Source organism: Rhizobium sp. 05L429, assembly GCF_056397645.1.
Map to the genome: position 1 here is coordinate 1 of NZ_JBFTNV010000016.1, position 57,216 is coordinate 57,216.

Below are 57,216 nucleotides of genomic sequence, written 5' to 3' on the forward strand. Positions count from 1 at the left end.
GAGAATGCAGGCCGCATCGAGCTTTCTAATCTCGTCATCGACGGATCGAACCGCTGGCTAGCCGATTATGCCGGCGCCCTCATCCAGTTCACCGGCGTCGGCGAGGTGCTGATCGACAATTGCGAGATCGTCGGCAGCCGCAAGCACGCGCTGCAGCTCGAGCGCTGCGGCGGGCGGATCGAGCGCAGCAAGATCTCGGGCGCCGGGCAGTCCGGCATCTACGCGGTGGAATCGKCGGGGCTTTCGATCACGGGCAATAMAGTCTCCGACTGCGGCAATGGCGGCATTCTGGTGCATCRCTGGAAGAAGGCCGAGGATGGCACGATCRTTTCCGGCAATCGTGTCTCCAATATCCGCGCCAATGACGGCGGCACCGGCGAAAATGGCAACGGCATCAATATTTTCCGCGCCGACGGGGTGACGGTGACTGACAACCAGATCTCCGACTGCGCCTTTACCGCAGTCCGTGCCAATTCCGGCTCCAACATCCTGATCAGCAACAACCAGTGCCGCCGCTCGGGCGAGACGGCCATTTATGTCGAGTTCGAATTCGTCGGCGCCGTCGTGTCAGGCAACATGATCGACGGCGCTGCTAACGGTATCTCGATTGCCAATTTCGACCAGGGCGGCCGGCTGGCAAGTGTGACGGGCAACGTCATCCGCAATCTGACGCTCAAAGGTCCCTACAAACACGAAGTCGGCTTCGGTATCGGCATCGCGGCGGAGGCCGATACGCTGGTATCAGGCAATGTCATCGAGGATGCGCCGCGCTGGGGGCTGCAGATCGGCTGGGGATCCTATCTGCGCAACGTCGTCGTCAACGGCAATGTGGTGCGCAAGTCGCCGGTCGGCTGCGCGGTCTCGGTTGCCGAGGGCGCAGGTTCAGCCGTCATCACCGACAACATCTTCCAGGAGATGGGCAAGGGCGCTGTGCTGGGCTTCGAATGGGAGAAGCAGGTCTCGGACGAGCTTGCGGACGATAGCTCCCCCTACGGTCAGCTGACCGTCGCGCGGAACCGGATTTCCTGAGCGCTATCAAAAGCTTTCATCGACATATCATCCGCGGATGCTTTCTTCGTTCCTGCACTGGCTTTAGGGTTGGCGCGAAATGGAAGGGGATATGCCATGCTGACAATCTACGGGGTTTACCGCTCGCGTTCCGCGCGCGTTTACTGGATGGCCGAGGAACTGGGGATCGAATTCAGATCCGTGCCGGTGCTGCAGGCCAACCGGCTTGCCAACCCGCTCTCGCCGGATGCGCCTGTCAACACGCTCTCGCCGGAATTCCTTGCCATCAATCCGATGGCGCTGATCCCAGCCATCAAGGATGGCGATCTCGTGCTGAACGAGTCGCTGGCGATCAATCTCTATCTCGCGCGAAAATATGGTGGCGATCTCGGCGGCAAAACCGTCGAAGAGGACGGTTTGATGGCGATGTGGACCATCTGGGCGGTTTCCGAGCTCGACGGCAACACCGGCAAGATCGTTTCGACCTATGATAACGGCAACGAAAACACCGAGGCGGGACGCGCGGTGATCGATGTCGCCTGCCGCACCATGAGGCGGCCGCTTTCGGTCCTCGAAAAGCAACTCGACGGCAAGGACTGGATCCTCGGCGGGCGTTTTACGGTCGTCGACCTCAACATCGCGGAAGTGCTGCGCTACGCCCAGAGCGAAACTGCTCTCTTCGACGCGCATCCGAACATTGATGCCTGGATCAGGCGCTGCCAGTCGCGCCCGGCCTATCTGGAGATGCAGCGCAAGCGCTCGCTGGAGCCGGTCGAAATCTGAGGATCAGCCGAAGACCGCGGCCGTTTCAGCCATTTCCTCGCGGATCCAGGCCTTGAAGTCGCGCACCTTCTTCGGCTCACGGCTGCCTTCGGCACTCACGAAATAATAACCGTCGCCGGTATTGGCGCGAATGCCGAAGGGTGCGACCAGCCTGCCTTCCTGCAATGAAAAGCCCGCAAGCGTCTGCCAGGCGAGCATCACGCCCTGCCCGGCAATCGCCGAATCGAGGCAGAGCGAGGCATCGTTGAACACATGGCGCACGGCAGGCGGCGCGCCAGAGAGACCGGCTGCCTGCATCCAGACATCCCATGTGAACATGGCGTGAGCATCGATGACGGCCGGCAGTTTCAGKATATCGGCCGGCTCCTTCAGCTTCGCGGCCATCTCGGGGGAGCAGACAGGAAACACCACCTGGTCCAAGAGATGCTCGACCTTCACGCCCGGCCAATGTCCCTTGCCGACCCGGATGGCGACATCGATGTCGGAGGCGGCCAGATTGACGAGTTTGGTGGTCGCGTCGAGGCGCAGGTTGATTTCCGGGTGGCGTTCCATGAACCTGTCCAGCCGGCAGACCAGCCAGCGGGCAGCCAAAACAGGCGCCACCGATATGGTCAGGATGCATTCGTCCTTGCGCTGCGCCATCGAGACAGCTTCCGCAAGACGGAGGAAGCCTTCGTTCAGGGCGGCAAGAACGGGAGCGCCTGCTTCCGTTGCCAGCATGCCCTTCGGCGTGCGCTCGAAGAGCAGCCGGCCGAGCTGTGCTTCAGCCTTGATGACCTGCTGGCTGACGGCGCCGACGGAGACGCCAAGTTCATCCGCGGCCGCCTGAAGCGAGCCCAGCCGGCCAACGGCCTCCAATGCGCGAAGGCCATTGAGATGTACGGAATTGAGATTTCTCATATAGTTTTCCTATAGTATGGAACCGGTAATCTCAATTGAAAAGCGGATATTCATCGCCGATATTGACAGCACAAGACGATTATCTCCGAAGGCATTGGATAGAATGAGCCGTCGAGGCCGATGATCCTGCTCGCGCCGATGGCCGTACCACGCTTTGAGAAAGCGAGAGCCGAGATGACACTGCTGAAGTTTTTCTGGAGCCAACCAAATCCTGGTACGAGTAGCTCACCGACCKAATATGATTGGGATGTCGATCTGCTCGATCACCCTGATATCGTTGCCATGTCACAGCGCGAGCTTGCAGACCTGCCTTTGCCGATGCCCGCGTCGCACCGCACGCCACAACGACAACTAGAGAAATGCGTCTGAAACTGTAATATATTCCCGTTCAGGAATATTCAGGGCGGGCGGCATGACGGAAAGTGTGGAAGGCATTCTGGCGCGGTTGAGGCGGCTGGCAACGGAGGCAGGCCTGCCTGGCATCGAGGAAAGTACCTCTTATGGCAGCCCGGCGCTGAAGGTCGGTGGCAAAAGTTTCGTCGCGGTCAAGAACGATGAAACGGTGGTGATCTCGATCCCGATCGACCACAAGGAACACCTGCTGACGATGGCGCCCGATATCTATTATCAGACGAACCACTATGTCGGCTGGCCGCATCTGCCGGTCCGGATTGCCGTTATCGACGACGACGAACTCAAGCAGCGGCTGATCGACGCCTGGACGTACCGGGCGCCGAAGAAGTTGATATTCGCCTATAGGGCTTAGACTTTTTCGCGTGCAAGTGCGCGCTGTACCGCGGGGCGCTCCAGCATGCGGCCGTAATGTTCGCTGACCCTCGGGAAAACCGAGGGATCGACGCCGTCGGATGGCAGCCAGCCAGTCATGACGAAGAGATAGGGATCGGCGACCGTATAGGCGTCGCCCATGACCCACGGACCCTGGAACAGGCTTGCCTCGATCAGTTCGAAGCTTTCGGTCATGGTCTGCGGCACCTTGGCCTTCATCGCCTCCAGCGCGGCGGCGTCATCGGCCCAACGGTACCCGCGCGGGCGGTGGGCATGGTTCACATGCACGGTCGACGAGATGTAGCTGTTGAAAGCCTGCAGTCGCGCAAACTCGAAGGGATCGTCGATCGGGCCAAGCTTTGCGGCTGGCGCGATCTGGGCGATATAAGCAAGGATTGCCGTATTCTCGGTCAGCACGCCACGTTCGGTCGCCAGGGCTGGAACGCGACCTTTCGGATTGATCTTCAGATAGGCTTCCGAACGCTGTTCGTTTTCCCGCGTATTGACCTTCTTGGCGTCGAAGGAGAGGCCGGATTCCTCAAGGGCGATAAGACTTGCAAGCGCGCAGCTTCCCGGTGCGAAATAAAGTGTAAGCATGATGAGACTCCCCTTTTCGGGGAGCCTTATAGCGTGAGCTTCAGGGCCGGCGAAAGATAGAGCCGTGCTTTCTCTTCACCTCGGCGGGCAGAATAAGCGACACTCAGGCGCAGCCTGGCACATCTTCCAGCCGGTACCAAACCGGAATGCCGCGCTCGGTGGCGATGCGCACGTCGTTATCCGCCCCTTTGGAATCGCCCGGCAGGCGCAGCACGCCCTCGCAGAGCTGCAGCAGCCGGCCGGCCACCGGATGGAAGATTTCCTCGTAGAGATCATCTCCGACAGACTTTCCCCCGGCCGCATGCCAGATCGGCAAGGCCACCCATTCGCCGATCATCGGCACATGGCCTGCCCGGAAAAGTGCGCAGGACGGCTCCTCCAGGCGCTTGAGGTTGGCAGCCATCTTTGCCGGGTCATCGCCCGTTCCGGACCTGTAGGGCCCGGCAATCAAAATTAACATGATCTACTCCATCGACTCCCGGCCTCATGCACGGGATTTCGCGAAAATGCACGATATTTCTTGAATGTCGAGTCAATTCGTGCATATTCGCGATACTTCGTAGATTTTCGTGCAGGAGCATTCATGCTGACCAGCCAACGCAAGGCCCTCATCCTCGATATCCTGCGCCGCGACGGGCAGGTGATTGCCAAGCGGGTGGCGGAGGATTTCGAACTCTCGGAGGATACGATCCGCCGCGATCTGCGGGAGATGGCGGCGGAAGGGCTGCTGAAGCGCGTGCATGGCGGCGCCTTGCCCATTGCCCCTGATCTGCCCGACTTCACGGCCCGCAGTGAAGTCGCTTCCGAGATCAAGGCCCGGCTCGGCGCAAAGGCGGCGCAGATGGTGAAAGCCGGGCAGATGGTATTTCTCGACGGCGGAACGACGACGGCGGAAGTGGCGCGCCATCTGCCGCGAGACATTCCCCTCACCATCGCCACGCACAGCCCGACGATTGCCGCCGAGCTGGAGCATTACCCGACGGCCGAGGTGATCCTCTGCGGCGGCAGGCTCTACAAGCACTCGATGGTGGCGACAGGCGCGGTCGCGATGGCGACGATCTCCGCTCTGCGGCCGGATATCTTCTTCCTCGGGGTGACGGCCGCTCATCCCGTGCACGGATTTTCGACCGGTGATTTCGAGGAGGCGGCAATCAAGCGGCACATTGCCCGCTGTTCAGCGGAGACGCATGTGCTGCTGACCGCGGAGAAATTCGATCTCGTTTCACCCTGCCCGGTGCTGGCCGTCAGCGAGGTGGCGGGGCTGATCGTGCCAGCGGAAATGCCGGCCGAACGGCTGAAGCCCTATCGCGATCTCAACGCTGCGATCTTGGCAGCGTGATTGCCCTGTGAGACAGAGAACAGCGTGATCCTTTGACCTACGATTCAACGTGTGATTTCGATGCTGTCGATCGAGTAATCAGAGGCGCCGAGATCATCGGATTGACTGTGCATGACCAAGAAGTAGCGAAGTTCCTCGATATAATATCCGCTTTCCTTCCAGCTTGTATGGTCGCACTGCAGCGGCCAGGCGCGGCCTTCAAGAGCAGCGTGGACAGTCTTCGCTTCGACCGACCGGCCAATCATGCAGGAGGTTTCTTGAAGCCCGGCTCCTCCCGACATTTCCGTACCGAAGGAAAAGGAGGCATCAGCAGCCCAAGCCGAGACGGTCAACGTCAATGCTGTCGTGATCGTTATCCTCCGGTTTTCCTGAGGGCCGTGTAAGCCCCGCTGATTGTTTTTGGATTTCAGCTGCACTGGACCCACCTCTTCACGGTCCATGACGAAGCTTGGACTATAGACTTCACGAACCCGGGTCGTCCCGCTTTTGCCTGGTTTGACGACGAGGGTGACCTGGTGACCGGGTCTTGTGCTGCTCGTCCTCGTAATGCTGGCCTCCAGTGCGACAGGTCCGTTGGGCAGTATCGCCTGCAGCTTTGCGGCCGTTGCCTGCACATTTGCGGGAACGGCGACATCATCCAGCCCAGGTTCGTCGCCGTAGCCAGGCTGGCTGATCTCTTGAAGAATCGATTGAAACGAGGCGCGCCCCTGGCTGAAGATTGTTTCATCGGGATGACTAAGGCATCCCCTGAATGATCGTTCGATGAGCTGCTGGGCTTCCCTCTCGCCGAATTTCTGCCTTATGACATCGAAATGCTCCATCACCGATATGATGACGGCATTGGCACCCTCATTGATGACTGTCTGGTTATTGTCGCGCATCGCGTCGACCAGGATTTGACATTTGGATTCAGTCGTCAAACTGCCAAGGAGCGGGTTAGGCGAACCGCCGGAGGATTCTGCCGCCTGCGCCGCACCCAACCCCTGCCCAGAATGCCGTGACGGCAACGACACCGAACGATCCGAATCTTGCCATCCAGATATTTTCCTTGTTGACCTGCGCTCACTCGGTCAAAGCCGAGGTCACCCTGACATCACCGACATGGATGCCATTCCAGTTGTGCATCGATTTATTTGCCAGAGCGGTCAGCGCAGCATGTTCCTTGCTGCCCTTTTCGAAGTAGCGGGCAAGTGTCGCTGCAACCATGGCTTCGGCAGCGCGGGTGGTACCATCATCACACTTCAATGCGATCGCAATACCCTGTTCCGGGATGGCAGCGCAGAAGACGCCTTCGGCGCCCGTCTTGCAAAAGATCCGTCCGGGGGCKATCTGCATCAGCACTGTGCAGGCGCGGCCGGTGCCGGCGACATAGAAGGGCTCTGCCATGCAGGCTTCGAAAAGGCGGCGGGATGCTTTTGCACGCTCACGACCGAGGCCATTGCCGGTCGCCATCTTCGCAAAGCCGTGGGCGAGTGCCTTCAGCGGCACGGCATAGCTCGGAATGGAGCAGCCATCGGTGCCGCAATTGTCATGGCCGAGTGCTGCACCCGTCAGGTTCTCCATGGCGTCGCGGATCTGCTGCTKCAGCGGATGGTCGTATCCGACATAACCCTTGCTATCGATGCCCTGATGGCAGCATGTGCAGACGAAGCCGGCATGCTTGCCGGAGCAATTGTTGTGAAGCGCCGTCGGCTTCTCCAGCGTGCGCGCCTGGTGGATCAGCGTCTTCTGGTCCGAGGACCAGTGCGCGCCGCATTCCAATGCGTCCATGTCACGGCCGGCTCGCGAGAGCATGGAGGCGGCGAGCGCCACATGTTCGTCCTCGCCGCTATGGGAGGAACAGGCGAGAGCCAGTTCCTTGTTGCCGAACCCATGGGCATCCGCCGCGCCGCTTTCGACCAGCGGCAGCGCCTGCATCGCCTTGCAGGCCGAGCGCGGAAAGACGCCAGCCTCGATAACACCCAGCGAAAAGGCGACACGGCCATCGCCATCCACGATCGCAACCGATCCGCGATGGCGGCTTTCGACGAGCGAACCTCGGGTGACTTCAACGAGGACGGGATTGGACATGGGCGAGAATCCGGATTGTTGGCAGGGAGACTGAGGGCATAGCCCCTCGCTTTCCGAAAGCCAATGGAATTTGCGCTGCATGCCGGCCRATCACAGCATCTAAACAACCATCACACGAAGTGACTGTTGTTGCGGCAAGCTATCGTTTTCCGTGTAGGCACGATGGAGCTAGAGATAGGGCATCAGGACTCGTTCTCATGCCATCTTCATTTTCTTCCATCATCCGCGACAGCCGCATCCGCATTCCGACCGTCACCCTGGTTGCACTCGCCTTCACCTATGCCTCGACCGTCCCCTATCAGTCGATCATCGGCATCAGCGAACTCGGCATGAGTGACGGCGCCTATTCGGCGCTGGTGTTTGCCGCTGCCGTCGTCAATGTCGCGATCAGCCTTACGCTCGGCATATGGTCCGACAGGCTGACGGAAAGACGGCCGCTGGTGCTGGCGCTTTCGGTTGCAGGCATTATCGGCTTCGGATCGATCGCGCTCATCCACAGTCCCGCCATCTTCATCCTTTCGGTGCTGTTTCTAGTGCCGATGAGCAATTCCACCTATTCGCTGCTCTTTGCGAGCGTGCGGGCGCGCACCAATCAGCTGGCCCGCAGCGAGGCGGTMGCCATCACTTCGACGGTGCGGGCGCTCTATTCCGGCTCATGGGCGGTGGCGCCGGGGCTGGTCGGCCTGGCGCTGGTGACCTCGCCATCGATGACTCCGGCCTACGCGGTTGCGGCGCTGGCAAGCCTGACCTGCTTCTGCCTCTATTTCTTCTTCGCACCCGGCAACGGTCCGGCGCGCGAGACGATGCCCAACCAGCCGGGTTTCTTCGCCTCGCTAAAGCGGGTCTTTGCGCCCGATGTTTTCCAGCGTGTCTTCGTCATGTCGCTGCTGCTCGGCCTGCAGCGGCTGAACGGCATGGTCGCACCGCTCATCATCGTGCACTCGATCGGCGGCTCGGTCGTCGACGTCGGCTTCCTGTCAGGCCTGACGGCCCTCCTAGAAATGCCCTTCATGATGATGTGGGGGCTGGTGCAGCGGCGCTTCCATACGGTGCATGTGCTGGCCTTCGGCTCGGTGCTCTACTGTCTGTACCTGGTGCTGCTCGGCTTTGCCACCGCACCCTGGCAGCTCTATGCGCTGCTTGGTCTCAACGCCTGCGGGGCGGCTGCGATCCTCAGCCTGCCGATCACCTATCTGCAGGATCTCATCGCCGACCGGCCGGGGCTCGGCAGTTCACTGATCTCGCTCAACACCTTTATCGGCATCGGCGTCGCCGCAGGTGTTTTCGCTCTGGGAACGGCAGTCACCGATTATTCCGGCACGGCCTTCGTCGGCGCCGCTGTCGGCATCGTCACCATCGTGATCCTGCTTTATCTGGAAAGCGGCAGTCGCGTGCGCCAGCCGGCATAAATCTCTCTTCTTGGCAATTCCTTATGGAAAACCGAACGACACTTTTCCGGGAATTGCTCTATCTCGGGGTAATCCGATAGGCACAGCGGCGCGCGCCAAGCAGGATATGCTCGCTACGCTCGACATTGGCCGAAAGCACGCTGCGGAAGGTTTCGATTTCCGAACGGCAGAAGCCGGCGCAGACCGTCGCCGCCGCGCAGATCGGACAATGGTTTTCGACAAGCATCAATGATCCGTCGCTCTCCTGCCAGCTATCGGCCATATAGCCCTCGCGGCTTCGGATGGCGGCGAGCCCCTCGACGCGGGCGGCAAGATCCGGCCTKCCGGCAAGCTCTTCGCGATAGCGCTGCAGCGTTTCGTTTTCGCGGGCGGCAATGACTGCATCGAGCGCGGCGGGGCCGAGCTGCTCGACAACAGTCGTCAGCAAGGTTGCCGTCAGTTCAGCATGGCCATCCGGAAAATGCCTGTTACCCTCAGCCGTAAGATGCCAGAGCTGGCTTGGGCGCCCCCTGCCCCTGGCGGCGACGGTGACAGGTTCCACCAGCCCTTCTTCCGCCATCTTGGCAAGCTGCTGTCGGGCGGCCTCACCGGAAATGCCGAGCGCATCGCCGACTGCAGCAGCGAGCTGCGGCCCTCCGGTCTTCAACAGGATCAGGATGCGGTTGACGGGAGACTGGCGCATATTTCCAAGTTATCTCTTGTTTTAATCCGAGGCTCATGCAATTTTCCAATTAATAGCTTGGAAAATAATCACGAGCCAGGAAAAACGCAAGGATTCATCATGTCCGAGACCGCCTTGGAGCCACCCGGCTCGTCAACCTCCCTCTTCCAGCTGTTTTCTCCCTCGCTGTTGCCGGCGACATTGATGCTTGGCGGCGGCATGACGATCTCAGCCGTCGAAAGTTACATTACAGCGACGATCGCGCCGAGCATCGTGCGGGACATCGGTGGGCTTGAGCTGTTTTCCCTGGTGACGACACTTTATATCGCTGCCACCATACTGGGGTCGATCTTCATGGCGATGCGACCGAAGAGCATTAGTCTGCGCAATGTCTATATTGTTGCGGCCGTGGTCTTCGGTGTCGGCAGCCTGCTTTGCGCTGTTGCACCTTCGATGCCGGTCGTGCTGATCGGCCGAACGGTGCAGGGTTTCGGCACCGGCGCACTTGCCGCCCTCTGTTACGCTTTCATCCGCTTTGTCTATCCCGAGCCGCTCTGGCCCAAGGCTTCGACGCTCTATGCGGCGATCTGGGGTGTGTCGACCGTCATCGGGCCGACGCTCGGTGGCTTCTTTGCGCATGGCAGCAGCTGGCGCTATGCCTTCGCCGTGCTCGTGCCGCTCGGCGTACTGATGGCGATGCTGGCGCCGCGGCTGCTACCAGAGGCCGAGGACGACCGCGAACAGACGAAGGTGCCTGTCATGCAGATCTGCCTGTTGCTGGCGGCGGTGCTCCTGGTCAGCACCGCGGGCACGGTCGAGATGACAACGGCGAAGATCGCGCTGATCGCCGTTTCGGTCGTCGCCGTCGGCGCGATGCTCGTCATCGAACGCAAGGGAGACAACCGGCTGCTGCCATCAGGCGCGGTAACGCTCAGTCGACCGATCTCGCGGGTGTACCTCACAATGCTCGGTCTGACCTTCGTTTTGGTCAGCGATATCTTCATTCCCTATTTCCTGCAGGTCCTGCACGGGGTGACGCCGCTGATCTCGGGCTATCTGGTGGCGCTGGTCGCGCTCGGATGGACGGTGGCCGCTTTCTCCAGCGGCTCCTTCTCCGGCCGGAAAGCCAACGCGGCAGTTATTGCAGGCTGTGTGACGGAGGCCGCGGCAACAGCCGCACTCGCCATCTTCCTCGCCCGCGAAAATACTGATGCGCATCTCGCGATCCTTGGACCGGCGGCGGTTGCCATGTTCATGATGGGTTTCGGGATCGGCCTTGGCTGGGCGCATCTCGTCGCTAAGGTTCTGAAGCTCGTAATCGACAGCGAGCAGGACAAAGCGTCGGCGGCAATCCCGACCATGAGCTCGCTCGGCAGCGCCTTCGGCGCGGCCTTTGCCGGCGTCATCGCCAATGGCGCAGGACTGGTAGAGCCGGGAGGCGTTGCAGGGGCGCTTTCAGCTGCAGGCTGGCTCTATCTGATCATGGCCGTGCCCGGGCTGATTGCCATCGGCGCGGCGCTATCGCTCAACCGAGCTTCAGCATGATCTTGCCGATGTGGTTGCTGGTCTCCATCAGCCGATGGGCGGCGGCCACATCTTGGAAGGCAAAGGTCTTGTAGATGACGGGCGCGACCGTGCCGGCTTCGAGAAGCGGCCAGACTTCGGACAGGAGATCGTCGCGGATCGCCCGCTTCTCCTCTGCCGTGCGCGGGCGCATGGTGGAGCCGGTCACCGTCAGGCGCTTGACCATGATCGGCGCCAGGTTGACCTTTTCGGCAACCGCGCCCTGCAGGAAGGCGATGATGGACAGGCAACCGTCTTTGGCCAGCGAGGCGATGTTCTTTTCGAAATAGGCCGCGCCGATCATGTCCAGGACGATATCCACGCCGTGACCGGTCTCTTCCTTGATGACGGCGGCGAAATCCTCTTGCTTGTAGTTGATGGCCCTCGTGGCGCCGAGCTTCTCGCAGGCCTCGCACTTCTCCTTGGAGCCGGCGGTCGCATATACCTCGGCGCCGAAGGCCTTGGCGAGCTGAATGGCGGTTGTACCGATGCCGCTGGAACCGCCATGGATCAGCACTTTCTCGCCTTCCGTCAGACCGGCCATCTGGAAGAGGTTTGCCCAGACGGTAAAGAAAGTCTCCGGAAGAGCAGCCGCCTTCACTGCATCGTATCCCCTAGGGAAAGGCAGTGCCTGGCCGGCGGGCAGAAGGCAATATTCGGCATAGGCGCCGCCGTTTGCGAGGCCGCAGACCTTGTCGCCCAGCGCATAGCCAGTCACGCCAGGGCCGATCGCAACGACTTCGCCGGCAAGTTCGAGGCCGAGAATGGGGCTCGCATCCTTCGGTGGCGGATAGCTCCCCTGGCGCTGGGAAATATCAGGGCGGTTGACGCCAACAGCCTCTGTATGGACGAGGATCTGGCCTTCGCCCGGCACCGGCACCGGTCCGTTTGCAATGACCATCGCCTCCGGCCCGCCGAAAGACGGCAGATCGACAAAACGCATATGCGAAGGCAACGACATGACCCGGCTCTCCCTATTCCGAAGCATTGGAGATAATTCAGGGTCCGGGGCTTGGGAAGGCCGGAAGTAACAGAGGCGTCAATTCGCCTCGCCTAACGTATGGAATATGAGGCCCTCGTCGCTCTCCTTGGCGCTCGACTTCACCTGGGCGATTTCGGCGCTGACGCGATTGATATCGTCGATGACGAGACCTTCCGGCAGTTCGAGAACACCGATCGAGCAGCGCATCAGCGGGAAGAAGGCTTCCGCGCCGGCGCGATCGTGACCGCGGATACGGCCGGCGGCGCGGTCCTCATCCGAATAGAAATCAAGCACGTCATCATGGAAATCGCTGATCAGACGGTCGAGGATTTCCGTCAGTTCCTCCTTCGTCCAGCCGACGACGCCGATGAAGAAGTCGTCGCCGCCGACATGGCCGAGGAAGTGGCGCTCGGCGAAGAAGTAACGGCGCATCAGCGCGGCGAAGAGCGAGATCGCATGATCGCCGAGATGGAAGCCGTAGGCATCATTGAAGGGTTTGAAGTTGTCGAAGTCGCAATAGCAGAAATGGCGCACTTCATCGCCGTCGCGGCCGGAATGGCGCATGAAATCACGGATGGCGCGGTTACCCGGCAGGCCGGTCAGCGGGTTCTGGTCCTGCGCCGTCTTCAGCTGCTTTTCGTTGATGACCTTGATCAGCGAAGCGGCGGAAACGACACCGGCATAACGCATGTTGTCGGTGAGGATCAGGCAGTTGCTGCCTTCCATATTGGCGAAGATCGCCATCAGCTGGTCGGCGTCGCTGTCGAGGCCGACGATCGGCGCGCGCTCGACAAAATGCGAGATGGTGCGCTCATAGACCTTGTTCTTCAGGAGATCGCGGCCGAAGGGCTGATAGATATATTCCTTGAGGTGATGCTCGTGGATAATGCCGCGCGGTTCACCATTGGCGTTCAGCACCGGGAAGTAGGCCTGGCGCGGGTTGCGGCGGAACAGCTMGAATACCGTGTCGATGGCGTCGCTCTCATAGACGGTCGGCAGCATTTCGATCTGCTTGCGGATGAGGATTTCATCGAGCGACTGGCTGTTGCCCTTGTTCTTGCCGAGTTCCTGCAAGTGCGGGTAGGCCGGTACGAGCTCTGAGAGATGCGTCGATKGGCGGGAGATGAACCAGCCCTGCACGAGATCGACGCCATAATCGCGGCAGACGATAAATTCGGCTTCCGTCTCGATGCCCTCGGCGATCACGCGGGTGCCGAGCACGTGGGCCATGTGGACGATGCTCTTCAACAGGTGCCGCTTGCGCGGGCTGCGATCGATATCGGCGACGAAATGGCGGTCGATCTTCAGGTAGTCGACGGAGTAATCGCAGAGCAGCTTCATCTCGCCGTGGCCAACGCCGAAATCGTCGATCGCCAGCTTGAAGCCAGCCTTGCGCAGGCGCAAGACGAGTTCGGCGAACTCGGGCACGCTGGTATTGTCGAAGCGCTCGGAGAATTCGAAGCAGATGGAGGACGGCGGGATATTCGCCGTTTTCAGCTGCAGCAGCAGACTCTCGACAAGACGATTGCCATGCGGGATGAGGCGAACGTCGAGATTGAGGAAAAGCGTGGCGGTCGCGAAATTCGAGAGCGTCGCAAACTTGGCGAGTGCGCGGTTCGCGACCATTTGCTCAAGTTGCAGGAGCTGTCCGGTCTCATGGGCTTCGTCAAGGATTTCTATCGGCGTTTCGAAACCGATGCGCTCCTGTCCGCGCATGAGGGATTCATAACCGAAGACCGTGCCGGTGCCGGCTTCGACGATCGGCTGAAACGCATTTTCGACGACGAGTTTGGCGAGGGTGACGATTTGATCGCTAGCGTAACGACGCACGACACCCGGTTCGACGCTGGCAGCCAAAGACATGCCAATCTCCACTGTAACCTTTTCTTTTTCGGCCGGACAATGGAGCAGAAGGGTCAACGAACCCTTTCGTCAGTGTGAAACTTTTATGAACGCGCAAACGCTCATGCACGCTGAGCGCTTATTAGATTTTTGTTTTTTCAATCAACGGCTTACTCAAGCCGAGCGGCGGTGTTCCGCTTCGTGATCGGCGAACATATCGGCGACGCATCTGCCGCCGCTGGGTGCGCTTTCATCGGCCAGAACTTCGTTGCGATATTCGCCCAATTTACGGGCGGCATCCCACAGGCGCAGTGCTTCGCGCACGACTTCGCTGCTCGATGCATATCCGCCTTGATCGACAGCATCGCGGATGCCGGCTGCCTGGAGCGGTGAGATGGAAACGGTGACCATCGGCATGGAATTCTCCTCCCATTCTATTTCGGCAGAGACTGCCTCGGGGGTCCATTTTCGGCTTTCTGGGGCGACGCGCGCCAATGCCGAAGTGCCTCAGCACAGGAGGCGGCCCTTCTCAGGAGCAGCCTTCAATTCCGGAATTTTAGTACCCCGTCATCTTCTTGTCAAAAAAGAAACGGCTGGGACCTGACCATCCGGCGGCCTCTCTCCACAGTTTCAAGACCGAATACCTAGGCCGAAGGCGAGCATTGTCCAGCCCTGAACGATAAGATCGATTGCCAGGAACAGGCCGAGGATCCAGAGGCTGTTGACCGGCCAACCGAGCGCAATCAGGAAGCCTGCAAGGGCGGTGATGACGCCGCTTGCGACAATCCAGCCCCAGCCTTTGAGCGGCCGCATACGCCTACCGACGAAGACGCGAAAGACACCGGCAATAAGCAGCGCAATGGCGAGAAACAACGTCAAGGCTGCCGAGGTGAGGATCGGGTTGATGAAGGCGAATATGCCGGCGAGCACATAGAGAACGCCGCTCAACGCCCAGAAGAGGACGTGATCCCAGCCGCGCACCTGAAAGGCGTGGACGAGATAGATAACACCACCTGCCAGCATCAGCATGCCGACATAGAAGACCGAAGCGACGGTCGCCATCAGCAGGTTGCCGAGAGCGATKAGGCCGCAGATGAGAAGCAACACGCCGAGACCGACGAACCATACCCATTTCGACCGCAGCGGGGATGCAGGCATTCCGTCGTAAATATTAGCCATCGGCGCACCTCCTGATTGCTGGAGATATGCTGCAACAATTTCGCACGGAAAGAGATGAGCGAGATCAATTCAGTGAAAGATTTTTATTGATTGATCAGTCAATCAAAAATACGCTCCATGCATTCTMGGGAGGACTGAGCTTGCCGAAGGTCGGAATGGAACCGGTGCGCCGCAAGGCGCTTGTGGATGCGGCGCTGCGGGTGATCGGCGATCACGGCTCGCTGAGCGTCACCATGTCGGACATCGCCCGGCGGGCCGGTGTGTCGCCCGCGCTTGCGCATCACTATTTCGGCAGCAAGGCACAGCTGCTGATCGAGACGATCCGTTTCCTTTTACGGCAGCTGCGCGACGACGCGGTAACAGCGCTGAGACAAGCTGCAACGCCGCGCGAACGGATCTCGGCCATCATCCGCGTCAGCTTTAACGCCGACCAGTTCGCGCCACAGACGATCGCCGCCTGGCTCGCCTTCTATGCAGAGGCACAGCGATCCGAGGAGACGCGGCGTTTCCTCGTTATCTATGCCCGACGCCTGCGCTCCAACCTGCTTGCGCCGCTCAAGTCGCTCTGCCCTGCAGATGCCGCAGAACGCATTGCCGAGGGCGCGGCCGCGATGATCGATGGACTCTATATCCGCCAAAGTCTGAAATCGGCGCCGATCGGCATCGCAGCCTCGATCGCGCTGACGGAAGACTATGTGAATGCGCTCTTGGCAGCCACCTCCCCTTCTCCCCGTCGGGGAGAAGATGTCCGAAGGACAGATGAGGGGGTGAGCGACGCAGGGCCGAGATTGCGGCCCCCTCATCCGGCCCTGTGGGCCACCTTCTCCCCGAGGGGAGAAGGGACGACCAGATCGAACCAAGCCAGGGACAAAAGACATGAAAGCCCAGCCGAAAGCATCGCACTTCATCGACGGGGAATATGTCGAGGATGACGGCGGCACCGTCATCGAAAGCATCTATCCGGCAACCGGCGAAGTGATCGCCCGGCTGCATGCCGCAACGCCCGCCATCGTCGAAAAGGCAATCGCCGCTGCCAAACGCGCCCAGCCGGAATGGGCGGCACTGAGCCCGATGGCGCGCGGGCGCATCCTGAAGCGTGCAGCCGAAATCATGCGTGAGCGCAACCGCGAGCTTTCGGAACTGGAGACGCTCGACACCGGCAAGCCGATCCAGGAAACGATCGTTGCCGATCCGACCTCAGGCGCCGACGCCTTCGAATTCTTTGGCGGCGTAGCACCGGCGGGGCTGAATGGCTCGCACATCCCGCTCGGCCAGGACTTCGCCTATACGAAGCGCGTGCCGCTCGGCGTCTGCGTCGGCATCGGCGCCTGGAATTATCCGCAACAGATCGCCTGCTGGAAGGGTGCACCGGCGCTGGTTGCCGGCAATGCCATGGTCTTCAAGCCCTCGGAAACAACGCCGCTCGGCGCGCTGAAGATTGCCGAAATCCTGCATGAGGCCGGCCTACCGAAGGGGCTCTACAACGTCATCCAGGGCGACCGGGGCACAGGACCGCTGCTCGTCAACCATCCCGATGTCGCCAAGGTTTCGCTGACCGGCTCGGTTCCGACCGGCCGCAAGGTAGCGGCTGCCGCTGCAGGCCAGCTGAAGCATGTGACGATGGAGCTCGGCGGCAAGTCACCCCTGATCGTCTTCGACGATGCCGATCTCKACAGCGCCGTCGGTGGGGCGATGCTCGGCAATTTCTATTCGACGGGCCAGGTCTGCTCCAACGGCACGCGCGTCTTCGTGCAGAAGAAGATCAAGGGCGAATTCCTGAAACGGCTGAAGGCGCGGACCGAGGCGATCCTCATCGGTGACCCCATGGACGAAGCCAGCCAGCTCGGCCCGATGGTCTCCTGGGCACAGCGCGAGAAGGTGCTTGCCTATATCGAGAAGGGAAAGGCCGAGGGCGCAACGCTGGTGACCGGCGGCGGCATTCCAAACCATGTGACGGGCGAAGGCTATTTCGTGCAGCCGACGGTCTTTGCCGATGTGACTGATGGAATGACGATCGCGCGGGAAGAAATTTTCGGGCCTGTCATGTGCGTGCTCGATTTCGACGACGAAGCCGAAGTCATCAAGCGCGCCAATACGACGGAATTCGGCCTCTCGGGCGGCGTCTTCACGGCCGATCTGACCCGCGCACATCGCGTCGTCGACCAGCTGGAAGCCGGCACGCTATGGATCAACACCTACAATCTGTGCCCGGTGGAAATACCGTTCGGCGGCTCGAAGCAGTCGGGTTTCGGGCGGGAGAATTCGCTGGCAGCACTTGAGCACTATAGCGAGCTGAAGACGGTTTATGTCGGCATGGGGCCGGTGGTCTCACCTTACTGACTAAAAGTCCCCTCCCCAACCCCTCCCCACAAGGGGAGGGACTAACGGGCCGCATCGTCGCGTTCGACCTCATCCGTTGTGGTGTGATGGGTAGCAAGACAGAGCGGCAAGTTAAGCCTCTCCCCCTTGTGGGGAGGCGTTGGGGAGGGGAAATCCATCCGTTGCACACGACAATCCAAAGGGAACAGCATGCAACAGGCAGATTTCGTCATCGTCGGCTCGGGCTCTGCAGGTTCGGCGCTGGCCTATCGTCTCTCGGAAGACGGCAAGAACACGGTTATCGTCATCGAGGCGGGCGGCTCGGATTTCGGGCCGTTCATCCAGATGCCGGCAGCGCTTGCCTGGCCGATGAGCATGAAGCGTTATAACTGGGGTTATCTTTCCGAGCCTGAGCCGAACCTCGACAACCGGCGCATCACAGCGCCACGAGGCAAGGTGATCGGCGGCTCATCGTCCATCAATGGCATGGTCTATGTGCGCGGCCACGCTGAAGACTATAACCGATGGGAGGAACTCGGCGCCAATGGCTGGGCCTATGCGGATGTGCTGCCCTATTTCAAGCGCATGGAGCATTCGCACGGCGGTGAGGAAGGCTGGCGCGGCGCGGACGGGCCGCTGCATGTGCAGCGCGGTGTGATGAAGAACCCGCTGTTTCATGCCTTCATCGAGGCCGGAAAACAGGCTGGCTTCGAAACGACTGCGGACTATAACGGCTCCAAGCAGGAAGGCTTTGGGCTGATGGAACAGACCATCCATCGCGGCCGCCGCTGGTCGGCTGCGAACGCCTATCTGAAGCCGGCGCTGAAGCGGCCGAATGTCGAACTCATCAAGGGCTTTGCACGCAGGATCGTGATCGAAAACGGTCGCGCGACGGGCGTGGAGATCGAGCGCGGCGGCGCAACCGAGATCGTCAAGGCCAATCGTGAAGTGATCGTCTCGGCTTCTTCCTTCAACTCGCCGAAGCTTTTGATGCTGTCCGGCATCGGCCCCGGCGGACATCTGCAGGACATGGGCATCGAAGTAAAGGTCGAYCGGCCGGGCGTCGGCGCCAATCTGCAGGACCATATGGAATTCTATTTCCAGCAGATTTCGACCAAGCCGGTGTCGCTCTATTCCTGGCTGCCATGGTTTTGGCAGGGTGTCGCCGGCGCGCAATGGCTGCTTTCCAAGGGCGGGCTCGGTGCTTCCAACCAGTTCGAAGCCTGCGCCTTCCTGCGTTCTGCGCCGGGTCTGACGCAGCCTGATATCCAGTACCACTTCCTGCCGGTCGCCATCAGCTATGACGGCAAGGCGGCGGCCAATACGCACGGTTTTCAGGTGCATGTCGGCTATAATCTCTCGAAATCGCGGGGCAGCGTAACGCTCCGCTCTGCCGATCCGAAGGCCGATCCGGTGCTGCGCTTCAACTATATGAGCCATGCCGAAGACTGGGAAAAATTCCGCCACTGCGTGCGCCTCACCCGCGAGATCTTCAGCCAGAAGGCTTTCGATCATTATCGCGGCCCGGAAATCCAGCCGGGGGAGAAGGTCCAGACGGACGACGAAATCGACGCCTTCCTGCGCGAGCATCTGGAAAGCGCCTATCACCCCTGCGGCACCTGCCGCATGGGTGCGAAGGACGACCCGATGGCGGTTGTCGATCCCGATACAAGGGTGATCGGCGTCGAAGGCTTGCGGGTCGCAGACAGCTCGATCTTCCCGCATGTCACCTATGGCAATCTCAACGGACCGTCGATCATGACCGGCGAGAAGGCCGCGGACCATATTCTCGGCAGACAGCGGCTGGCGCGCTCCAATCAGGAACCGTGGATCAATCCGCGCGCGGCGGTAAGCGACCGGTGATCAGTGGTAGTCTTCTTCGCGGTGGTGACGGACGGCGAGCACGATGACGGTCGCTGTCGTGTGATGGATACCGGTTCGTTCCGCCTCCGCCAAGCCGGGCAGCCCTCTTGCAATGAATTCGGCCTGGATCTTTCCATAATCGATCTGACGGCGCACTGAATCGTCGATCAGAGACGACAAACCCGCGCCGTCTTTCAGAACGCTTTCGGCAGCGGCGCGCAATTCAGGATCCGCGCGGGAGACGGAAGCGATGCGGTTTTCATGGCGCCCCATGCGTTGCAACTGCGATGCAACATGGCGGATCGCCGTGCCATGTTCGACGCCCCTCTGCCGAAGGGCATAAAAAACTAGAGCGGGATGCCAGAAAGTGCGCGCGGTTTTCGGCATCCCGCTCTTATCTTTTTGATTGAGAGACGGGTTCAGATTTCAGGTCGATTCGACCTGAAATCATCAGGCTGCGCGAGATACATTTCGGCCTTGCTCTCTCTGCGTTCGCATCTGGAACTGGGCCAGCAGTTCGGAAAGACGACCGCTTTCTTCCGCGAGGCCTGCTCCCGCGGCGTTCATCTCTTCGACCATCGCGGCGTTCTGCTGCGTGACCTGATCCATATGGTTCACGGATGTATTGATTTCGGAAAGACCGGATGCCTGTTCCTTGGCGGCAACTGCGATCGCTTCCATATGCTGGTTTATCGCCACAACCAGTTGCGCGATTTCCTTCAAACCGTCGCCGGTATTGTTGACCAGAGTAACACCCTGATTGACCGCAGCCTCGGAGTTGCCGATCAGCGTCTTGATTTCCTTGGCCGCCTGGGCCGAACGCTGGGCAAGCTCACGAACCTCCTGAGCCACAACCGCAAAGCCCTTGCCGGMTTCGCCCGCCCGGGCTGCCTCGACACCGGCGTTCAGCGCAAGAAGGTTGGTCTGGAACGCGATCTCATCGATGACACCGATGATGTTGCTGATCTGGCTGGATGCGGTTTCGATCTTCTGCATGGCATCGACAGCGTTCGATACCACTTGCCTGGAGGTTTCCGCACGAGCGCTCGCATGACGAACCATCTCGCGTGCTTCGCTGGCGCGTTCCGATGTCTGCTTGACGTTGGTCGTGACTTGCTCCAGCGCGGCGGCCGTTTCTTCCAGCGACGCAGCCTGCTGTTCGGTGCGCTTGGAAAGCTGGTCCGAGGCGGTCGAAATTTCGCCGCTACCGCTGCGAACGCTGCGCGCAGTATGGCTCACACTTTCAAGCGTAGTACGCAACTGGCGCACGGAATCGTTGAAGTCGTGGCGAAGCGTCTCGAATTGTTCGCTGAAGACCTCGTCGATCTCGCACAACATATCGCCGGAGGCAAGACGCTTGAGACCGTCGGCAAGTCCCGATGTCGCCTGCGTCAAACGCTCTTCCGCCTCGCGTTCCACCTTTTGCTGGATGGCGATACGCTCGATCTCGGACGCCTGGCGCGAACGCTCCGCTTCTGCTTCCAGGTTCTTGTTGTGAAGCGCGGCCTGCTTGAACACTTCGACCGCGCGGGCCATCTCGCCGATCTCGTCCGTTCTGTTGGCGCCAGAGACGACAACAGAAAGGTCCCCGCTTGCCAGCTTGCGCATGACCGCCGTCAGCATGCTGATCGGATGGGCGACACGAAAAACCACCATCATGATTCCGGCGATCGACAGAGCAAATGTAAGGAGTGTGGCGACACCATAAGTAATGATCGACTGCGTTGCGGCGGAAACATTTTCAGACGTTGCGTTGGTCATCTCTTTCAGCGCCGCTGCTGCRATGTCAGCGAGCGAAGCCTGCGCCGGGCCTGCAGGTTTGCGCCATTCGTCGACAGCGATGTTCATCGGCTGACTGGCCTGGAAAGATTTGATCGCTGCTACCCGCTGATCCGCAAAGGGCCCGGCAAAGTAGGTCGTCTGCGCGGTGTCGTACAATTTCACGAGCCCCGCAKGCGTTGCCGGGCTGCGGACTATCTGCGTGATGACACTCCATGCAAAATTGACCTTCGCATCCAGGAGAGCGATTTCCGCAAGCTTGCCTGCGGGCAAAGCTTCTTTGGCGATAATTGCACCCACAAATGTCGAGTTTGCCGATCCGGCATTGGTGCGGGCCGACCATGCAAGCGAGCGAAGCTGCGTGAACATCATCATTCCGGGCTCGCGCGTATTGATGGCAGCCTCGACGTCGTTGGCGGCCTTTTCGAGGTCGCCCAGCATCTTATCCGCCAATGGCAGAACCTGTGCGGMCAAGGCGGGGTCACGATTAGCGACCGGCATTTTCAGAGCCGCGTCGATCTGCTGACGGAAGGACATCCATTGACTGTACCCCTGAAGGACAGGGGAAAGCGAGGTCCGCAGCGCGGTCGAATCGCTGTCGTCATTCAAGTCTTTGATCGCTGCAAACGCCGGATCGACACTCTTTCGCCCCGCTTCGAGGTTGACCAGGCTGGATTGCGTTTCAGAGGGCTCGAGTTTGATGGCCGACGAAATAGCGCCGCGCTCGCCGCGCAATCCGAGCAGTGCATCGAACAGCTTCGCGTCGACCTGAGCGAGTTCCGAAAGCCGTGTGGAATTCTGATAGACGCGAACTTCCTGCTGCAGCATGCTGCCGACAAGTCCAATGACTGCAAGACTTAATCCCACAAAAGCTAGAACCAAAGTGTGCTTGATCGAAATTTTCACTTTAATTACCCCCAAAGACAGCAATCACGGCCTAAATTATGCTTCGTCGAAGCTCAACAAATGCTTCCTGCAGCAACCGAATTGCCTACCCGCAACCCGTTGCGTTCAAAGACATTATGAGCTTGCGCGGAAACGATAAAAATTGAATTAAACGCTTGCAGGTTACAATATGACTGGCTCGCAGCTCTCAGTTTTTCGCCAGCTGCCATGCGCAGGGACCGACGCAACTTTAGACCGACGATCGTCAGTGTGCGAATGGACACCGAGTCCCGCGTCTTGCACTGTTTGGCGACTCAGTCATGCGTGCCTAACTGAGACTAGCGCTACTTTGGCGGATCGAGGGTGATCAAACATCAGGCGGGAAGGCATGTCCTTTAAGGAGGACGGGCCATGGATTGGGATGCTGCCTGACGGAATGGTTGAGGCCATTTGTCGATCTGCCTGGTCACAAGAAACGGYGGATGCTCGTCGGCGCCGTTCCGGCAGGGGCTGCCGGCCGACGGCGTAGCTGAGCGACATCATGCGGACGGCCACGTCAGAGAAAACCGATCCACCTGCCGGCAACGACGGCAGCGATCCATATCATCGCCGAAAGAGCCGCGGAGAACCGCATGGCGGGACGGACGATGCCGATCGTCATCGCCGCTCGCCAGCCCGTCCCAGCATGAACCAGGAGCGCATTGAAGATGCCGAAAGCGATCAGCCCAAGCTTGGCGAGGAAGGCAGGATTTACGGCATATTCGGTCGGGCGGACACTGAAGAGGCAAAAGCCGGTGAGCAAAGCCAGGACGAGACCGATGCCGGCCGAACGGGACAGGAATGGCGCGACGACCTCCACCGGCACCTTGCCGAACAAACCTGCAAGCCTGAGATCAAGCGGCAGGATGGCGCCGACCAGAAGGCCGATCGCCAGGATATGGGCGGCGTTGACGAACATGTAGAGCGTCGCGGAGCGCCTGAGCTCGACCGCGAGCGTGGTGGCAGCCAGCCATTCGAGAAGCTCCATGACGAGGCGTCAGTTCATCTGGATGCGTTCCGGATAAATGTCGTAGCGCTTTTCACCAATGGTGATGCGCACGGCCTTCAGCCGCTTCTCATTGCGGTCCTGCGACCGGTTTCCGAGTGCTATGACCTGATCGCCGGGCTTTGCGACGCCCTCCACGAAGCCTGAGCGCTCCGTCTGGCGCGGATTGCCGAGCTCGACGCGCCACACACCGTCATCAACGGTTGCGACATCGAGCGTCGGATGCGGCCCGCCCATGGATATCTGCTGGATGATACCGCGAAGCTCGATCTGGTCGGCTTCCGCCCATGACCAGCCGTGATGCGCCGCGGCACCCGTTGCGAATGCGGCCGAGAGCATGGCAGCCGCCAGCGCTCGCTTGCCTGAAAGTGCAAACATGATGTTTCTCCCTACCCGAATGGGCAGGCAGGTGGAGCATGGACGGCAGATGGAAAGGTCACTCACCGAATCTTGAAGGCCGGTGAGAGGGGATCAGGCAAGCAGCCGGGTAACTTCCGCCCCATGCTTGGTGCCGACGGCATCGKCGATGGTCGTGGAGAACAGCACTTTGCGGGTGGCATCCGCTACCTTGGCGAAGACGTGACGAATTTGGCAGGTCTGCTCACCGTCGCAATCATCGCACTTGCGGTAGGCGGTGATCGACAGACAGGGCAGCGGCGCGATCGGGCCATCGATGATCCGCAGGATCTCGCCGAAGGTGATGCTGTGGGCCGGTTTCAGCAACAGGTAGCCACCCTGCTTGCCGCGGCGGCTGACGACGACGCCGTGATGTTTGAGATCGAGCAGAATCTGCTCCAGAAACTTCTTCGGGATCTTCTGCTGCACGGCAATATCGGAAATCATCACGGGTTCGTCGGCCTCGGCTTCCGCCAGAACCGTCAGCGCCCGCAGCGCGTATTTCGCTTTTTGCGTAATCATCTCGGACCGTCGAACACACACAAAGCGGTGCCGAATCCCGGCATCGCACGAAAGCTATTCGCCTCTATTGCACAGCCAGCATGAACGGAATTTGAACGCGCCGGAAAAAGCCTTGAGAGACAAGTATTTTGGCTCTGTTTTTCACCCTCGGCCAACAGCTGGTAATCTATGTCAAAAGAAGGCAATTTTCATCTTTCCCGCCATCAATTCAGATTTCCGATTGACAGGCGTCGTGTAACACTACTATTTCTATAGACATTAAGTCCGGGGTGCCTTTTTGGCGCCGGCGGCTGCTTTTCTGCATTGCGGCAGGATGGGAGAGATATTTGCTCCGCCAAGCAGTCCTTTCGAAATCCCTTTTTCTATCCGTTCCATTGATCAGCTGCGATACTCCGGCCAACATCAAGGACAGGATCCCCCATGACTGTTATCAATCCGATCGAAGAAGCCGAGGGTTTGGCTGACAAGCTCGCGGGCCTCGACCTCGCAGGTCGGCTTTCGTTCGTGGCCGGCCTTGGCGGGCGGGTGGTCTTCACCACTTCCCTCGGCATCGAGGACCAGGTCATCACTGCCGAGATCGGTACGCATCGCCTGCCGATCGATGTCGTGACGCTGCAAACGGGCCGGCTTTTCGCCGAAACGCTCAAGCTGATCGACGAGACCGAAAGCCAGTACGACATCCATATCGTCAAGTACGAACCGGAGCAGGCGGATATCGACGCCTACGCAGCAAAATACGGCATGAACGGTTTCTACGAGAGTGTCGAAGCTAGGCATGCCTGTTGTGGCGTGCGCAAGCTGAAGCCGCTTGCGCGGGCGCTGGCAGGCGCAACGATCTGGATCACCGGCCTGCGCCGCGGACAGTCGGCCAACCGCGCCGAGACGCCCTTTGCCGAATATGACGCCGAGCGTCACCTCCTGAAGGTCAACCCGCTCGCCGACTGGGACATCGACAAGATCAATGCCTTCGTCGCCGACAACAGCGTGCCGGTAAACCCGATGCATGCGCGCGGTTATCCCTCGATCGGCTGCGAACCCTGCACCCGTGCCATCAAGCCCGGCGAGCCGGAGCGCGCCGGCCGCTGGTGGTGGGAACAGGATGAGAAGCGCGAATGCGGTCTGCATGTCGCCGAAGAGGCGGCTTCGTCCGTCGCGCAGCAATAAAGAGTCTGGAGTACGAAATGTCCGATAACCGTCAGGATACGGAACTGACCAATCCGCAGAGCGCCAAGCCGCCGCTCGACCCGCATCTGAAGGCGCTGGAAAACGAAGCGATCCATATCTTCCGCGAAGTTGCAGCCGAATTCGAGCGTCCGGTGATGCTCTATTCGATCGGCAAGGATTCCTCCGTGCTGCTGCATCTTGCCCGCAAGGCCTTCTACCCCGGCCGCGTGCCCTTCCCGCTGCTGCACGTCAACACGGGCTGGAAGTTTGCGGAGATGATCACCTTCCGCGACGAGATCATCAAAAAGTACGATCTCGACCTGATCGAGCACATCAATCCGCGTGGTGCGGCTGAAAACATCACGCCGTTCACCTATGGCTCTGCGCGCTATACCGACATCATGAAGACGGAAGCGCTGCGCAATGCGCTGGATGCCGGACAGTACGACGCGGCCTTCGGCGGCGCACGGCGTGACGAGGAAGCCTCCCGCGCCAAGGAGCGCATCTACTCCTTCCGCACGCCCGACCATCGCTGGGATCCGCGTAACCAGCGCCCGGAACTCTGGAACGTCTATAATGGCCAGATCCGCAAGGGCGAAAGCGTACGTGTCTTTCCGCTGTCCAATTGGACCGAGGTCGATATCTGGCGCTACATCCAGGCTGAGGACATCCCGATCGTGCCGCTCTATTTCGCGGCCAAGCGCCCCTATGTCGAGCGTGACGGGATGATGATCTCAGCTTCCGATCCGCGGCTCGAATTGCTGCCCGGCGAAACGAAGCAGGAAGATTCCATCCGCTTCCGCACGCTCGGCTGTTTCCCGCTGACGGGTGCGATCCGATCGACCGCCACCAGCCTTGAAGAGATCATCGCGGAGCTGGAAATCGCCACGGTTTCCGAGCGTCAGGGCCGCGCCATCGACCGTGACCAGTCCGGTTCCATGGAAAAGAAGAAGCGTGAAGGATATTTCTGAGATGACTGCAGCAGTTCCCGCAAACGTCGTCGCCGTGCCCGCTGCCGAGCCGCTCAAGGCCCTGCGMGACTCGCGCCCTTTGCGCCTCATCACCTGCGGCAGTGTCGATGACGGCAAGTCCACCCTGATCGGGCGCCTGCTCTGGGATACCAAGGCAGTGAAGGAAGATCAGGCGGCAACGCTTCGTCGCGATTCCACCGGCAAGCAGAACGATCTCGGCCTGCCCGATTTCGCACTGCTGCTCGATGGCCTGCAGGCCGAGCGCGAACAGGGCATCACCATCGATGTCGCCTATCGCTATTTCTCGACCGACAAGCGCTCCTTCATCGTCGCCGACACGCCCGGTCACGAGCAGTACACCCGCAACATGGCGACCGGGGCATCCACTGCCGATCTCGCCATATTGCTGGTCGATGCCCGCGCCGGCATTCTCGAACAGACGCGCCGTCACGCGACGATCGCCTCGCTGCTCGGCATCAAGCAGTTCGTGCTTGCCGTCAACAAGATCGACCTGACGAATTACGACCGTGCCGGCTTCGACAAGATCACTCACGAGTTTAAGGAATTTGCCCTGTCACTCGGCGTCAAGCAGATCACCGCAATTCCGATGTCGGCGCTGAAGGGCGAAAACGTCGTCTATTCCGGCCAGGCCGCGATGCCCTGGTATAATGGTCCGACGCTGGTCGAGACGCTGGAGCATGCAACCGTCCGCTCCGGCCAGACGACAGGCTTCCGCTTTTCCGTGCAGCGCGTCTCCCGCCCCGGCGAAAGCTTCCGCGGCTATCAGGGCACGGTTGCCGGCGGCTCTGTGAAGCCGGGCGACAGCGTCATGATCCTGCCCTCGGGCATGGTCGCCAATGTCACCAAGATCGTCACCTTCGACCTGGTGCGCAATGCGGCTGTCGCCGGTGACGCGATCACGCTCGTGCTCGACCGTCAGGTGGACGTGGCGCGCGGCGACATGATCGTTTCGATTGACAGCCAACCGCAAACAGGCCTGACCTTCGATGCGCAGGTCGTCGCCCTGCAGCCTGAGGGTATCGAGGCCGGCAAGCGCTACTGGCTGAAGAGCGGTTCGCGCCGCCAGCGCGTTCAGGTCGAACCCGTCAGCCAGCTCGAGCTGAAGACCGGCGCCTGGAATTCCGCCCAGCGGCTCTACATGAATGCAATCGGCAAAGTGCGGCTCGTTTTCGACGAAGCGGCGATCTTCGATCCCTATGAGCAGAACCGTGCCACCGGCTCTTTCATCCTGATCGACCCGGAGACCAACAACACCATCGCCGGCGGCATGGTGACCGGCAAACGCACCGATGTCAGTGGCCTGTATGGTAGTGATGCCCGCGTCATCCTSTCGCTTCCGGCCGAYCTCGCCGAGCAGATCATGGCGAGCGAGCTTTTCGCCAACCGTMGYCACGAAGCGGAAGTGCGCCGCATGACGGCGTCGGAAGCGGCCGAGCTCTGGTCGAGCGCGGCAAGCGATATCTAAAGAAAGGGGCCGATTGGCCCCTTTTTCATTTCCGTTTCACTGCTTCGGTTCCGGCCGCGTCGAGCCGCGCTCGATGATCGAAAAACCGAGATCGACCCTTTGCTCTTCCGGCCGCTCTTCGCGAATGGCGCGCAGCAGCATGTCGGCGACGCGGCGGCCAAGGTCGTAACGCGGAACATGCACCGTCGTCAGAGACGGCGAGGTGAACTGCGCAAATTCCAGATCGTTGAAGCCGCAGATGCCAAAATCCTCTGGCACGTTGATGCCGCGTTCGTTGCATTCGATCAGGGCCCCCAGGGCCAGATCGTCGTTCTGCGTGAGGATGGCATCGAGATCCGGCACCCTCTCCAGCAGCTCGCTGAACAGGCGCCGTCCGAGACCGATGCTGGTGGAACCGTCTTCGCCGTGGGTCAGCGACGGATTGTCGAGACCGGCCTGGCGCATGGCCTCGTCATATCCCGCACGACTGCGGCGCGAGCGGATATCGCTGAGCCCGCCAATGAAACCAATCCGCTTGTATCCTTTCGACAGAAGGAAACGGGTGGCGGCGGCCGTCGCAACATGATGCGACATGCCGACTAGCAGCGTTTCCGGCGGCTGGCTGAGATCGGCAACATGGGCGACCGGAAAGGCAGCCGCGTCCATCAGCATCGCAAGGCCGTCGTAATGTTCCGCGTTGACGAGGATGATCCCGGCCGGCTTCTGCGCCAGGAAGGATTTGAACTGGCTGATCTCCTGATCGACGTCGTTGAGCGTATTGGCATATTGCACCCGCAGATCCGTAGCCCGCAACCGCTCCTCGATGCCCATCATCACACCGGTGAAGCAGGGATGATGAAGCGACGGAGTGATGACACCGACGATGCCGCTGTGGCGGCCGGCAAGCGCGCGGGCAGCAAGATTGGGGATGTAGCCCATCTGGTCGACGGTGCGCAGGATGACCTCGCGCAGCTCTTCGGAGACGATTTCAGGGTTGCGAAGCGCGCGCGAGATAGTGATCGGGCTGACCCCTACCCTCTTTGCAACATCACTCAACTTCACATGGGAACTGCGCTTCTTTTCCCGCCCCGGCTTCACTGAATCCCTCATCGCTTCCCGCATGCCGCTGCGAGCCTCGCTCCGTGCCAATTCGCGGTTTGCTCTTTCTGAAGAAAAATTAATTTAGAGTCTACTAACATTTCAATGTTCCAGCTCAACCGAAGCACGAAAAAACATGAACAAACGTCGTGAATGGTTCAGGTCATTACGCAGCGGCAGGCCGKCGGATCACACGAAAGTGGGATATATTTTACTATTCTGGCACCACGCGGCGCGGGCAACTGCGGGAGCCGGGAGAATTGCGGCGATACTTGGTCGGCCAAGATTAAATTACAGTAATGTCTTACGATCCTGTAATACAAACATGATCAATGTTTAATTTGTAAATCCCACAGAACGGGTCATATAGGTATCAAGCGCCAGTTCTTCCCGAATACAGTATTCGTCGTATCATACAGGCGAAATATAAGTAATAAACGGTAAAACCTGGCAGCAATACTCACTGACGCCAAGGTCCATGGCATGGAACCAAGACGCCATTCAATGCCAACGCTCTCGCAAGGGAATCCAGCATGTCAAACATTCTTCGCAAGCATCGGGCCGCAGCACTTGTCGGAGCGGCCATCGTTCTCGGCGCGGCCTCCCTGCCCTTCGCCATCTCCTCTACCTCGGCAGCTCTTGCCGCTCCGGCTGAGACCGGCGGCATTCTTGCCTCCAACGGCTCGTTTGCTTCCATCGTCGATGCCGACAAGCCAGCCGTGGTGACCATTACCACCACGATGAAGGCAACTAACGCCAGTGCCGACAGTTCACCGATGGACGAGCAGTTCCGCCAGTTCTTCGAACAGCAGGGTATTCCCCTGCCGCACCAGGCTCCACAGCAGCAGCAGCAGCAATCGCAGCATGCCATGGCGCTCGGTTCCGGTTTCGTCATCAGCCCCGACGGCGTGATCGTCACCAACAACCACGTCATCGACAACGCCATCGACATCAAGGTCACACTCGACGACGGCACCGAACTGCCGGCCAAGCTGCTTGGCGCCGACGCCAAGTCCGACCTCGCCGTTCTGAAGGTTCAGGCTCCACATCCGCTTGCGACCATCGCCTGGGGCGATTCCGACAAGCTGAAGCTCGGCGACCAGATCCTTGCCATTGGCAATCCGTTTGGCATTGGCACGACGGTGACGGCCGGCATCGTCTCGGCTCGCGGCCGCGACTTGCATAGCGGCCCCTATGACGACTTCATCCAGATCGACGCGCCGATCAACCACGGCAATTCCGGCGGCCCGCTGGTCGATCGTGACGGCAATGTCGTCGGCATCAATACTGCTATCTACTCCCCGAACGGCGGCAGCGTCGGCGTCGGCTTCGCCATTCCTTCATCTGAAGCAAAGGCGATCGTTGCCAAGCTGCAGAAGAACGGTTCGATCGATCACGGCTATCTCGGCGTACAGATCCAGCCGGTCACCCAGGATGTCGCCGATGCCGTCGGCCTCTCCAAGGCTGAAGGCGCGCTGGTTGCTACTGTTTCCAACGAAGCGCCTGCCGCGCATGCCGGCGTGAAGACCGGCGACATCGTGACGGCCGTCGGCAGCGAAAGCGTCAAGACGCCAAAGGACCTGTCGCGCCTCGTTGCCGACCTGTCGCMAGGTGCGAAGGAAACCCTGACCGTCTGGCGTGACGGCAAGACGGTCGATCTGAACGTCACCGTCGGCGGCAACGAAGACACGCAGAAGCAGGCTGCTGCCGAAAGCAGCGATGACCAGGGCCAGGCCGCTGGCCAGCCGAGCCTTGGCATCGGCCTTGCCGACCTGACGCCTGATGTTCGCCAGCAGCTCAACCTGCCCCACAGCGTTGCCGGCGCAGTCGTTGCCAACGTCAACCCGGACAAGTCGGCCGCTGCTGCCGGCATCCAGCCCGGCGACGTGATCGTCTCGGTCAACGACAAGCCGGTACATGATGCCCGCGACGTCAAGACCGCCGTTGCCGATGCCGGCAAGTCCGGTCGCAAGTCGGTGCTGCTCCTGATCGAACGCGGCGGTAACAAGACCTTCGTGGCCGTGCCCTTCGCCGCCGCTTGAAGGGCACCCACGTGAGCGCTGCGCCCGGACCAGTTCCGGGCGCAGTTGCTTCTAGCCAAGCATCAACTTCAGATCGGCTGCCAGTCTTTGAACGGCTGCCGCTTCCGCTTGCGAGATACCGAAGAGAATGCCGGGAGCAGATTTGCCGATAAAGAAACCCGACATCGGCATCAGACCATATCCTGATGCATTCACCTTCGCGACGACCGCCCGGTCATCCACCATCTCATCGCGAAACCAGGCCGCAAGCTGCAGTCCGCCATTGCCGCCCGAAATGACAAGTCTTCCGCCAAAATGGCTCTCCAGCATTCCGATCGTCCGGGCCATCCGCTCGGCATATTGCTGGCTCATGCGCCTCAAATAGGCGCGCAGACGGCCCTCGTTGATGAAATCGGCAAGTGCCGCCTGGATATGGGTGGAGACGGCGACGCCCCTGCGATGCAGCGCCTCCGAAGCCTCTGATACCAGCCAACGCGGCACGACGGCATAGGCGACACGCAGGCCAGGTGCCAGCACCTTCGAGAAGGTGCCGACATAGGCCACGACCTCCGCCCTGTCGATGCCCTGCAAGGCGGCGATCGGCCGCGAGCCATATTGAAAATCGCTGTCGTAATCATCCTCGACGATAAGGCTCTCGTGACGGCGCGCCGCCTCCAGCAGCGCCAGCCGGCGCGGCAGGCTGAGCGTGGCGCCGGTCGGATATTGATGGGATGGCGTCACATAGATCAGCGCCGGCTGCGGGCCTTCCGCCTTCGATACGTCGATGCCCTGCCCATCGCAGGGAACCGCCACGATCTCGGCGCCGGCATCGCCGAGCAGCAAGCGCGCAGCAGCGTAGCCAGGATCTTCCATCCATGCGGTCTTGCGTCCGCTCCTTCTCAGCATGGCTCTCGCCAGCATATCGATCGCCGCGCGCGTGGAGGGCATGATCATGACCTGCTCCGGCTCGGCGATCACGCCGCGCGTCATAGAAATATGCTCAAGGATGGCTTCGCGCAGCTCGCGGATACCAGTTGGGTTCTCGTAGCCGAGGTGATGAATGCGCAGCGAGCGGCTGCGTGCGGCAAGATGACGGCTCCAGGCGGCATGCGGGAAATCAGATACATCGGGTACACCGGGCCGGAACAGGCCACGATAGGAAGGCTGGTCCGATTTCTTGCCCTCAACGGGAGCACGGTCGTCCCTTTGGTGTTCGGGCCGCATACGCTCAAGCKCTGCAACCCGCGTCGCAACACCAGCAGACGCCTCGATATACCCTTCGGATCTCAGTCGGTCATAGGCCTCTACCGCCGTGGAGCGTGCAACACCGAGCGAAGCCGCAAGGGCACGCGTCGATAGCAGCTTATGGCCAGCCGGAAGCTGGCCGAGCAGGATACGGTCGCGCAGGCTTCGATAGATCTGCCCGCTCAGGTCACCGCCGTTTCGATCGAGGCTCAGCCATATGGGTGCCGATGTCATGCGTCAACTGGTCTGCCAGAAAGTTCAGAACTGGACTTTTACTCCAGTCCATTTGCAAGGCAAGAGCAGTCGGAGTTCAATGCATAAGTTCAATGGAATGACGGATATGACAAAAGATCTTGCCGACTGGAAGGGTGTTGCCCGCCCCGCCCGCGCCCCGATTGAAGGCCGCTACACCCGCCTGGAACCGCTGGACGCCACAAAACACGGCGCCGACCTGCTCCGCTCCGCGCAGCAGCCGGGCGCGGAGGATCGCTTCCGCTATCTCTTCGAAGCAGCACCTGCCGATATGGCAGCCTTCACGCCCTGGCTGGAAAGGTCCGTCGCAAGCGAAGACCCGCTGTTCTTTGCCGTCATCGACAAGGCGACGGGACGCGCCGAGGGCAGGCAGGGACTGATGCGCATCGATGCAGCCAACGGTGTCATCGAGATCGGCAATATTCTCTGGGGACCAGAGATCGCCCGCAAGCGGGTTGCGACAGAAGCGCTCTATCTCTGCGCCGCTTATGTCTTCGACACGCTCGGCTACCGGCGCTTCGAATGGAAGTGCAACAATCTCAACGAACCGTCCAAGCGCGCGGCACAACGCTTCGGCTTCGCCTTTGAAGGCATCTTCCGTCAGCACATGGTGCAGAAGGGCCGCAACCGCGATACCGCCTGGTTTGCAATGACCGATGGCGACTGGCCGAAACTGAAGGCCGGCTACGAGGCGTGGCTGGTGCCCGAAAACTTCGATGCCGACGGCCAGCAAAAAAGCAAGCTCAGCTTCTAACGCGGCTCTGCGGCGGCAATTTAAAAAGCCGCCGCCCTGATGACAATAACTTCATTGCTACCAATATGTTCATGGGTCCCAATTGAGGTTAAGGATTGGGCCTTTCATGCAAAACACGAAGTTATTCTGTCAGGAGCTCACATGACCAGTTCGTCCGACTATACGCCCCCTAAGATCTGGACCTGGGACAAGGAAAACGGCGGCCAATTCGCCAGCATCAATCGCCCGATTGCCGGACCGACCCGTGAAAAAGAGTTGCCGGTCGGCCGCCATCCGCTGCAGCTTTATTCGCTTGGAACGCCAAATGGCGTGAAAGTGACGATCATGCTGGAGGAACTGCTGGCGCTTGGCCATCGCGGCGCGGAATATGATGCCTGGCTGATCAGGATCGGCGATGGCGATCAGTTCGGCAGCGGCTTCGTCGAGATCAACCCGAATTCCAAGATCCCGGCGCTGATGGACCGAAGCGGCGAAAAGCCGGTGCGCATCTTCGAATCCGGCGCGATCCTCACCTATCTCGCAGAAAAATTCGGCGCCTTCCTGCCGACCGATCCGGCCAAGCGCGCCGAATGCTTCTCCTGGCTGTTCTGGCAAGTCGGAAGCGCGCCCTATCTCGGCGGCGGCTTCGGCCATTTCTATGCCTATGCGCCGACGAAGATCGAATATGCGATCAACCGTTTCGCCATGGAAACCAAGCGCCAGCTCGACGTGCTCGACCGGCGTCTGGCTGAAAGCGAATATATCGCCGGCGACGACTTCACCATCGCCGACATGGCGATCTGGCCCTGGTATGGCGGCCTCGTGAAGGGCTGGATGTACAATGATTCCGCCGAATTCCTGCAGGTGCAGGAGTACAAGAACATGAAGCGCTGGGCCGACCTGATTGGCGAACGCCCTGCCGTCAAGCGCGGCCGGATGGTCAACCGCGTCAGCGGCGAGTCCTCCAGCCAACTCCATGAACGCCATGACGCCAGCGACTTCGATACGAAGACGCAGGACAAGCTGCAGGCGGCCAGCTGATATGATCGAAGGCGGGCACGTCGCTGCGACGGCGTGCTCTCCTCGCCAAAAAACGGTGCCAAGCCGAAATTGCGAGTTTTCCCACTAAAAATTACGGGTTTTTAAGCGAACTGTACCGAATCCGGCAAAAGTGCCCTCGCCTCATTCTTTCAGACTTGCTGAAATGCCCGAGCTCTCCTGCCACCTTTCGGAGAGCTTTCCCCATCTACCCCGCCGAAAGCCACCGGCGGGGCTTTTTATTTCAAGCATCCGGGAATGGGAAAGTCCTGCACCCGCGTCAGAGTGGGCCACCAACATCGCGTTCATAGCTTGAGGTGAAGAAAGGTTCCGCTCTAACGCCACTTCGGCTGAGGCTTGGAAGCGTTCGCCTGAATCTCATGGAGCGGCGCCCTATGACCCAGGAGCTTCTTCAGCTTCTTCTCCTCGGCCGGGCCTATCCCGAATTTTCGGCAATGCTCGGTGATATCCTGATCTTTCGGGCCTGGAATCCGAACTTGTCGATTGTTCATCTTCTTCATTGACGCTTCCTCCTCCGAAGGAAGCCAGCTTAGCGCCTATTTGTTCGTTAGCAAAATCTAAAATTCTGAATTTTGGCTGTTTCAAATCGGCGGGCTGAAGGAGAAACCATCATCCCAACTTCGTTCTGCCTACACCGGCAGCAACTCACCGCGCGACGACGTCATCGGCGGAGATGCAGCCAGAAACCACACTGCCAATTGCTGTCGCAAGCGTGTTTTCAAAGAGGTTCTGGCAGCCAGTACCATCGCGGCTTCGATGTCAGGATTAATACATAAGATCGCAACGGCAGCAGCCAGCGACAATCCGAATTTTCGGCGTGGCCTGTTTACGATTGGATAAGCGAGAGCATGTTTTGCGGGGCTCGATTTGCAATCGATAAAGATTGAATCGCGAGCTGCTGCTGGGTTTGGAAGGCAGCCAACCGGGATGATTCCTCTTCCATGTCGGCGTCCACGAGACGGCCGATACCTGACGCAATAGAGTCTTGGAGTGTCGATGCGAATTCGGTCTGCATGGAGATGCGTTTTGTGAGCGAGCCGAACATGGAACCGACGTCAACCATTCGCTGAAGCATAAGCTCCGTAATACCTGTCATCTCGTCCAGTTCTTCGTTTGTCGTCTGCGGCGTTAGGATCATCTCGGGGTGTATCTGATGGTTGTCACCATTAAAGACCACCCATTCTCTGGTGTACCCGAGAATGTTAGCGAAACCGGAATTCGTTATAATCCCGTCGCAGCCGCCGTCCGAAATCAAGTAGTAGACTTGATCTGTATCGAAGCTCGCGGTCATGTCGAAGCTTATAGGTTGTACCGAGACGTTCCCAAAAGCGTCACGGACAAATGCCCCCGGCAACTGCTTGACACCATTTTGTTGCGGGTCTGTGGGATCAGTCATCCAAAGCCAATTTTGGCCGTTGAAGGAAGCCGAAGCTGCAATCGATTTCAGCTGCTGTTTGAGCTGGCTCAGCTCCTCATTTATCTTTGTTTTGTCAACGCCAGATTCATGGGCCGCAACCAGCTTTGCTTTGAATGCGCTCATCACGTCGATTGCGTTGGACATACCAACATATGCGGTGTCGACGGTATTCGCGGCTAGACCCAGCGCATCCTGAACTGCTGATATGGCTTTCGCATCCGACCTCATCGTGGTCGAAATCGACCAATACGCCGCGTTGTCCGCAGCCTTTTCAACTCGGAGACCCGTCGACACATGCTCCTGCGTCYGCTGCAAGGAACGGCCGGTTCCTCGCAAAGTCTGGAGCGCAGCTATGGCAGAATTGTTGGTGATGATTGATGACATCAACGATCCTTGGAAAATGGCGACGGTAGCGGCCATAGAAGGGAATCGAATGCGTCATGCATCCAGGAGATGAATTTTGGTAGCAATTCATGGTTAACAACAAATTACTAAAGTAAATCAGTCCGACGGCAGTGAGCTTATCCGAATATACGGAACCCAAAACTCGCCGGTGGGCGACACTTGTGGTAACGATAGCGGAAAAATTAACCCGTAATTTCGGGAGATAATTTTGTATCGGGAATACAAGAGATTAGAGCTGGTCGGAGTGGAGTGATTCGAACACTCGACCCCCACGTCCCGAACGTGGTGCGCTACCAGACTGCGCTACACTCCGTGACCAGCGGCGCCTCTATAGACCGGCCTATAATGTTGCGCAAGCACCAAAATTCAAAAAGGCGCGGGAATTTTTGACAGGCTCGTGACAGGGCCTTTCGCCAGGCCGTGCAGCAAAAAGCCACACCCCCGGCAAATTCTTCAGAAGCGGCCAAGTGGCAATTTTCTTTTGCCGGGTTACACGCTAAAGGGCTTGGCGGGACAGGCGAAACCGCCGCAAAGGCGGCTTCGCAGCCACTGGCTAAATATCAGGGACGACACGATGAAACTCCGCACCATGACCGGGGCCGCCGCGCTTGCAATTGCGCTTGCCGGATGCACCACCATACCCACTCCCGGCGATCCGATCGAAGCCCGCTGGGTCGGCCAGTCGGCCGGCAAGTTCTTTGCCGCCTACGGCCCGCCGCTCAGCGATCGCGACGAAGGCTCTTCGACGATCTACAGCTGGAAAGGCGGTTACAAGACGGTGCGCGTTCCCGCGAAATATGCCGAAGGCGCCGATGGCAAGCGCGGCAAGCAGATTGCGGCAGCCCGCACGCTCTATCTGCGCTGCCAAGCCGAAATCACCACCAACTCCGACTACACGATCCGTGACATCCGCACCGTCAATGATATCCCGGGTGTGAGCGGTTCTTCCTACTGTGCCGAATTCCTGGCGCCAGAACAGAAGTAACGGACGGTTTGTCCGAGACATCAAAACAGGCGGCCATGCCGCCTGTTTTCGTTTTAACGGACATCGCTGCAGTTCGACAGGCAGCGATTGAAAAACATGAGCCGGGCTGCGCAGGATGAAGCCAGGCTTATGCCGCCTGCTCCGGCTGTGCTGCGCTTTCGGCCATTTTGCGCGCCGCGACAAAATCCACCTTTCCCGAGCCAAGCACCGGCACCGTGCCGATATTGATCTCGGCCGGCACCATCATATCCATGGCGCCCTTTCACGACCGAGAGAGCGCCCGGCCAGAGTTCTGCGGCAAGCGTCTCGACGGCCGCAAGCGATATCATCTCGCCGCCGATCTTGGCGAAGCGCTTGGCGCGGCCACGGATCTTGACGAAACCATCCTCGTCGATGGTGACGATGTCGCCGGTATCGTGCCAGCCGTCGACGAGCGGCTCAAGGACACCGGGATTTTCGGCGCGCAGATAACCCGCCATGACGTTGTCGCCGCGAACGACGAGCCGGCCACCCTCATCGATACCGGGTACCGACTCGAGCTTCCATTCCATGCCCGGCAGGATTTTGCCGACTGTGCCCGACTTGTTGTACATCGGCGTGTTGATCGAAATGACCGGTGCGGTTTCGGTGACGCCATAACCTTCCAGAATGCGCAGGCCGAATTTCTCCATATAGGTCGCGCGGGTCGAGGCCTTCACCGGCTCCGCGCCGGAGAAAATATAGCGGATAGAGCGGAAGTCATAAGGATGCGCTGTCCTGCTGTAGCCGTTGAGGAAGGTGTCGGTGCCAAAGATGATCGTGGCGTTCGAGACGTAAATCAGTTCCGGGACGATGCGGTAATGCAGCGGCGAAGGATAGAAGTAGACCGGCACGCCCGAGATCAGAGGCAGCACGGTGCCTGCCGTCAGCCCGAAGGAATGGAAAACGGGCAAGATGTTGAACACCTTGTCGCCGCTGTGGAAATCGATGCGGGCGGCTGCCTGAGCGGCGTTCGACAGGATGTTGCGATGGGTCAGGACCACGCCCTTCGGTGTACCTTCGGAACCCGAGGTGAAGAGAATCACTGCCGGATCATCCGGCCGGCGTTTCACCAGCGGCCTTGCCTTGTGCAGATAGCCTCTGATCTTGCTCACGGAACCAATTTCGGCACGCAGATCGTCAAGCCAGACGATCTTCACCTGCTTCTCCATCTCCTCGATAACAGGCCCCAGCTTGGCCTGCTTGACGAAAGCGCGAGACGTAAGGACGTGCTTCACCTCTGCGGCCTTGCAGGCGGAAAGGATGTTGGCCGCACCGGCAGTAAAATTCAGCATGGCCGGTACCTTGCCCGCTGTCATGACGCCGAGAAGGGTTGCGGCAGCGCCATTGGCATTCGGCAGCATGACGCCGAGGTTGTTTTCCGGGAACATGGTGCGGAACTTGGCGCCGAGCACCGCGGCACCCGTCAGCAGCTTGCCGTAGGTGAGCTTGCCGGTGACCGGATCTTCGACGGCGAGCTTGCTCATGCCGTATTCGTGGCTCGCCTCAATGATGCGATCAATGACGGTCGAGGACGTATCGGCGGTCCTAAACATCAGGTTCGACATGACCTGATAGAGGGCAGCGCCCGCCGCCGTGCGGCGCTTGCGACCCTTGAGTTCAGGCGGAACTTCCAGCTTCACCGGCTCGAGAATGGTGACCTTGACCTTGGGAAACAGCCGGCGGCGGATCTTGCCGTTATCAAGATAGGAGAGATAGCTCTTCTCCAGGCCGTCGATCCGCACCGGCACCACCATCGATCCGGTCTTGTCCGCAACCATGGCGGCGCCGTCATAGACCTTCATCAATGTGCCGGTCACCGTCAGGCGTCCCTCGGGAAAGATGCCGATCGGGCTGCCGTCCTGCACCACCTTGATCAGCGAACGTGTCGCCATCGGCTTGGTCGGATCGAGCGGCAGGAATTTGCACATCTTCAGGAAGGGTCTGACCCACCACGCCTGGGCGATCTTGTAGTCGACCGCAAAGACCGGTTCTTCCTCGGTGATGGCGAGTGCCAGCGCACCGTCGAGCAAGCTGACATGATTGAGCGCGATGATCGGTGCGCGACCTGCCTTCTTGATGTTTTCGAGGCCTTCTACTTCCAGCCGCATGAACGCACGAAACAGGATCGAGACGAAATCGCGGAAAGGATTGGTTGGCAACGTCTTCAGCATCAGCCAGGCAACGGCGAAATTGATGATGCCGAGGCCGATCAGGATCTGCGGAATGGAGGCGCCCAGGGCCTGGACGACGGCAACAGTACCAAGGCCGACCGTGATGAAGAGGGCCGACAGGACATTGGCAGCGCCGATGACGCGGGCGCGGCGGTCCTCATGTGCCCAGGTCTGCAATGCAGCGAATGTCGGTACCGCAATGAAGGCGCCTGAGATCGCCATCCCGGCGAGGTCGATTGCGACGCGGATGGTGTTCTGGCCGGCGAAGAAGGTGAGGATGGTCGTCGCGTGGCTGGTCGATTGCAGACCCCAGAGGTTCCAGGCGAGGTCGAGGCTGAAGATGGCAAGCAGCGCCGTGCCGATCGGCGCCGGCAGCAAAACGATGCGACCCGACGACATCCAGGCAGCGATTGCCGAACCGATCGCGACAGCGACGGCAAAGACCGTCAGATAGGCCGGCACGACGATTTCCGAACCACCAAGCAATTCCGTGACCATGGTCGGCAGGATGGACAGGACGAAGGCGCCAACCAGCCAGAACCAGCAGTTCATCAGCGCCGAACGCCAGAGACGCTTGTCGCTGCGGATTTCCATGACGAGATTGTAGCTGGAGCGGATGACGTTGGTGTCGATCCTGAGATCAGGAGCCTTGGAGCCGGTTGCCGGGATCATCCGGCTGGCAAGCCAGCAGATCACCGAAAGCCCCATCATCATCGTGCCGAAGACGAGAACATTGTCGCCGCCGGAAAAGGCAAATGCAGCAACAATCGTGCCGGCAAGGATGGCAATGAACGTGCCGCCCTCGATCCAGGCATTGGCCTTCGGCAGGTCGCGGCGCTCCAGATGGTCGGGCAGGATGCCATATTTGATCGGTCCGAAAAGTGCAGAGACGACGCCAAAGCCAAACAGCGCCGCCATCAGTATCCAGATGGACGAGAATGCAAGACCGACGACGGCAAGGGCGGCGACCGCGATCTCGCATCGTTTCAGAAGTTCGGCGATCCTTGCCTTGTCGTGCTTGTCTGCGAGTTCGCCGCCGATGGCCGAAAGCAGCAGAAACGGCACGATGAGGATGACGCCGGCGAGCGTGACGAGCGCGGCACCTTCATTGGCCGACATCTGGAACAGGATCAGGAACACCAGGGTGTTCTTGAGAAAGTTGTCGTTGAAGGCGGTCAGGAATTGCGTCCAGAACAACGGCGCGAATTTCCTCGAAGTCATCAGGCTGCGTTGCATCGGCTGGCTCCTTGTGAGATCCACAGACAAGGCCATAGAGTTGTTGTGTAAAAGTTGAGCACGATAACAACTCTATGGTGTAGTTAACGAAGATCAATCTTCACCGTTACGATTGAACTTGACGAGCAGCTTCTCCGTGCGAGCGTCTTCGACCTTGCGGATCAGCTTCTCGGATTCGGCATTGTCGCGCAGTGTCTTGGTGATGTTCACCGTCGTCTGCATCAGCATCAGAATGCCCATGGCCAGATAGCCTTTTCCCCAGAGATCGAGCGGCATCATATAGAGGCCGAGGGCCAGCATGAAGGCTGCTGCACCGAAAGAGATGTAGGAGAAGCTGACCCAACTGGCGGAATGTTTCTGGAAACTGTCGTTCATTGTCGTGATTCCCTCAGGTTTGATGGCGTTGACTTTAAGCGGCGGGATTGATGCGGCTGCGCAGACGGGCGAGCACATCATCGGCGGAGGAGCGCAAAGGCGCGCCGCATCCGGCATTGGCAAGCTTCTCGATGATCCCAGCGGGACGTGTGGAGGTCTCCATCTCCTTCATGGCCGAGGCTGTCAGTTCATTCTGCTTCTGGCGGATGCGAAGGCGCGCAAGGGTCTCCTCCGCATCGTCAAGCGTCGCAAAACCTGGACCGGCCACGGTGACATCAAGCTTCTGCGCCTCTTCGGTGGCGCGGGCCAGGCGCTCGCCACGCTGCAGTTCCTGCAGCCGCGTTTCCGAGACGCGGACAATTCCCTTCAGTTTGTCGATTGCGGTCGTAAACTGAGCCTGGGCCTTTTCGGATTGATCGCGCTCGGCCTCGAGATAGGCGATCGCTTCGGCCGCCTCCCGGGCCAGTGCTTCATTGCCCTTGGCGAGCGCCGCGGAAGCGCGGGTTTCGAGATCGTCGATCCGGGAGACAATCATTGCATGCTGGATCCGCTCCTGCTCGTTCTGGGCAATGGCGATCGCTACGCTGCGACGGGCCGACTGGATCGATTGCGCTGCATCGCGAATCTGCTGAGCGAGAAGAGGTACGGCGTTGCGGTCAGCAAAGGCCTGTTCGGCATCATGGGCCCTGCCCCGCAGCAATGTCGAAATCAGTTTGAACATTTCCTTCCTCCGGTTTATGAACGTTGTTCACGAGTTGAATTATGGCAGAATCATGAACGGTGTTCAAGAATAATTTTGAACACCGTTCATGGAATCGAAGCGAGATGGTTAATGGCCGGCAAAAGAGAAGAAAAACGCGAGGATCTGAAGACACGGCTGATCGATGCGGCGCGAAACCGGATTGCCGAGGAGGGGCTCGCCAATCTCAGGGCGCGCGACATCACACAGGATGCCGGGTGTGCGCTCGGTGGGCTCTATACGGTCTTCGCCGATCTCTCCGAACTCGTCATCCACGTGAACTCCACAACGCTAAAGGCGCTGGAGGCAAGGCTGACGCTACCCGAAACCAGAGACACGACGCCGACAGACCGGCTGCGTAAGCTGGCGCAGGGATATTTAAGTTTCGCGGTCGAAAACCGAAATCTCTGGAAGGCGCTGTTCGACCACTTTCCGCCCGAAACCAGCCCGACGCCGCAATGGCATCTCGACGAGCATCTCTTTTTGATGAATGTGATTGCCGAACCGCTTGCCGAACTGCAACCCGATATGCCTGCGGAAGACAGGGCCATCCGCGCCCGCACCCTGTTCGGTGCCGTTCACGGTGTTGTCAGCATCAGCCTCGAAGGCCGCTTCGTCGGCTTGCCGCCCGAGCGCCTTGCACGGGAGGTGGACGAGCTTGTGCAGACTATTGCCGCGGGTGCAGCTTCGAGGAGATGACTCACGGATTGTCCGGAAGATGTGGCTGGGGCGCCTGGATTCGAACCAGGGGATGGCGGTACCAAAAACCGCTGCCTTACCGCTTGGCTACGCCCCACCAGAGCTGAAGCGAATGTCGCTTCGCCAAAACGTCGCCTGATTAGCAAAGGTCTGTCTGCCTCACAATCACTAAGTTTACTGCGACGTCATATTTGTATGCGCGGCCATGCCCGGCATGGTAGGACTTTGGGGATCGACACAGCCAATGGAGCTACCGTTGAGCCAATATCGCGCCCGTCCGCCAGCGCTCGCGACACTCATCCTCGACGATGCCGCCGTGCGCATCACCCAGTGGGATTTCGAGCCGGGAGCCGATACCGGCGTTCATACGCACGGGCTTGATTACGTCGTCGTGCCGATGACCGACTGCCAGTTCCTCATCGAGGATGCCGAGGGAAGCCGCAGGGTGGATATCGCCAAGGGCGCTGCCTATCGCCGCGAGGCGGGCACCGAGCACAATGTCGTCAATGCCGGCGACCAGCCGATGTCCTTCATCGAGATCGAATATAAATAGACATGTCCGGCGCGAACTTCGATCTTTCCTTCGATCCGGCTTACGGACGGGCTGTTCCGGTCAAAACCGGCATCCAGCGCCTGACGGCGAATAATCCGAGCCCTTTTACCTTCCGCGGCACGAACAGCTATATCGTCGGGGATTCGTCTGTCGCCGTCATCGATCCGGGACCGGAGGACGAGGCGCATTTCGAAGCCCTGATGGCAGCGCTTGCCGGCCGGCAGGTGACGCATATCTTCGTCAGTCACACCCATCGGGACCACTCGCCGCTCGCAAGGCGGCTGAAAGAGGAAACGGGAGCGCTGACGGTCGGCGAAGGCCCGCACCACCCGTCGCGGCCGCTGCGCGACGGCGAGATCAATCCTTTTGCGGAAAGCTCAGACATGGATTTCGTGCCTGATATTGCCATCCGCGACGGGGAGACGATTTGCGGCGATGGCTGGGCGCTGACGGGCGTGCTGACCCCGGGCCACACCGCCAATCATGCGGCGTTTGCGCTTGAGGACCGTGGCATCCTGTTTTCAGCCGACCATGTGATGGCCTGGGCAACGACGATCGTTGCACCCCCCGATGGCTCCATGGCGGACTATATGGCCTCGCTCGACAAGTTGATCGCCCGTGGCGATAGCCTGCTGCTGCCTGGCCATGGCGGGCCAGTGACGTCGCCGGCGCCCTTCCTGCGCGGCCTAAAGACCCACAGACGCCTGCGGGAGCGCTCCATCATCGAGCGTATCCGAATGGGGGACAGCATCATTCCAGAGATGGTGAAGGTGATGTACCGCGATACCGATAGGCGGCTGCATGGTGCTGCGGCACTTTCGGTGCTGGCGCATATCGAGGACCTTATGGAGCGCGGCGAGGTCAGCGCCGACGGGCCACCTTCCCTCTTTGCCCATTATCGACTGGCGGGAGGCTGACGGTGGCGGCGCGTGCGGATTACAGCTATCGCGACGACCCGTCCGTGCCCGCTTTTGCGGACGATAAGCCGCTTATTCTCTTCGATGGCGAATGCGTCTTCTGCTCCGGCTGGGTGCAGTTCCTGCTGAAGCGGGATACCGGGAAACGCTATCGCTTCATCGTCGCCCAGACGCCGCTCGGCGAGGCGCTCTATCGGCATTACGGGCTGGAGACGCGGAACTACGAGACTAACCTGCTCATCGACACGGGCCGCGCCTATTACAAATCAGATGCGACGCTCCGCATGCTGGAGGGGCTCGCAATGCCGTGGGCCCTGGCCGGAGTGCTGCGGATCGTGCCGCGGCGGATTGTGGATACGGCTTATGGAGTGGTTGCGCGGAACCGGTTGAGGATTGCAGGGCGGCGGGAGAGTTGCATGGTGCCGACGGCTGAGGTGCGGGAGCGGTTTTTGGGGTAGGCTGATGGTTTACACGGCGCTTCATCAAGGATCAGGTGCCAGCGCAATTGACTGCGGCAAGGGCGTTTTAATATGCCTCACCGTATCCCGCTCCTCGCATGGCTCAGGGCGTTCGGCCCTGCAATCGATTCACTGGATCGATTGCTGCTGCTCCGCAGCACCGGGCCTCACCCTCCCGCAATCCCCAATAGTTCTGAATCGAGGGCGGCAAGATATTGCTCGGCCACCTCGGCGCTGAAGCCAAGGTCGTGCTGGCCGTAGCGCGAGGCGACGCGGACGTCGACGAAGGTGGTTTCAGCTTCTTCCCGCAGACGGATGATGAAGTCGAAACGCAGGCCGAGGATGAGGGTGCGGGTCGTGCCCTGCAGCATCACGCCATTGGCGCCGCGGATCAGCTTTGCAACACTATCCTCATAGGGCCGCGGCGTCGGCACGGGGATGACGTCGGGTGAGTCGGCCACACCGCTTTCCGGCTGAGCGGGAACGGGTCTGTCCTCCAGTTCACGGCCGGGCGTCGTATCGCCTTCGCTTTTGGTGATGGTGATGCCGTTCTGCTTGGCAACCTTCTTGACCGCCTCGAGAACGCGGTCGAGTGCACCGTCGTAACGGCGGCCGGTGAGTTCAGGATAGGCGGCAAGCTGCCTCTCGCGGTCGCCGGGGGTAATCACGGGATCGCGCGGCAGCCAGATCTGGTCGRCCTGCGGCAGCGACAGCCAGTCGGGTGCGGCGGTTGTATCCGTCGTCACGTCATAGATCGCCGGCAGGGTGAAATAGCGCTCGGCGGCGAAGGCGCCGATGCCCAGCGGAAAGGCGGCGTAGATCAGTGCAGCCAGCGCATTCAGCCCGCCTTCGGCACCCGTCATCCAGAGGCTGCGCAGGCCGATCGCAGCCAGCAGGGTGGCAAGGATCGCGCATCCAACGGAAACCAGCAGCACCAGGATGAGATAGGGTGTCGCCAGTCCGCCGAAACGATGGGCGATCAGCACCGCCACGGACAGTACAAGTGCAAACGCCCCGAAGTGCCGCGAGAAGCGGGCGGCGCTGGAAATGGGACGATCGAAGCGGATGGCCATTAAATTTACCGGTTGGTCGGCGGCAGCTTTTGAACACATCTGCCACCATCGACTTTTCTAGTGCAAGATTCGTCTAAATTGAAACTCTTGTCTGAGCATTGCCGAAGCAATCCACTTCAAAGGCCAAATCAAAGAGCACGCGATCTCCATAAGCCGTTGCTGATATGCCGTAAAAAGGCCATTCTGCCGGGGTCTCATGTATTTCCCACGAAACAGGAGAGACAGATGATCTCATCCGAGACGATGGAAAGGCCGCGGGCTTCCTCGCTTGGCGGCATCGACCGCGCCGAGCCGCTGCTACCGCTGGAACTGCTCGAGCTCGAACTTTCGCTGGAAGGCTATGCTGACGGCGAAGCCGGCTTCTGCGAGGCGGTGCGCAAGGCGGCGACCGAAACCCGTGGCGAATTTCTCTTCGACCTGCCGGCGGCGGGCCTCATCGAGGATTGCCGGCGCATCGCGGTTCTGCGCATCCCGACATCGGACAATAAGATGCGCGTGGTTCTTGCCCTGCTCGACCAGAACGGTGCGGAAATCCGCATGCAGGCGCCCGACGCGGATACGGAGCATCTGGTGCGTTTTGCCGATGCCTTCATCGAGGTGCTGGAGCGAATCTAGGCGTCAGTCACGGCCGGCTGCAGCCTCCGCCAGCGAGCGGAAGGGAAACTTGCGGCCGCATTCGCATTTCAGCATGAATGTTTCCGGATGGACCGAAGGCCGCTGCACGAAGAAGCCTCGCGGCAGTTGATCCACCTTGAAGTCGGGGGTTTTGCGCTTGGCGTCGTCGATCTCGGAGGCTTCGGCAAAGCCGCTGTTGCCGCATTGCGGGCAGGTAAGTTTCTTCGAGAATCGATCGCGTATCGCCATGGTGCTCTTTCCAGTGCTGCTGTCTTTGCTCTTACATAGGAACGCATGGCGGCGAAAGTGGAACCAAGCATGCTTCCTGCCGTTCCTTCTCTAACGAAGGAGGCAAATCATGCCGAATAGAGACCCCATTCCCACTCCCGGTGCAGAGTCGCCACTTGGCCCGCAACCGACGCCGGGCATTCCCGACCGCAGTCGGGAAAAGCCGCCGCTGACGCCGGCACAGGATCCGAGCGATACCAAGAACCCGCAGGACCCGCCGCTGGATCCGGCGCTGCTGCCGATAGGCGACCCGGCAGGCGCGGCCTGATATAGTCAGGTTGACGACGCCAGGCAGATGGACTTTCTTGGCCGGACGTTCATGCTCCAAGGAATCGACCGATGCGCCCATATGTCCTGCCGCTTCTTGCTGTTCTGGCCGCAGCTCTGGCCGCCTGTCAGACGCTAACGCCCGAGGAGCGGCGGGCACGTGACGAGCAGACCTGCTTCGGCTACGGCTTCAAGCGCGGGACAGACGGGTTTGCCACGTGCCTGCAGCGCATCGATCTAGACCGCCGCGCCCAGGCTCGCTACGACAGCGATTGGGTGATGGCCGACATGGCCTATAATCTGAACGGTCCCTACGTTTACCCGCGCTATTATCGCTATCGTCACTGAGCGCCAGAGATGACGGCCTGCGCTGCTGCGAGCCGGGCGATCGGCACGCGGAAGGGCGAACAGGAGACATAGTCGAGGCCGATCGTCTCGCAGAAATGGATCGAGGCAGGATCGCCGCCATGCTCGCCGCAGATGCCGAGCTTCATGTCATTGCGCGTGCGCCGGCCGCGCTCGGCAGCGATACGAATCAGCTCGCCAACCCCGTCGAAATCCAAGGATATGAAGGGATCATGCTCGATGATGCCCTTGCGCTGGTAGGTTGGGATGAAAGCCGAAGCATCGTCGCGTGAAATGCCGAAGGTGGTCTGCGTCAAATCGTTGGTGCCGAAGGAAAAGAATTCGGCCACTTCGGCAATGACATGGGCGCGCAGTGCTGCGCGCGGCAGTTCGATCATCGTGCCAACCAGATAGTCGATGCGCATTTTGGCCTCCAACATGACGTCTTGCGCCACGGCATCGATCTTCGCCTTCACATAATCCAGTTCGGAACGCAGGCCGACAAGCGGCACCATGATTTCGGGAACGACGGCGGCGCCGGTTTCCTGCGCTGCCGCGACGGCCGCTTCGAAGATGGCGCGAGCCTGCATCTCGACAATTTCAGGATAGGAGATGGCAAGGCGGCAACCGCGATGGCCGAGCATGGGATTGAACTCGTGCAGCGCATCGACGCGCTGGCGAAGTGCTACAGGCTCCATGCCCATGGCATAAGCGACTTCGGCAATCTCCTCGTCCGTCTTCGGCAGGAATTCGTGCAGCGGCGGATCGAGCAGGCGGATCGTCACCGGCAGGCCGTGCATGACGGTGAACAGGCCGGTGAAATCGCTCCGTTGCATGGGAAGCAGCTTGTCGAGCGCTCCCCGCCTGCCCTTCTCGTCTTCGGCAAGGATCATCTCGCGCATGGCATGGATGCGCTCGCCCTCGAAAAACATGTGCTCGGTGCGGCAAAGCCCAATGCCCTCGGCGCCGAAGGAGCGGGCGGCGCGGGCATCGGCCGGCGTGTCGGCATTGGTGCGCACAGTCATGCGCCGCGCGCGGTCTGCCCAGCCCATGATGCGGCCGAAATCACCTGACAGTTCCGGCTGGATCATCGGCACCTCGCCCTTCAGCACCTGGCCGGCCGAACCATCGATGGTGATGACGTCGCCCTTCTTCAACGTGACGCCGATACCGATCAGACGCTCGTTGCGGGCATCGATGCGCATGGTGCCGGCGCCGACGACGCAAGGAATGCCCATGCCGCGGGCAACGACAGCTGCATGGCTGGTCATGCCGCCGCGCGTCGTCAGGATGCCCTCGGCGGCATGCATGCCGTGAATGTCTTCCGGGCTGGTCTCGACGCGCAGCAGGATAACCTTGCGTCCCTCGGCTTCCGCCTCGACCGCCTMTTCCGCCGTGAAGACGATCTCGCCGGTGGCAGCCCCTGGCGAGGCAGGCAGACCGGTGCCGATCACCTGGCGGCTGACGCGCGGATCGATGGTCGGATGCAGGAGCTGGTCGAGTGACGATGGCTCGATGCGCAGCACGGCCTCTTTCTCGGTAATCACGCGCTCGTCGACCATGTCGACGGCAATCTTCATTGCCGCGCGTGTCGAGCGTTTGCCGGAGCGTGTCTGCAACATCCAGAGCTTGCCGCGCTCGATGGTGAATTCGATGTCCTGCATATCGCGGTAATGGGCTTCGAGCTCGTCGCAGATACGACCGAACTCGGCAAAGGCCTCCGGCATCAGCTTTTCCATCGAGGGCTTTTCGGAGCCTGAGGCGATGCGCCCTTCTTCGGTGATGCTCTGCGGCGTGCGGATGCCGGCGACGACGTCCTCGCCCTGTGCATTGACGAGGAATTCGCCGTAAAGCAGCTTCTGCCCGGTCGAGGGATTGCGGGTGAAGGCGACACCCGTGGCCGATGCATTGCCGAGGTTACCGAAGACCATGGCCTGGATATTGACCGCCGTGCCCCAGGCTTCCGGAATATTGTGAAGCTGGCGGTAGGTAACGGCGCGTGCGCTCATCCAGCTCGAAAACACCGCGCCGACGGCACCCCAGAGCTGGACCGCCGGATCCTGCGGGAAAGCCTCATCCAGCTCTTCCTCGATCAGCGCCTTGTAGAGCGAAACGACATGCTGCCATTCGGAAGCGTTGAGTTCGGTATCAAACTCGTGGCCCAGGCGACCCTTCTCATCCTCGAGGATTTCCTCGAAGAGGTCATTGCCGAGACCCATGACGACGTCGGCATACATCTGGATAAAGCGGCGATAACTATCCCAGGCGAAGCGTGCGTCGCCGGCATCGTGGCCGAGCGCCTGCACCGTCTCATCGTTCAGGCCGAGATTGAGCACCGTATCCATCATGCCCGGCATGGAAACGCGCGCGCCCGACCGCACGGAAAGTAGAAGGGGCCGTTTGCCCGAGCCGAAACGATGGCCGGTGATCTCCTCGATGCCGGCAATGCCTGCGAGAACCTGCTGTTTCAGGTCAGGATCGATCTTGCGGCCGTTCTTGTAATAGGTGGTGCAGGCTTCACTGACGATGGTCAGGCCAGGAGGAACCGGGAGACCAAGGCTGCACATTTCTGCGAGATTGGCGCCCTTGCCGCCAAGAACCTCCTTGTCTCGCGCCCGGCCCTCAGCCTGTCCATTGCCGAACGTATAGACCCACTTGGTCATCTTTCCCCCAACACCATTTCGGGGACCAGCTTAATCCCTTGGTGTTGAAATGAAAATCGACAAATGCGGCGAAATGTTGCGTCGCACAATAAATCCCCTGACAGGGTGCAGAATCAAACGATTGAAAATGGCGGGGCGCAAAAAGGCGCATAAAAAAAAGCTTTGCGGGACTGCAACAACTGTCCCGCAAAGCCTTGTTTCCGTCCGGCCAGGAAAACCGGACGGGGGGTCCATTTAATGCMTTGAGGCCTTCGGTCCCCCACCCCAATCCGAAGGCAGCATTGCAAATTCCACTGAGCGCAACGATCGATTGCTACTTATCCGCAATGACGCGGTTGCGCTAAAACAACTTCTAATGCAATGCGCGCAAAAGAGCATCACCCAAATGGGGTACGCAGCCGATGTGGAGGTGACCTTTTTTGGTCTTTAATTAAAATGCCGCCTCAAGCCGTCTCACGGAGACGCTCTGCAGTCTGCAAATCGACCGAGACAAGCTGGGAAACACCCTGCTCAGCCATCGTGACACCAAAGAGGCGATTCATGCGMGCCATGGTGATGGGATTGTGGGTAATGATGACGAATCGGGTCTCGGTGGAAGCCGCCATCTCGTCCATCAGATTGCAGTAACGCTCGACATTGTGGTCGTCGAGCGGCGCGTCCACCTCGTCCAGCACACAAATCGGGGCAGGATTGGTGAGGAAGACTGCAAAGATCAGCGCCATTGCCGTCAGCGCCTGTTCGCCGCCTGACAGCAGCGTCATGGTCTGCGGCTTCTTGCCCGGCGGGCGGGCAAKAATTTCGAGGCCGGCTTCCAGCGGATCATCGGATTCGATCAGCTGCAGCTCCGCCGTGCCGCCGCCGAAAAGGTGCGTGAAGAGGCGCTGGAACTGCGCATTGACGACATCGAAGGCAGCGATCAGGCGTTCGCGACCCTCGCGGTTGAGGCTCTGGATCGCGCCGCGCAGCTTGCGGATGGCATCGATGACGTCGTCGCGCTCCTTGATGAGTGTCTCCAGCTTCTCGGTGAGTTMTTTCTGCTCCTCGTCGGCCCGCAGGTTCACGGCACCCAGTCGCTCGCGCTCTATCCGCAGCCGCTCCACCTCGCGCTCGACCTCGTGCGGATCGGGCAAGGTCTGCAGTCCCGGCCGGCCGGCAAGGCGCAGCGCCTCGTGCGGGGCCACGTTCAGCGCCTCGCGGATACGCTGCTCGCTTTCCTGCCGCCTCTCGCGGGCGGAGACGAGGCGCTCCTCGGCGCGGCCGCGGCGCTCGCGGCTTTCGGCAAGTTCGGAGAGCGCGGTCGCTGCCTTGTGGTCGGCATCGCGCTGCAGAAGTTCGGCCTGCGCCAAGAGATCGGCGGCATGGCGGCGAGCTTCCTCGGCCTTCTGCAACTCCGTCAGCAAAGCGCGGCGCTTGTCGTCGAATTCGTCCGGCGCCATCTCGAGTTCGGCGGCTTCCTCGCGGGCCTCCTCTTCGCGCTCGCGCAGCGTTGCGATGTGATCCTCGGCGCTGGCGGCCCGCTGACGCCATGTCTCGCGCTCCTGGGCGATGGCGACGATGCGGCGCTGACGGGCGTCGTTCTCCCGGTTCAGGCTCTCGTGACGGGCACGGGCTTCAGCAAGCGCGCCGCGATCCGTCGCGACCTCGGCCTGCTGGAAACGCAGCCGCTCGTCGAGCACGGTCAGGTCAGGCGCATCCTCCAGCTCGATGCGGGCGTTCTCGTCCTGAACGGCGACGTCCTCGAGCTGCGCCTGTAACTGGCTGACGGCTTCGGCGACGACATCGCGGCGGCGAATCAGATCGCCCGAGGCACGTTCTGCGGCGGCGAGCGCCTCTCGCGCCTCGGCCAGATGACGGGCGGACAGACGGTTCATGTCGCGGGCCTCCGTCAGCCTGCGCTCCTCCTCGCGGATGGTATCGGTGGCGGCGGCAAGGCGCTCCTCGGCCTCGCTCAGAACGTCGCGGGCAAGCTCCGCCTCGCCCTCCAGCTCGGCAAGGCGATTCTTCTGGGCAAGGCGCAAAGCCGCGGCACTCGGCGCATCTGCGCCTGCGATATGGCCATCCCAGCGATAGACAGCGCCTTCCTTGGTCACCAAGCGCTGGCCGGCCTTGAGTTCCTTCACCAGACGCTGCGCGTCGGCGTCGATGACCAGACCGATCTGGCGCAGCCGACGGATCAGCGCAGCGGGGGCGCGGACGTGGTTCAGCAGGGGCGCGGCGCCGGCAGGAAGAGCCGGATCATCGGAGCCATCGCCGTTTTCCGACCAGTGGGCGGGCGCATTCGGATCGAGCGGGGATTCGAGATCATCTCCGAGTGCGGCACCGAGCGCCGTCTCGAAACCGCGATCGACCTTCAGCTCCTCGGCAACCGGCGGAAATTCGCCTGCTGCAGCGCCGGCCAGCATACGCTGGATAGTACGGGCTTCCGTTTCCAGCGCATTGAGCTTGCTGCGTGCCTGTTCGACTGGCGCGCGGGAGAGCGCTTCCGTCTGGCGCGCAGTTGCGAGCGCCTGCTCGACGGACTGGATCGTAGCCTCAGCTTCGGCGACGGCAATCTCGCCCGCCTCGACCACAGCGCGCTTCTCGTCCGGATCCGGCAATGTGGCGATCTTCTGCTCGACGCCGGCAAGTTCGCGGTTTGCTTCGTCCATCTGGCGCTCAAGTCGCAGCTTGCGCTCGGCAAGATCACGGATGGCGCGCTCCAGCTGATTGCGGCCGGCAGCGGCTTCAGCGCGCTCTGCCGTCAGGCTGGTGAAGACGCGTTCGCTGTCGGCAAGCTTTACGGCCGCCTCTTCGAAAGCCTGCCGTGTCTCTTCGGCATGACGGCCGGAATCGGCGAGGATGTCAGCGATATCGGCCTCTTCGGCATCGAGTCTCGCGAGGATGGCGGCATTGTCGGCGACGAGCCGTTCCTCGCGCCTGATGTCTTCGGAAAGCTGCGCCAGACGGCGAGTAAGCTCGTCACGGCGGCGCAGGATGCGATTGGCATCCTCCTCGAGCTGGCTTCGGGCGATCTGCAGGCGTTGGAGCGCTGCGGCCGCCCGCGCCTCGCCCTCGCGCAGCTCGGGCAGTTTCAGGCTGGCAATGCCCTGGTTCTTCGCCGCTTCCATCTGGTTCTGCGCCTTTTCGGCGACGACGACGGTTGCCTGGTTGAGCGCGCTATCGGCTTCGCCTTCGGCCTCCTTCGCCTGCACCCAGCGGATATGCAGCAGCATCGCCTCCCGGGCGCGGATATCGGCAGAGAGCGTTTTGAAGCGGTTTGCTTGACGGGCCTGACGCTTCAGGCTCTCGATCTGGTTTTCGAGCTGCGAGGTGACGTCATCCAGCCGCTCCAGATTGCTTTCGGCGGCGCRCAGGCGAAGCTCGGCCTCGTGGCGGCGGGAATGCAGGCCGGAGATACCGGCCGCCTCTTCCAAGAGCTGCCGGCGGGCCTGCGGCTTTGCGGCTATCAACTCGCCGATACGCCCTTGCCCGACCATGGAGGGAGAGCGCGCGCCAGTGGAGGCATCGGCGAAGAGAAGCTGCACATCCTTGGCACGGCTTTCCTTACCGTTGATGCGATAGATCGACCCCTGCTCACGCTCGATGCGACGTGTGACCTGGATTTCATCGCTGTCGTTGAAGGCAGCGGGCGCAGTGCGCTCACCGTTATCGAGATAAAGCGCGACTTCCGCTGTGTTGCGCGCCGGCCGGTTTCCCGAGCCGGAGAAGATGACGTCGTCCATGCCCGACGCGCGCATATTCTTGTAGGAATTCTCGCCCATGACCCAACGCAGGGCTTCGACGAGATTGGACTTGCCGCAGCCGTTCGGCCCGACGACACCCGTCAGGCCGCGCTCGATGATGAATTCGGTCGGTTCGACGAAGGATTTGAAGCCGACAAGGCGAAGCTTGTTGAACTTCATGCCACCGCCTCATCAGACGAAAAAGCGGGCGCACGGCTTTCGCCGTCGCCCGCCTTCGCAAAACGGTACGGATCAGAGGAGGCTGTCGATGAGGGCCGACAAGGTGTCAACCGGCATGTCTCCAGAGTAGCGCTTGCCATTGATGAGGAACGTCGGCGTGGCATTGACGCCGAAGTCCTTGGAACCGCGTTCCCGCGTGGCGTTCACTTCATCCAGCAGTTTCTGGTTCGTCAAGCACTTCGTGAAGCTATCCTCAGTAAATCCGGCAAGCTTCGACATTTGCAGCAATGCGCCGCGGCCGTCATCGGCGGCAGCCCAGACCTGTTGCTGCTTGAAAAGCATGGCGACCATCGGGAAATACTGCTCCGGCGTTGCGAGCTCTTCAGGCTTCTGCGRGTTGCAGCGAGCGAGCATGAAGGCGGCAGCAGCGCGCGGATCGAAGGGGAATTCGCGCAGGACGAACTCCACCTTGCCGGTGTCGACGTATTTCTGCTTGATGGTATCGAAGGTGGTGTTGTGGAAGTGGGCGCAGTGCGGGCAGGTCATCGACATATATTCGACGATCTTGACCGGGGCATCGGTCTTGCCGAGCGCCATTTCCGGCAGCGTTCCCGGGGTCATGACCTTGGCCATGTCCACATCGCCATCCGGCTTCGGGATTTCTGGGGCTGCCTGCGCCTGCGCCGTACCGTATACCGCCATGGATGCGGTTGCGGCGGCGACACCGCCCAGAAGCTGGCGTTTCGTCAGTTGCATTTCAGAGATGCGCATGGTTTCCCCATAAACAAGTGTGGCAGCTGCTTGTGCGATATAACGGCCAGAAGCCGCGAACAAGGCACGCTTCGCCAACTTTCTTCAAAGAATTGTGACCTGCGAAAGACGAACAGTCAAAAGGGTGCAAGATTTCGCGTTATCGGTACACATCGCAGCGATTGCCGACGCGCAGGATCAGATTCCTGGCACGAAACCTATTTGCCGCGCTTGCCCAATACCGCCGTACCGAGGCGGGCGATCGCCTGGCGCAGTTTGTCGTCCTCTATGCCCTGCATCATGCCTTCCAGCTTGCGGGCGGCTTCGCCCTTCAGCGGCGGGGGTGGGCGAGAGCGTTTGACCTGCTGGTAGACCGGCTTCTGGACGATGCGGATCTGCTGGACGGCGGCGAAGCCGAAGAAGCTATTGATGCGCTGGATGAGTTCGCCTTGCGCGTGGGTGAGGAAAAGGGCGCGCGCGCCTTCGCAGGCAACGGTCAGCACACCGGGTCGGAAGCTGCCGTCATCACCGCCGCGCGCCCAGGCGATCTTTTCCGGCCGGGTACAATCGGCGAAATCCTCGCCGGCGATTTCGTCCCATGAGCCGAGAAGCGCGCTGTTGATGCCGGCACGACGAGCGAGAACGGGATCGATGATGCCGTTCGTCAGCTCGGAAATCTGCTTTTCACCTTTGCGTGGATAACTCATCGAAACCTTGGTAAATGGCGGCCATTCGAGGCTACCGGCTTGATCGCGCCGCACTGCTTCGCCAAGTATAGAGCACTTCCCCCGATCGCGGCAAATAATGACGATACATACACTGGACGCGCCGACCGCCTCCTCTCTCCTCGAATGGTATGACCGCCATCATCGCGACCTGCCGTGGCGGGTTTCGCCGCCCATGGCCAAACGCGGCATCAAGGCGAATCCCTATCGCGTCTGGCTGTCCGAAGTGATGCTGCAGCAGACGACAGTGCAGGCGGTAAAGCCCTACTTTGCCAATTTCCTGATGAAGTGGCCGACAGTGACCGATCTCGCAAAAGCGCCTGGTGAAGAGGTGATGGCCGCCTGGGCGGGGCTTGGCTACTACGCGCGGGCGCGCAATCTGAAGAAATGCGCCGAGGCCGTTGTGAGCCAGCATGGCGGCATCTTTCCTGATACCGAAGAGGGGCTGAAAGCCCTGCCCGGCATCGGCGATTATACCGCGGCGGCGGTCGCGGCAATCGCCTTCAACCGGCAGGCGGCCGTGATGGACGGCAATGTGGAACGGGTGATCTCACGGCTCTATGCCATCGCCACACCGCTTCCGGCAGGCAAGCCGCTGATGCGTCAGAAGGTGGCGCTGCTGACGCCGGCCGATCGGCCTGGCGATTTCGCCCAGGCGATGATGGATCTCGGCGCGACGATCTGCACGCCGAAGCGCCCGGCCTGCTCGCTCTGTCCCTTCAACGGATCGTGCGAGGCTCTGCGGCTGCATGATCCCGAGCAGTTTCCGGTCAAGGCCGCCAAAAAGGAAAAACCGGTCCGACGCGGTGCGGCCTTCGTCGCAGTCACTTCCGATGGTGATATCCTGCTGCGACGGCGCATCGAAAGCGGCCTGCTGGGCGGCATGACGGAAATTCCGACGACGGCGTGGACTGCGCGGCAGGACGGAGAGACGTCAACGGAAGCGGCTCCTTTCAATGCTGACTGGCAAAGTTCGGGCACCGTGACGCACGTCTTCACCCATTTCGAACTCAGGCTTTCGATCTTCCGCGCGGCGATTGCCGACCGCGTTCAAATCAATGACGGATGGTGGGAGCCGGTTACAAATCTTGAAGCTCAGGCGCTCCCGACTATCATGAAAAAAGCGATCGCAGCGGCTATTCCTCTCGCGTTCAAAACAGCCAAGGGATGATTATGGCAAACGACATCAAGCATATCGTTTTCGATATCGGCAAAGTTCTTATTCATTACGATCCGCTTCTTCCCTTCAGCCGCCTCATTCCCGATGAGGCCGAGCGCAACTGGTTTTTTGCCAATGTCTGCACCCACGACTGGAACGTCGAGCAGGACCGCGGCCGCACCTGGGCGGATGCCGAAGCATTGCTGATCGAGCAGCATCCGACCCGCGAAGAGCATATCCGCGGCTTCCGCAAGCATTGGCACGAGATGGTGCCGCATGCCTATGAAGACAGCGTCGCGATCATGGAAGGCTTCATCGATGAAGGCCGGGACGTGACGATGCTCACGAACTTCGCCTCTGATACGTTCCGCGAGGCGCAGGAGCGCTTCGCCTTCCTTAGGAAACCCCGTGGCGTGACCGTTTCCGGGGATGTCGGCCTCATCAAGCCGGATATCGCGATCTACGAAACGCATGTGAAGAGCTTCGGCCTCGATCCGGCCGCGACGATCTTCATCGATGATGCACCTGCCAATATCGAAGGTGCCAAGGCTGCCGGCTGGAATGCCGTGCTCTTTAGCGGCGCCGACAAATTGCGCGCCGATCTCGCCACCTACGGACTGAAGGCATGAGCCATGAGCTTCGACCCCGCAACGGCCATCGACCGCTTCCACGCCGCGATCAACGATCTCGATTTTCCTGAAATCGAAAACTGGTTCGCCGAGGATGCGACCTATGTCTCCAACGGCGTCGGCAGCCTTGCCGGCCGGGCCGAGATCATGGCCGCATTCCGCCGCTACTTCGATGATTATCCGGATCAGACAGCCGAAAATTCGCTGGTCGAGAGGCTGACGCCGCTCTCCGGCCGTGCCGTGTGGTCCGTCCGGGCGACGCACAGCCAGACCGGAAAGCCGCTGATCCGCGAGGGCGAGGAAACAATCACCTTCAACGAAGACGGCAAGGTCACGCGGGTCGATGTGACTGACTATCAGGAGTTCTGAAGAAGAGTTCCAGTTCTGAAACAAGAAGCCCGGGGTCCTTCGACTCCGGGCTTCTTTTTCTTCTTCCGTAACTGGAGGTACAAACCGGAAGAAGGGTTAGTATCAACCTTGCAAGGTGCTGCTCAGCCCACCTTTGCGAGATCACTGCGGATGACGGACCGCAATTCGTCGATCGGGCGCAGGGATTGCCCGTCGTCGAAGTGCCAGAAGGTCCATCCGTTGCATGCATCAAGGCCCTGCACTTTCGCGCCGAGGCGATGAATGGAGCCGGCTTCGCCGCCCGAGGCGACAGTGCCATCGGCGCGCACCACAGCACTGTAGCGCCGCTTGGCATCCGTCAGCACCTGGCCGGGCTTGATGAGGCCGCTTTCGACCAGCACGTTGAAGGCGACGCGGGCTTCGGCCTTCTTGCCGGTCATGACAGTCAGTTCCGCCTTGCCGAGCGGCTCGACGGCGGCGATGCGGGCAGAGGCCGCATCGATATAGTCCTGCTCGCGCTCGATGCCGACGAAGTGCCGG

The 57,216-nt window shown here is 60.4% G+C and carries 53 protein-coding genes, 2 tRNA genes and 3 pseudogenes (1 of these 58 only partly in view); 27 read left to right on the plus strand and 31 right to left on the minus strand.

What is annotated here, in order from left to right:
• Together AC1DNW_RS17850 and AC1DNW_RS17855 are read left to right on the plus strand one after the other, a co-directional pair.
• Positions 1–1,029, plus strand: a 1,029-nt coding sequence (locus AC1DNW_RS17850; protein ID WP_477853915.1) for a TIGR03808 family TAT-translocated repetitive protein, incomplete at its 5' end; no start/stop codon positions are given.
• Positions 1,030–1,125: 96 nt separating this feature from the next.
• Positions 1,126–1,791 (plus strand): glutathione S-transferase family protein, encoded by a 666-nt coding sequence (locus tag AC1DNW_RS17855; protein WP_477853916.1) that lies wholly within the window; start codon positions 1,126–1,128, stop codon positions 1,789–1,791.
• Positions 1,792–1,794: 3 nt separating this feature from the next.
• Here the strand turns inward: AC1DNW_RS17855 and AC1DNW_RS17860 are convergent, their stop codons facing one another.
• A complete protein-coding gene (locus AC1DNW_RS17860; RefSeq protein WP_113309920.1) occupies positions 1,795–2,691 on the minus strand; it encodes a LysR substrate-binding domain-containing protein in 897 nt (298 codons plus the stop codon).
• A 120-nt stretch (positions 2,692–2,811) separates the two neighbouring features.
• On the opposite strand from AC1DNW_RS17860, the gene AC1DNW_RS17865 reads away from it, so the two are divergent.
• The gene (locus AC1DNW_RS17865) at positions 2,812–3,060 is read left to right on the plus strand and encodes a hypothetical protein (protein ID WP_477853918.1); all 249 of its coding nucleotides are present in this window, start codon (positions 2,812–2,814) and stop codon (positions 3,058–3,060) included.
• A 43-nt stretch (positions 3,061–3,103) separates the two neighbouring features.
• Positions 3,104–3,457: an MmcQ/YjbR family DNA-binding protein gene (locus AC1DNW_RS17870; protein ID WP_113297125.1), complete on the plus strand. Its 354-nt coding sequence runs from the start codon at positions 3,104–3,106 to the stop codon at positions 3,455–3,457.
• Here AC1DNW_RS17870 and AC1DNW_RS17875 read toward each other — a convergent pair.
• Complete coding sequence (locus tag AC1DNW_RS17875) at positions 3,454–4,074, minus strand: glutathione S-transferase (RefSeq protein ID WP_113297126.1); 621 nt, start codon at positions 4,072–4,074, stop codon at positions 3,454–3,456. The two genes, AC1DNW_RS17870 and AC1DNW_RS17875, sit on opposite strands and share 4 nt — an antisense overlap.
• Positions 4,075–4,177: 103 nt before the next feature.
• Positions 4,178–4,534 carry a phosphoglycerate kinase gene (locus tag AC1DNW_RS17880; protein WP_113309919.1) on the minus strand — a complete coding sequence of 119 codons (357 nt, stop codon included), beginning with the start codon at positions 4,532–4,534 and terminating at the stop codon, positions 4,178–4,180.
• A gap of 123 nt (positions 4,535–4,657) precedes the next feature.
• Between AC1DNW_RS17880 and AC1DNW_RS17885 the strand changes: the two genes are divergently transcribed.
• A complete protein-coding gene (locus AC1DNW_RS17885; protein WP_113309918.1) occupies positions 4,658–5,413 on the plus strand; it encodes a DeoR/GlpR family DNA-binding transcription regulator in 756 nt (251 codons plus the stop codon).
• Positions 5,414–5,457: 44 nt separating this feature from the next.
• Here AC1DNW_RS17885 and AC1DNW_RS17890 read toward each other — a convergent pair whose 3' ends face one another.
• Entirely contained in the window at positions 5,458–6,426 is a 969-nt protein-coding gene (locus AC1DNW_RS17890; protein ID WP_162748540.1) for a hypothetical protein, read from the minus strand.
• Between the two features lie 49 nt (positions 6,427–6,475).
• Complete coding sequence (locus AC1DNW_RS17895) at positions 6,476–7,483, minus strand: asparaginase (RefSeq protein ID WP_477853921.1); 1,008 nt, start codon at positions 7,481–7,483, stop codon at positions 6,476–6,478.
• 197 nt (positions 7,484–7,680) lie between these two features.
• Here AC1DNW_RS17895 and AC1DNW_RS17900 point away from each other — a divergent pair, with 197 nt between their 5' ends.
• Positions 7,681–8,892, plus strand: coding sequence for an MFS transporter (locus AC1DNW_RS17900; RefSeq protein WP_113309915.1), 1,212 nt, complete (start codon positions 7,681–7,683; stop codon positions 8,890–8,892).
• Positions 8,893–8,950: 58 nt separating this feature from the next.
• Here AC1DNW_RS17900 and AC1DNW_RS17905 read toward each other — a convergent pair whose 3' ends face one another.
• Positions 8,951–9,574, minus strand: a complete 624-nt coding sequence (locus AC1DNW_RS17905) for a helix-turn-helix transcriptional regulator (RefSeq protein ID WP_113309914.1) — start codon at positions 9,572–9,574, stop codon at positions 8,951–8,953.
• 99 nt (positions 9,575–9,673) lie between these two features.
• Between AC1DNW_RS17905 and AC1DNW_RS17910 the strand changes: the two genes are divergently transcribed.
• Positions 9,674–11,098, plus strand: coding sequence for an MFS transporter (locus AC1DNW_RS17910; protein ID WP_113309913.1), 1,425 nt, complete (start codon positions 9,674–9,676; stop codon positions 11,096–11,098).
• Here the strand turns inward: AC1DNW_RS17910 and AC1DNW_RS17915 are convergent.
• The 4 genes from AC1DNW_RS17915 to AC1DNW_RS17930 all read right to left on the minus strand — a co-directional run bounded on the left by AC1DNW_RS17915 (position 11,079) and on the right by AC1DNW_RS17930 (position 15,119).
• Entirely contained in the window at positions 11,079–12,077 is a 999-nt protein-coding gene (locus AC1DNW_RS17915) for an NAD(P)H-quinone oxidoreductase (protein WP_113309912.1), read from the minus strand. The two genes, AC1DNW_RS17910 and AC1DNW_RS17915, sit on opposite strands and share 20 nt — an antisense overlap.
• Positions 12,078–12,155: 78 nt before the next feature.
• Positions 12,156–13,961 (minus strand): GGDEF domain-containing protein, encoded by a 1,806-nt coding sequence (locus AC1DNW_RS17920; protein WP_477853925.1) that lies wholly within the window; start codon positions 13,959–13,961, stop codon positions 12,156–12,158.
• A gap of 153 nt (positions 13,962–14,114) precedes the next feature.
• Positions 14,115–14,357 carry a type II toxin-antitoxin system ParD family antitoxin gene (locus AC1DNW_RS17925; RefSeq protein ID WP_113297136.1) on the minus strand — a complete coding sequence of 81 codons (243 nt, stop codon included), beginning with the start codon at positions 14,355–14,357 and terminating at the stop codon, positions 14,115–14,117.
• Positions 14,358–14,570: 213 nt separating this feature from the next.
• Complete coding sequence (locus AC1DNW_RS17930) at positions 14,571–15,119, minus strand: HdeD family acid-resistance protein (protein ID WP_113297137.1); 549 nt, start codon at positions 15,117–15,119, stop codon at positions 14,571–14,573.
• Positions 15,120–15,274: 155 nt separating this feature from the next.
• Between AC1DNW_RS17930 and betI the strand changes: the two are divergent.
• The 3 genes and pseudogenes from betI to betA form a co-directional block, all read left to right on the plus strand.
• Positions 15,275–15,859 (plus strand): annotated as a pseudogene (gene betI / locus AC1DNW_RS17935) (transcriptional regulator BetI); the annotation flags it as partial.
• Positions 15,860–15,995: 136 nt separating this feature from the next.
• Positions 15,996–17,459 carry a betaine-aldehyde dehydrogenase gene (betB, locus tag AC1DNW_RS17940; RefSeq protein WP_477853927.1) on the plus strand — a complete coding sequence of 488 codons (1,464 nt, stop codon included), beginning with the start codon at positions 15,996–15,998 and terminating at the stop codon, positions 17,457–17,459.
• Between the two features lie 189 nt (positions 17,460–17,648).
• Positions 17,649–19,301, plus strand: coding sequence for a choline dehydrogenase (gene betA / locus AC1DNW_RS17945; RefSeq protein ID WP_113309909.1), 1,653 nt, complete (start codon positions 17,649–17,651; stop codon positions 19,299–19,301).
• Here the strand turns inward: betA and AC1DNW_RS17950 are convergent.
• From AC1DNW_RS17950 to AC1DNW_RS17970, 5 genes and pseudogenes are all read right to left on the minus strand, one after another.
• A pseudogene (locus AC1DNW_RS17950) lies at positions 19,302–19,564 on the minus strand (YlcI/YnfO family protein).
• Positions 19,565–19,751: 187 nt separating this feature from the next.
• Entirely contained in the window at positions 19,752–21,908 is a 2,157-nt protein-coding gene (locus tag AC1DNW_RS17955) for a methyl-accepting chemotaxis protein (RefSeq protein ID WP_477853929.1), read from the minus strand.
• A 613-nt stretch (positions 21,909–22,521) separates the two neighbouring features.
• Positions 22,522–22,992, minus strand: a complete 471-nt coding sequence (locus tag AC1DNW_RS17960; RefSeq protein ID WP_113309907.1) for a DUF6644 family protein — start codon at positions 22,990–22,992, stop codon at positions 22,522–22,524.
• A gap of 9 nt (positions 22,993–23,001) precedes the next feature.
• Positions 23,002–23,388: a DUF6152 family protein gene (locus AC1DNW_RS17965; protein ID WP_113309906.1), complete on the minus strand. Its 387-nt coding sequence runs from the start codon at positions 23,386–23,388 to the stop codon at positions 23,002–23,004.
• A 93-nt stretch (positions 23,389–23,481) separates the two neighbouring features.
• The gene (locus AC1DNW_RS17970) at positions 23,482–23,928 is read right to left on the minus strand and encodes an RrF2 family transcriptional regulator (protein ID WP_477853931.1); all 447 of its coding nucleotides are present in this window, start codon (positions 23,926–23,928) and stop codon (positions 23,482–23,484) included.
• Between the two features lie 420 nt (positions 23,929–24,348).
• Here AC1DNW_RS17970 and AC1DNW_RS17975 point away from each other — a divergent pair, with 420 nt between their 5' ends.
• From AC1DNW_RS17975 to cysN, 3 genes are read left to right on the plus strand one after another with little or no spacing between them, the layout of a single operon-like run.
• The gene (locus tag AC1DNW_RS17975) at positions 24,349–25,092 is read left to right on the plus strand and encodes a phosphoadenylyl-sulfate reductase (protein WP_113297145.1); all 744 of its coding nucleotides are present in this window, start codon (positions 24,349–24,351) and stop codon (positions 25,090–25,092) included.
• Positions 25,093–25,109: 17 nt separating this feature from the next.
• Complete coding sequence (cysD, locus tag AC1DNW_RS17980; protein ID WP_477833456.1) at positions 25,110–26,063, plus strand: sulfate adenylyltransferase subunit CysD; 954 nt, start codon at positions 25,110–25,112, stop codon at positions 26,061–26,063.
• A gap of 1 nt (position 26,064) precedes the next feature.
• Positions 26,065–27,549: a sulfate adenylyltransferase subunit CysN gene (gene cysN / locus AC1DNW_RS17985; RefSeq protein WP_477853933.1), complete on the plus strand. Its 1,485-nt coding sequence runs from the start codon at positions 26,065–26,067 to the stop codon at positions 27,547–27,549.
• A 36-nt stretch (positions 27,550–27,585) separates the two neighbouring features.
• On the opposite strand, the gene AC1DNW_RS17990 is transcribed toward cysN, so the two are convergent.
• A complete protein-coding gene (locus AC1DNW_RS17990; protein WP_477853935.1) occupies positions 27,586–28,638 on the minus strand; it encodes a LacI family DNA-binding transcriptional regulator in 1,053 nt (350 codons plus the stop codon).
• Positions 28,639–29,159: 521 nt separating this feature from the next.
• On the opposite strand from AC1DNW_RS17990, the gene AC1DNW_RS17995 reads away from it, so the two are divergent.
• Complete coding sequence (locus tag AC1DNW_RS17995; RefSeq protein WP_477853937.1) at positions 29,160–30,668, plus strand: DegQ family serine endoprotease; 1,509 nt, start codon at positions 29,160–29,162, stop codon at positions 30,666–30,668.
• A 51-nt stretch (positions 30,669–30,719) separates the two neighbouring features.
• Here the strand turns inward: AC1DNW_RS17995 and pdxR are convergent, their stop codons facing one another.
• On the minus strand, positions 30,720–32,126 hold the full coding sequence (gene pdxR / locus AC1DNW_RS18000; protein ID WP_477853939.1) for a MocR-like pyridoxine biosynthesis transcription factor PdxR: 1,407 nt from the start codon (positions 32,124–32,126) through the stop codon (positions 30,720–30,722).
• A 106-nt stretch (positions 32,127–32,232) separates the two neighbouring features.
• Here pdxR and AC1DNW_RS18005 point away from each other — a divergent pair, with 106 nt between their 5' ends.
• Positions 32,233–32,898: a GNAT family N-acetyltransferase gene (locus tag AC1DNW_RS18005; protein ID WP_113309928.1), complete on the plus strand. Its 666-nt coding sequence runs from the start codon at positions 32,233–32,235 to the stop codon at positions 32,896–32,898.
• A 141-nt stretch (positions 32,899–33,039) separates the two neighbouring features.
• Positions 33,040–33,918 carry a glutathione-dependent disulfide-bond oxidoreductase gene (gene yghU, locus AC1DNW_RS18010; RefSeq protein WP_113309902.1) on the plus strand — a complete coding sequence of 293 codons (879 nt, stop codon included), beginning with the start codon at positions 33,040–33,042 and terminating at the stop codon, positions 33,916–33,918.
• 332 nt (positions 33,919–34,250) lie between these two features.
• Here the strand turns inward: yghU and AC1DNW_RS18015 are convergent, their stop codons facing one another.
• The 3 genes from AC1DNW_RS18015 to AC1DNW_RS18025 all read right to left on the minus strand — a co-directional run bounded on the left by AC1DNW_RS18015 (position 34,251) and on the right by AC1DNW_RS18025 (position 36,071).
• Positions 34,251–34,436 carry a hypothetical protein gene (locus AC1DNW_RS18015; protein WP_113297151.1) on the minus strand — a complete coding sequence of 62 codons (186 nt, stop codon included), beginning with the start codon at positions 34,434–34,436 and terminating at the stop codon, positions 34,251–34,253.
• Positions 34,437–34,762: 326 nt separating this feature from the next.
• The gene (locus AC1DNW_RS18020) at positions 34,763–35,737 is read right to left on the minus strand and encodes a flagellin N-terminal helical domain-containing protein (RefSeq protein ID WP_477853941.1); all 975 of its coding nucleotides are present in this window, start codon (positions 35,735–35,737) and stop codon (positions 34,763–34,765) included.
• Positions 35,738–35,994: 257 nt separating this feature from the next.
• Positions 35,995–36,071: transfer RNA gene (locus AC1DNW_RS18025), tRNA-Pro, on the minus strand.
• Positions 36,072–36,332: 261 nt separating this feature from the next.
• Between AC1DNW_RS18025 and AC1DNW_RS18030 the strand changes: the two genes are divergently transcribed.
• Positions 36,333–36,743: a hypothetical protein gene (locus tag AC1DNW_RS18030; protein WP_113297152.1), complete on the plus strand. Its 411-nt coding sequence runs from the start codon at positions 36,333–36,335 to the stop codon at positions 36,741–36,743.
• A 127-nt stretch (positions 36,744–36,870) separates the two neighbouring features.
• Here the strand turns inward: AC1DNW_RS18030 and AC1DNW_RS18035 are convergent.
• From AC1DNW_RS18035 to AC1DNW_RS18045, 3 genes and pseudogenes are all read right to left on the minus strand, one after another.
• Positions 36,871–40,171 (minus strand): annotated as a pseudogene (locus AC1DNW_RS18035) (acyl-[ACP]--phospholipid O-acyltransferase).
• A 93-nt stretch (positions 40,172–40,264) separates the two neighbouring features.
• Positions 40,265–40,546 (minus strand): YiaA/YiaB family inner membrane protein, encoded by a 282-nt coding sequence (locus AC1DNW_RS18040; protein ID WP_113309900.1) that lies wholly within the window; start codon positions 40,544–40,546, stop codon positions 40,265–40,267.
• Between the two features lie 34 nt (positions 40,547–40,580).
• Positions 40,581–41,267 (minus strand): PspA/IM30 family protein, encoded by a 687-nt coding sequence (locus tag AC1DNW_RS18045; protein WP_113309899.1) that lies wholly within the window; start codon positions 41,265–41,267, stop codon positions 40,581–40,583.
• A gap of 111 nt (positions 41,268–41,378) precedes the next feature.
• Between AC1DNW_RS18045 and AC1DNW_RS18050 the strand changes: the two genes are divergently transcribed.
• Positions 41,379–41,984, plus strand: coding sequence for a TetR/AcrR family transcriptional regulator (locus AC1DNW_RS18050; protein ID WP_113309898.1), 606 nt, complete (start codon positions 41,379–41,381; stop codon positions 41,982–41,984).
• Positions 41,985–42,006: 22 nt separating this feature from the next.
• Here AC1DNW_RS18050 and AC1DNW_RS18055 read toward each other — a convergent pair.
• A tRNA-Gln gene (locus AC1DNW_RS18055) sits at positions 42,007–42,081 on the minus strand.
• Between the two features lie 159 nt (positions 42,082–42,240).
• Here AC1DNW_RS18055 and AC1DNW_RS18060 point away from each other — a divergent pair.
• The 3 genes from AC1DNW_RS18060 to AC1DNW_RS18070 are packed head-to-tail and all read left to right on the plus strand — an operon-like array spanning position 42,241 to position 43,912.
• A complete protein-coding gene (locus tag AC1DNW_RS18060) occupies positions 42,241–42,537 on the plus strand; it encodes a cupin domain-containing protein (RefSeq protein ID WP_113297156.1) in 297 nt (98 codons plus the stop codon).
• 2 nt (positions 42,538–42,539) lie between these two features.
• A complete protein-coding gene (locus AC1DNW_RS18065; RefSeq protein ID WP_113309897.1) occupies positions 42,540–43,454 on the plus strand; it encodes an MBL fold metallo-hydrolase in 915 nt (304 codons plus the stop codon).
• 2 nt (positions 43,455–43,456) lie between these two features.
• Positions 43,457–43,912 (plus strand): DCC1-like thiol-disulfide oxidoreductase family protein, encoded by a 456-nt coding sequence (locus tag AC1DNW_RS18070; RefSeq protein WP_113309896.1) that lies wholly within the window; start codon positions 43,457–43,459, stop codon positions 43,910–43,912.
• 167 nt (positions 43,913–44,079) lie between these two features.
• Here the strand turns inward: AC1DNW_RS18070 and AC1DNW_RS18075 are convergent, their stop codons facing one another.
• Positions 44,080–44,985, minus strand: a complete 906-nt coding sequence (locus AC1DNW_RS18075; RefSeq protein ID WP_477853944.1) for a DUF1499 domain-containing protein — start codon at positions 44,983–44,985, stop codon at positions 44,080–44,082.
• A gap of 225 nt (positions 44,986–45,210) precedes the next feature.
• Between AC1DNW_RS18075 and AC1DNW_RS18080 the strand changes: the two genes are divergently transcribed.
• Entirely contained in the window at positions 45,211–45,600 is a 390-nt protein-coding gene (locus AC1DNW_RS18080; protein WP_113297160.1) for a hypothetical protein, read from the plus strand.
• 3 nt (positions 45,601–45,603) lie between these two features.
• Here the strand turns inward: AC1DNW_RS18080 and AC1DNW_RS18085 are convergent, their stop codons facing one another.
• Positions 45,604–45,849 (minus strand): hypothetical protein, encoded by a 246-nt coding sequence (locus tag AC1DNW_RS18085; RefSeq protein ID WP_113297161.1) that lies wholly within the window; start codon positions 45,847–45,849, stop codon positions 45,604–45,606.
• 109 nt (positions 45,850–45,958) lie between these two features.
• On the opposite strand from AC1DNW_RS18085, the gene AC1DNW_RS18090 reads away from it, so the two are divergent.
• A complete protein-coding gene (locus tag AC1DNW_RS18090) occupies positions 45,959–46,156 on the plus strand; it encodes a hypothetical protein (protein ID WP_113297162.1) in 198 nt (65 codons plus the stop codon).
• A 71-nt stretch (positions 46,157–46,227) separates the two neighbouring features.
• The gene (locus tag AC1DNW_RS18095; protein ID WP_113297163.1) at positions 46,228–46,503 is read left to right on the plus strand and encodes a hypothetical protein; all 276 of its coding nucleotides are present in this window, start codon (positions 46,228–46,230) and stop codon (positions 46,501–46,503) included.
• Here AC1DNW_RS18095 and ppdK read toward each other — a convergent pair.
• The 4 genes from ppdK to AC1DNW_RS18115 all read right to left on the minus strand — a co-directional run bounded on the left by ppdK (position 46,497) and on the right by AC1DNW_RS18115 (position 54,522).
• A complete protein-coding gene (gene ppdK, locus AC1DNW_RS18100; RefSeq protein ID WP_477853946.1) occupies positions 46,497–49,163 on the minus strand; it encodes a pyruvate, phosphate dikinase in 2,667 nt (888 codons plus the stop codon). The two genes, AC1DNW_RS18095 and ppdK, sit on opposite strands and share 7 nt — an antisense overlap.
• Positions 49,164–49,606: 443 nt before the next feature.
• The gene (locus tag AC1DNW_RS18105) at positions 49,607–53,065 is read right to left on the minus strand and encodes a chromosome segregation SMC family protein (protein ID WP_477853948.1); all 3,459 of its coding nucleotides are present in this window, start codon (positions 53,063–53,065) and stop codon (positions 49,607–49,609) included.
• Between the two features lie 72 nt (positions 53,066–53,137).
• Positions 53,138–53,836 (minus strand): DsbA family protein, encoded by a 699-nt coding sequence (locus AC1DNW_RS18110; protein WP_477853950.1) that lies wholly within the window; start codon positions 53,834–53,836, stop codon positions 53,138–53,140.
• Positions 53,837–54,033: 197 nt separating this feature from the next.
• Positions 54,034–54,522, minus strand: a complete 489-nt coding sequence (locus AC1DNW_RS18115; RefSeq protein ID WP_113309926.1) for a DUF721 domain-containing protein — start codon at positions 54,520–54,522, stop codon at positions 54,034–54,036.
• Positions 54,523–54,619: 97 nt separating this feature from the next.
• Here AC1DNW_RS18115 and mutY point away from each other — a divergent pair, with 97 nt between their 5' ends.
• Genes mutY through AC1DNW_RS18130 form a run of 3 tightly spaced genes read left to right on the plus strand, consistent with a single transcriptional unit; the run spans position 54,620 to position 56,697 of the window.
• Positions 54,620–55,711, plus strand: coding sequence for an A/G-specific adenine glycosylase (gene mutY / locus AC1DNW_RS18120; RefSeq protein WP_113309892.1), 1,092 nt, complete (start codon positions 54,620–54,622; stop codon positions 55,709–55,711).
• Between the two features lie 2 nt (positions 55,712–55,713).
• A complete protein-coding gene (locus AC1DNW_RS18125) occupies positions 55,714–56,328 on the plus strand; it encodes an HAD family hydrolase (protein ID WP_113309891.1) in 615 nt (204 codons plus the stop codon).
• A 3-nt stretch (positions 56,329–56,331) separates the two neighbouring features.
• Positions 56,332–56,697 carry a nuclear transport factor 2 family protein gene (locus AC1DNW_RS18130; protein ID WP_113309890.1) on the plus strand — a complete coding sequence of 122 codons (366 nt, stop codon included), beginning with the start codon at positions 56,332–56,334 and terminating at the stop codon, positions 56,695–56,697.
• A 122-nt stretch (positions 56,698–56,819) separates the two neighbouring features.
• Here AC1DNW_RS18130 and AC1DNW_RS18135 read toward each other — a convergent pair whose 3' ends face one another.
• Positions 56,820–57,216: the final stretch of a site-specific DNA-methyltransferase gene (locus AC1DNW_RS18135; protein ID WP_113309889.1), read on the minus strand. 734 nt of this gene lie beyond the right edge of the window; the window shows 397 of its 1,131 coding nt (coding positions 735–1,131); its start codon lies beyond the right edge, outside the window; the stop codon is at positions 56,820–56,822.

What these genes read in the sequence shown, in the direction of transcription:
- AC1DNW_RS18115 (WP_113309926.1), bottom strand. Translation starts at nt 54,522, where the DNA reads ATGAGTTATCCACGCAAAGGTGAAAAGCAGATTTCCGAGCTGACGAAC.
- AC1DNW_RS18045 (WP_113309899.1), bottom strand. Translation starts at nt 41,267, where the DNA reads ATGTTCAAACTGATTTCGACATTGCTGCGGGGCAGGGCCCATGATGCC.
- AC1DNW_RS18005 (WP_113309928.1), top strand. Translation starts at nt 32,233, where the DNA reads ATGACAAAAGATCTTGCCGACTGGAAGGGTGTTGCCCGCCCCGCCCGC.
- AC1DNW_RS18015 (WP_113297151.1), bottom strand. Translation starts at nt 34,436, where the DNA reads ATGAAGAAGATGAACAATCGACAAGTTCGGATTCCAGGCCCGAAAGAT.
- AC1DNW_RS17925 (WP_113297136.1), bottom strand. Translation starts at nt 14,357, where the DNA reads ATGCCGATGGTCACCGTTTCCATCTCACCGCTCCAGGCAGCCGGCATC.
- AC1DNW_RS18125 (WP_113309891.1), top strand. Translation starts at nt 55,714, where the DNA reads ATGGCAAACGACATCAAGCATATCGTTTTCGATATCGGCAAAGTTCTT.
- AC1DNW_RS17975 (WP_113297145.1), top strand. Translation starts at nt 24,349, where the DNA reads ATGACTGTTATCAATCCGATCGAAGAAGCCGAGGGTTTGGCTGACAAG.
- AC1DNW_RS17885 (WP_113309918.1), top strand. Translation starts at nt 4,658, where the DNA reads ATGCTGACCAGCCAACGCAAGGCCCTCATCCTCGATATCCTGCGCCGC.
- AC1DNW_RS17870 (WP_113297125.1), top strand. Translation starts at nt 3,104, where the DNA reads ATGACGGAAAGTGTGGAAGGCATTCTGGCGCGGTTGAGGCGGCTGGCA.
- AC1DNW_RS18095 (WP_113297163.1), top strand. Translation starts at nt 46,228, where the DNA reads ATGCGCCCATATGTCCTGCCGCTTCTTGCTGTTCTGGCCGCAGCTCTG.
- AC1DNW_RS17875 (WP_113297126.1), bottom strand. Translation starts at nt 4,074, where the DNA reads ATGCTTACACTTTATTTCGCACCGGGAAGCTGCGCGCTTGCAAGTCTT.
- mutY (WP_113309892.1), top strand. Translation starts at nt 54,620, where the DNA reads ATGACGATACATACACTGGACGCGCCGACCGCCTCCTCTCTCCTCGAA.
- AC1DNW_RS18080 (WP_113297160.1), top strand. Translation starts at nt 45,211, where the DNA reads ATGATCTCATCCGAGACGATGGAAAGGCCGCGGGCTTCCTCGCTTGGC.
- AC1DNW_RS18130 (WP_113309890.1), top strand. Translation starts at nt 56,332, where the DNA reads ATGAGCTTCGACCCCGCAACGGCCATCGACCGCTTCCACGCCGCGATC.
- AC1DNW_RS18065 (WP_113309897.1), top strand. Translation starts at nt 42,540, where the DNA reads ATGTCCGGCGCGAACTTCGATCTTTCCTTCGATCCGGCTTACGGACGG.
- yghU (WP_113309902.1), top strand. Translation starts at nt 33,040, where the DNA reads ATGACCAGTTCGTCCGACTATACGCCCCCTAAGATCTGGACCTGGGAC.
- AC1DNW_RS18030 (WP_113297152.1), top strand. Translation starts at nt 36,333, where the DNA reads ATGAAACTCCGCACCATGACCGGGGCCGCCGCGCTTGCAATTGCGCTT.
- AC1DNW_RS18085 (WP_113297161.1), bottom strand. Translation starts at nt 45,849, where the DNA reads ATGGCGATACGCGATCGATTCTCGAAGAAACTTACCTGCCCGCAATGC.
- AC1DNW_RS17880 (WP_113309919.1), bottom strand. Translation starts at nt 4,534, where the DNA reads ATGTTAATTTTGATTGCCGGGCCCTACAGGTCCGGAACGGGCGATGAC.
- AC1DNW_RS17910 (WP_113309913.1), top strand. Translation starts at nt 9,674, where the DNA reads ATGTCCGAGACCGCCTTGGAGCCACCCGGCTCGTCAACCTCCCTCTTC.
- AC1DNW_RS17855 (WP_477853916.1), top strand. Translation starts at nt 1,126, where the DNA reads ATGCTGACAATCTACGGGGTTTACCGCTCGCGTTCCGCGCGCGTTTAC.
- AC1DNW_RS17960 (WP_113309907.1), bottom strand. Translation starts at nt 22,992, where the DNA reads ATGGAGCTTCTCGAATGGCTGGCTGCCACCACGCTCGCGGTCGAGCTC.
- AC1DNW_RS18050 (WP_113309898.1), top strand. Translation starts at nt 41,379, where the DNA reads ATGGCCGGCAAAAGAGAAGAAAAACGCGAGGATCTGAAGACACGGCTG.
- AC1DNW_RS18040 (WP_113309900.1), bottom strand. Translation starts at nt 40,546, where the DNA reads ATGAACGACAGTTTCCAGAAACATTCCGCCAGTTGGGTCAGCTTCTCC.
- AC1DNW_RS17915 (WP_113309912.1), bottom strand. Translation starts at nt 12,077, where the DNA reads ATGTCGTTGCCTTCGCATATGCGTTTTGTCGATCTGCCGTCTTTCGGC.
- AC1DNW_RS17990 (WP_477853935.1), bottom strand. Translation starts at nt 28,638, where the DNA reads ATGAGGGATTCAGTGAAGCCGGGGCGGGAAAAGAAGCGCAGTTCCCAT.
- AC1DNW_RS18090 (WP_113297162.1), top strand. Translation starts at nt 45,959, where the DNA reads ATGCCGAATAGAGACCCCATTCCCACTCCCGGTGCAGAGTCGCCACTT.
- AC1DNW_RS17965 (WP_113309906.1), bottom strand. Translation starts at nt 23,388, where the DNA reads ATGTTTGCACTTTCAGGCAAGCGAGCGCTGGCGGCTGCCATGCTCTCG.
- cysD (WP_477833456.1), top strand. Translation starts at nt 25,110, where the DNA reads ATGTCCGATAACCGTCAGGATACGGAACTGACCAATCCGCAGAGCGCC.